Raw genomic sequence first — 57671 nt, forward strand, 5'->3', positions numbered from 1 at the left:
CGTATAACTTCGTATAATGTATGCTATACGAAGTTATTACGCGGAGCCTTCGCAGCTATAGAACCGGGTCTTATGCGGGCAGGGACGGCAGGTTTGGCCTTTTATGGCGCCGCAGCCTCCCGGGCAGCGGAGCGGACAGCTGCTCTCGGGCCAGGCAGCTTCCAGACGGCCTTCCTGGATGAACTGGCCAAGCTGCATCCGCATTCCCTGAAAGGTCATGTGGCGGTTGCCGAATTATTGGCCGCGGAAGCGGGAGGATGGCTGTGAGCGGAACGAGACTGGCCAGAGCGCTGACGGTGGCCGGCTCGGACAGCGGCGGCGGAGCGGGGATCCAGGCGGATCTGAAAACCTTTCAGGAGCTCGATGTCTATGGGATGTCGGCTATAACGGCTGTGACGGTGCAGAATACGTTAGGCGTAAGCGGGGTCTATCCTCTGCCGGCACAAGCAGCGGCGGAGCAGATCCGCAGCGTTGCCGAGGACCTTGGCGTAGATGCTGTCAAGACGGGAATGCTGTTCGATGCGGAGGTTATTCATGCCGTGGCTGCGGAATTCAAAAGCCAAGGCATGAAGCGCATCGTTGTCGATCCCGTCATGATCGCCAAGGGAGGAGCCTCATTGCTGCAGAGCGATGCGGTGAAGGAACTGAAGGAGGTGCTGCTTCCGCTGGCGGCGGTTGTGACGCCGAATCTCCCGGAAGCGGAGGTGCTGGCTGGTATGCCGATTCACAGTTCCCGGGACCGCCGGGAAGCGGCGGTCAGAATTTCTGATCTGGGGCCAGGTCTGGTCATTATCAAGGGCGGTCATGAGGCCCTTGACTCCGGCCCGGGGGAGCAGCAGGTAGTCGATCTGCTGTATGACGGGCAGCATTTTACGGAGCTTAGCTATCCGCGAATCCAGACGCCGCACACGCACGGCACAGGCTGTACGTTCTCGGCGGCGCTGACGGCAGGCTTAGCCAAGGGGCTGCCCGGCATCGAAGCGGCCGCGCTTGCCCGCCGCTTCATACAGGCGGCTATCGAGGACGGGCTCGGCCTTGGACAGGGGCATGGTCCGACGAATCATTGGGCATACCGCCGCAGACAGGCGGTGCTTGGCTGATGGACCGGCATATCAATTTGGGGAGCCGCTTCAATGTTCCCGGCCGGAGGATTTCTGCCGATGTGATGCGCGAGTATTTGAAGGTGTATCTTGTCATCGGGAGTGCGAACTGTCAGGATGATCCGTTGTACGTAGTCCGGGAGGCGCTGGCGGGCGGGGCAACCATGGTCCAGTATAGGGAGAAGGGCGACGGTTCGTTGACTGGAGAAGCCAGGATAAAGCTTGCGCTTCAGCTTCAGGAGCTCTGCCGGGAGGCGGGCGTTCCCTTCATTATTAACGATGATGTGGAGTTGGCTCTGCGGATCCAGGCAGACGGGGTGCACATTGGACAGGAGGATGCGGATGCCGGATGGGTACGTTCCCGGATCGGAGGGGGGATTCTGGGCGTTTCGGTTCATCAGCTGGAGGAAGCGGAGCGTGCGGTTCAGCAAGGAGCCGACTATTTGGGGATCGGGCCGATTTATCCGACGTCCTCCAAGCCGGATGCTCATGCCGTCCACGGGCTGCAGATTTTGCCCGGGCTACGCCAGGTGGGCATTCATCTTCCTCTCGTCGGCATCGGAGGTATCACGCTGGAGCGTGCCGGGGAGGTTATATCAGCCGGTGCGGACGGCATTGCCGTGATATCGGCCGTGGCAGGGCTTCCGGGCGATCAGGTGCGGCATGCCGTGCAGCAACTCAGGTCGCGAATAAATCGATAGGGATGAGGAATCCGTATTGACATAAAAATAGAGGAAATTTAATATAGAACTATAAGATTAGCACTCTAAACTTTAGAGTGCTAATAATTTTGCAGGCGAAGAAAGGAAGGAGCAGTACCATGGACAAGAAGCAGTTCAAAGCGGAATCCAAACGACTTCTGGAGATGATGATCAACTCCATCTATACGCAGCGGGAAATATTTCTCCGGGAATTGATCTCCAACAGCAGTGATGCCATTGACAAGATCTATTACAAGGCATTGACAGACGAGAATCTGACGTTCAACAAGGATGACTATTTCATTCGATTGAAGGCGGACAAACAGGCTCGGACGCTGACCATTTCCGATACGGGGATCGGGATGACGAAGGAAGAACTGGAGAGTAACCTTGGCATTATCGCCAATAGCGGCTCTTTTGCCTTCAAGAATGAGAACGAAGCGAAGGACGGACATAATATCATCGGTCAATTCGGCGTCGGCTTCTACTCCGCCTTTATGGTTGCAGACAAGGTTACGGTCATCAGCCGGGCGTTGGGCAGCAGTGAAGCCTATAAATGGGAGTCGGAAGGAACGGACGGGTACACGATCTCCGAGACGGAGAAGGAGAGTGTCGGCACCGATATTATTTTGACCATTAAAGAGAATACGGAAGATGATCAGTACGATGAATATCTGGAGGAGTACCGCCTGAGATCCATCATCAAGAAATACTCCGACTTCATCCGCTATCCGATCAAGATGGAGGTCACCTCCCAGCGGCCTAAAGAGGGTTCGGAAGGCGAGTTCGAGGAGGTTCAGGAAGAGCAGACGGTAAACAGCATGGTTCCGATCTGGCGCAAGAATAAGAGCGAGTTGACAGATGAGGACTATGAGAACTTCTACATGGAGAAACGCTACGGCTTTGACAAGCCGGTGTCTCATATCCATATCAAGGCCGATGGAGCGGTTGTCTATAACGCAATCCTCTTCATTCCGGAGAAGACTCCGTTCGACTACTATACCAAGGAATATGAAAAAGGGCTGGAGCTGTATTCCAACGGCGTGCTGATTATGAACAAATGCGGCGATCTGCTCCCGGACTATTTCAGCTTCGTCAAGGGGATGGTCGATTCCGAGGATCTGTCGCTGAACATTTCGCGGGAAATGCTCCAGCATGACCGTCAACTCAAACTGATCGCGAAGAACATCCAGAGCAAGATCAAGAGCCAATTGCTGGCGCTGCTCAAGGATGAGCGCGACAAGTACGAGCAGTTCTATGACTCGTTCGGACGCCAGTTGAAGTTCGGTGTATACAATGATTATGGTATGAACAAGGATGTGCTTCAGGATCTGCTGTTGTTCACATCCTCGAAAGAGAAGAAGCTGGTTACGTTGGATGAGTACGTATCCCGGATGCCGGAGGATCAGAAGTACATTTACTATGCAACCGGTGAATCGGTAGACCGGCTGGAGAAGCTGCCGCAGACGGAAATGGTGCTGGATAAGGGCTATGAGATCTTGTACTTTACGGATGATATCGATGAATTCGCCATCAAGATGATCATGACCTACAAGGAGAAGGAATTCAAATCCGTATCCAGCGGGGATCTCGGCATCGAATCCGAATCCGATGAACAGGATGCGAAGGAAGGCGACAGCGAGCATCAGGAGCTGTTCGAGGCCATGAACACCCTGCTTAGCGGCAAGGTGAAGAACGTCAAGGCATCGAAGCGCCTGAAGAGTCACCCTGTCTGCCTGTCGGCTGAAGGCGAATTGTCCATTGAGATGGAGAAGGTGCTGAATGCGATGCCGAACGGCCAGGAGGTCAAGGCGGATAAGGTACTGGAGATTAACGTCAACCATGAAGTCTTCCGTTCCCTGAAAGAGGCGCATGCAGGGGACAAGGACAAGCTTGCTCTGTACACCAGCCTGCTCTACAATCAGGCACTTCTGATTGAAGGTCTGCCAATTGAGGATCCGGTAGAGTTCACGAACAATATCTGCAAGGTCATGGCGTAAAAATATTTCACGGCAGCCGCACTGGTTTTCAAACGCGGCAGCCGTTTTTGTTATGTTCTTGGACTTCAGACGGTGAATCCGAACTGAAGAGAGGAGGCCGGGGTCGTCGGCAAAGCCCGGGATATGATACACTTAGACTGGTGAAAACAGTGTAAGGAGAATGGACATGGCACTTGAAATTGAACGCAAGTTTCTGATATCCGAATTTCCGAAGGCCTTCCTTGAGGATGGCAGCATCGTCCTGGTCAAGGAGCAGGTCATCGATCAGACCTACCTGGCTTTGGATAAAGATCAGGAGCTCCGGGTACGGAGAATCAAGGATTTGGCTACAGGGGACATCAGCTATACACATACCTTCAAACGGGGATTCGGACTAGCTCGGGAGGAAGTAGAGTATCCGATTTCTGCGGGGATTTACGAGCAAATGATTCATAGCCGCGGGGCAATTCCGCTGGTGAAGAAGCGGACAACGGTCAAATGGAATGATTATATGCTGGAGATTGACGATTATCATCAGATTAAACTGATGGTGCTGGAGATTGAATTCGAATCGGAGGAAGAGGCGACAAGCTTTGAACCGCCGGAGTGGTTCGGCCAGGATATCAGTACCGATAAGCAGTACAGCAATAAGAAAGTATGGAGAGATTTGCAATCCCGCAAGCATCTGTAGATTATAGATGACATGAGGAAATTTATGGCGCTGCTTCCCTACAGAAAGTGAACGAAAAAAGTTGGACGGAACTTAGGTTCTCGTCCAACTTTTGTTTGGGGGCTAACTTTTGGACAGCCCCAAGCTTTTAGTATGTTTCAGAAGACTATTCCAGTGCGAGCCTGCTGTTGTCTTTTAAAAGGAACCCGTAATTGTGCTGCACGAACTCCAGTACTTTATCGCATATGATCCGATGTCCGGCCTCATTGGGATGAATGCCGTCCGAGCATAGAAACTTGGTAAAGTCAGGATGCTCAAGAAAGGCGCCGCGCACATCGATATATTTGGTCTTTGTCATCTCGGCAACCTTCACGATCATGGTGTTGTATCTTTCCTGCCACCAATAGATCTTGGTAATGCTGCCAAGCCATTTTAAGATGTTCTGTTCAGCGACGGGATCATTTTTGCTGACCCATTTGAAGTAGCTGTCCGCATTAAGCGGAGGAAGACTCATCAGAATCGGCGTAATGTGTTCGGAACGCAGGAAGGAGATGGTCTCCGTCAGCATTTTCTCGAACATATTAAAATCCGTCTTGGGAAGGTGTTCCGCATCGGGATTCAGTGCGATCTCATCCCAGTTGAAATCACAGTCATTGCCGCCGTATTCAATCAGTACAATATGCGGCTTCTCCTTCTGGATATCCTTCTTCAAGTTGGTGACGCCCTTGATCAAGGTATTGCCGAAGCGCGCGGTATTTCGCACCGCACCCATCATTTTTTCCTGCAGGAGCGTTACATAATTATTTTCTAACAGTACATATTTTTTGCGTATCTCGTCATAAATGACACCTTTGGAGATGGAATCCCCGGTAATCATATATTTGGTTGCAGCGATTGCGTTAATTACATTCTGGTTGTCTCTGTTCATGAGAATCACCCCGCTTCATATCCTGATAACCTTATTTTAGTGGAGTGCGGAGATCGAAGCAAGGCGAATCTGCATCTGCGGCAGTCTTTTGCTCGACCCAGATGTCCTGACTTCGGATACTCCAAGCTAGACATAGACTGTACAGAGTGAGAGAATACTAAGGAGATCATGTTTAAAAAGGGAGGACATTTCTTTGCTTCGATTCGGAATTGTCGGAACGAACTGGATCACGGAACGTTTTATTCAAGCGGCGGAAGAGACTGAGCAATTTGAACTGAAAGCGGTATACTCACGGACGGAGGAGAAGGGGAGAGCATTTGCCGCGAAGCACAACAACCAACCTACGGTATACACCGATTTGGCAGAGATGGCTTCTAGCGATGAGGTGGATGCTGTCTATATTGCTAGCCCGAACTCGCTGCATGCCGAACAGGCGATTGAGTGCATGAAGCATGGCAAGCATGTATTATGCGAGAAGCCCCTGGCGTCGAATGTAAAAGAGGTTCAAGCGATGCTGCAAACAGCGAAGGATCATGACGTATTGCTTATGGAAGCAATGAAGTCGACGCTGATGCCGAACTTTAGAGTCATTGCGAACAACTTATATAAGATCGGACGAGTACGGCGTTATTTTGCAAGCTATTGCCAATACTCCTCCAGATTTGATGCCTTCAAGCAAGGAACAGTACTTAATGCATTCAAGCCGGAGTTCTCCAATGGAGCGCTGATGGATCTTGGCATTTACTGTATTTATCCGATGGTAACCCTGTTCGGGAAGCCCGAGCAGGTTCAGGCAAGCGGAATTATGCTCTCCTCCGGTGTGGATGGTGAGGGAAGCATTCTCATGCGTTATCCAGACATGGACGGGGTCGTGATGTATTCCAAGATCGCGGATTCCTATGCCCCCGCAGAGATTCAAGGGGAGAACGGAACCCTGGTTATCGACAAGATCAATCAGCCTTATGATGTGAAAATCTATTATCGTGACGGGACGATTGAAGATTTGCGCCAGCCGCAAATGCAAGAGTCCATGTTCTACGAGGCAAGGGAGTTCATTGAGCTGATCCAGACCGGCAGGAGGGACAGCACAGTCAATACGTTGCACAACTCGTTGATTGTGGCAGAGATTATGGAGGAAGCCCGGCGCCAGATGGGTCTGACCTTCCCGGCGGATTTGCGCTAATCGAATTGCGCTGCGAGCTCACTTTTTGCGATCTTGTGCGAGAGCACAGTAACAGCCAATAAAACCGATCGATGATCCTGCCTGCGTGTAGGGGCAACGTGTGAAGTGTGCTTACGATCGCTGTTGTTCGCGGATTTCTTTGATTGAAATAGTATGGTAGAAATCCACTCACAAAGGCGAACATTCCGTTTCAACAGCACACCTCACACTTATGCCCAATTACGCAGGCAGTTTAGTTTGGCTTTATAGTGCTGAATCACCGCACTCTCTATGATGCGAGTGCATTCAAACAGTGAATAGACTACACAGCATCATCATTGGGGATACCCCAATTTCAACAAGCCCGCATAGCAAGGGTTATTTCAGTAGATTAAGCAATACCCGCCAAGTACGCATGCGTACACCTCGCACCGAGCGCAGCTTTCAGCGCGCGGTGTTTCGCATCATGACGGTGATCCGATTCGTCGACCGCATGAAAATATGGATCGTAGGCGTGCAGTGAAAAAAGTTACCTTAAATTCAGTGGAAATGCTAGAAATGCGGATATAGTGAAATTCTTTCGCTTAAAGTTGGCTATACCGTCGGTTTAACTAGATACTGGCGATCTAAGGTAAGTTTTTTCACTAAAAGTGGGTTCGAGCGTCAAATGAAGAATTTAAGGTAAGAAATTTCACTGGAGCGCGACCAGTTGAGGCTGAATAAGCGGGATGAGTGAAGCTCGGAACAAGGCGAAGCAACGTGCGACTGGACGCAACTCCATGCGCCCAGTATTCCATTGGGCTGTGCGTAAAGTGAATTGCGCGGACTTCCATTCGTAATGCCTAGCTAAGGAGAGCCTGGCGCAAGGGAAAGTAGGGAGGAGGCTTGTACGGAGTATCCTGCTTGCTACAGGTGGTAAGCTTATTGCAATGCAGCTATGACGCAGTCATGTGCAAACTGCATTGTATTTGAAGTTGAACTGCAAAGGCCAAGTGATCAGGGCATAAGTGTGAAGTGTTACAAGCTTTCTGTAAGAAAGCTACTTCGGAAGCATCAAGCGTCAGCGTTCGCCTTTGTGAGCGGATTTCTCCCTTGTTAGAACTTAGTCCAATCATAGAAATCCGCGAACAACAGCGATCGAAAGCACACTTCACACGTTGCCCCTCCAACGTCCTATTTGTGTTTAACTGTCTTCCCGCTACTGCACACTTTCCAAAAGTACAGCCGCCTCGCACCAATACAAAGGCTGCTGCTCACATCCAACCGGAACCCGGCGGGGTAGGGCAGCAGCCTTTTTGCGCTGAGATTAGCGCTTGATATACATTTTGTTGTAGTATTCCTCGAGCATCCGCTTGGTAGCAAATGCCTCACGGGTCGTCTCGATGCTCTTACGCATCATTTCTACCCACTTGGCACGGTTCTCATAGTAGGTTGGCAGCACCCGGTTCAACAGGGTATCATACAGTGCGTCACTGTCATGCTGGTCAAGTACAGCAAAGTCGGTCGTCTCGAAGCCATCGCCGATCTGCCAGCCATTCTCCCCGTCAATGCAGGCTTCCGGCCACCAGCCGTCCAGAATGGAGCAGTTCAGTACGCCGTTCATCGCAGCCTTCATACCGGAGGTGCCGCTGGCTTCCAGCGGTCTGCGCGGGTTGTTGAGCCAAATATCGGAGCCCCTTGTTAATTGGGCGCCGATCGTCATGTCGTAGTTCTCAAGGAAGACGACACTCTTCGGATATTTCTTCATCATGGACACAAGATTGCTGACGATTTTCTTGCCGGTGTCGTCCAGCGGGTGCGCCTTCCCGGAGAAGACAATCTGAACCTTGCCGGACTCCAGATACGGTTCAATGATCTCAGGCTGGGAGAAAATCAAGTCACTGCGTTTGTACGGAGCGGCACGGCGGGAGAATCCGATCAGCAGGTTATCTTCATTCAGTGCAATGCACGAACGCTCCTGAATAAAAGCGATCAGCTCACGTTTGATCTCCATGTGCGTCTTCCACAGATCTCCGCCATTTTCATATGCGGCCGTCATCCGATCATCCACCCAGGTTGGCGTATGAATGGCATTGGTGATTCCGATGATCTCCGAGCGTCCGGCGACTTCCTTCCACATTTTGTTGGAGGTATCCGCATGGAGGGCTGCAACCCCGTTGGAAATACGGGACAGGCGCAGGCCGGCCACCGTCATGTTGAACGGGCTGCCGCCGATGCGTTCCATTTGATCACGTGTCAAGCCGTTAAATGCCGTCATATATTCCAGACGATCCAGGGGATGCGTCTCATTTCCTTCCTTGATTGGCGTGTGCGTCGTGAAGACAACCTCTTCGCGTGTAGCCGTCCAAGCCTCTTCAAAGGTTCGCCCGGCACACATCTTCTCGCGGATCAGCTCCGTGGCTGCCAATGCCGCATGCCCCTCATTAAAGTGATAGACATTGATTGGAATCTGAAGCGCACGCATTGCCTTTACCCCGCCGATACCAAGCACGATCTCCTGAGCAATCCGTTCCTCGCCGAACCATCCGTACAACTGCCCGGTAATCCAGGCATCGCCATTTTCGGGAATGTCCGTATCAAGCAAGTAGAGCGGGTTGTTGCCAAAATGCTCTGTCTTCCAGACTTTGCAGACGACATCGGTATTTCGTACCTTCACCGTAACCTTGACCCCGGTATCTTCCAAAAAATCATATACATAGTTGTGATAAGTATCGTAAGGCTTGCCATGCTCATCAATCCGCTGATCGGTGTACCCCTGCTTCCATTTGATGCCGATGGCTACAATCGGCGCCTCAATATCTTTGGCTCCCTTGATGTAATCCCCGGCTAAAATTCCTAGCCCTCCGGCATACATCTTAAAATCGGAATGCAGCCCGTACTCCATGCTGAAGTACGCTACAGTAGGCAATTTTTTCTCGCTCATTGCAAAAGCCTCCTCGTATTTTTTATGAACACACCGGCAGATGGTTTCGCTCAGAAAGTAAAGATGAATTTGTGCAAACGTTTGTCCGATAGAAAGCAGCTTGCCAATGTGAAAGCGATTTCGAGGATTATTTTAGCATATTTTATGCTGAATGCGATAGGAAATTACACCGATCAACCCAAATTTTTTTAAAATTTATAAAAATCATTATGAATTTAGGAATGTGTTCTCATTTTGAGATCAAACGTTTGCATTGCGAGGCGGATTTGAAGCGGCCCTAACGATTCCGGGTAAGGTGAACCTGCTGTGCTTAATCCACTGGGTCGACGTCTTGGAATACTCGCATTTCATCCGCGACCGACTGAATATCCTCAGGACCAAGCTGCAGATAGAGGTAGCCTTCGGCATGCTGCTTTTGCATTGCCCGGCGTTTAATGAACTTGGGACTGGCTTCGCCGCTGTCCTCATCATAAACAAGCAGAATACCGTCACTTTTTCGCAGCAGCAGATCATCCCGGGCAGAGAACTGCCAAGGTCCCAGATAGCCTTCTTTGCTGATGGATGCAAAATAATCCACTTTAGAAATCAAATCGCGGAAATAATGTTGCTTCTCCTCGCTCCACTGCTCCTCCTGACTCTGGAAGGCGGTAATGATGGCGCATTTTAACTCGGGATATTCAAGCTTCAATTCCAGAACCGCCTCGCAGGCCCATAGATCGACGCCATATTGCCCCGGCGTGAGCACCCATTCCAGGCCTTCTTCAGCCAGCGGCAGGATCCGGTCCCTGATCGCCTTGCGTATGTAAGGGATTCCTTCATGCTTATTATTATAGATCCCCAATTCATGGGCACGGTAGCCGGTAATAAGAAGATTCTTCACTAGTAGTCATTCCTTTCGATTGCAGGGCAGTCCAACAAATCTCACAGCTTGTTTGACTATTATATCACTGTTCTGATCACAGGGTTTATGCTAGTCTGTCACTATAAATGGATATTACTGGAGCGTGAATGATGAACAAGCGGTATTTTAAAGGCCTTATTCTTTGGATGGTTCTTGTGCTAACTGCATGCGGGGCGGGGGAATCTACAACTGATCATGAAGAGGCAGGTCCTAGTGAAAGCCGCACTCTCTTAACCGCAGGTGAAGTCATTCGTCAAGTGGCTGATACCTTTGAAGAGGCAGCCAGCTACTCCGTGAAAGGTGAAACTCAGCAAGAACTAGAGAGAACCCTAAATGGAGAAGTATCAATCATGAAGTCGGAAATGATAACGGAAGCCCAGTGGATCAAGCAGCCGTCTCAACATCACATGCTAATGGATATCAAGACAGATGGAATGCTGCCCATGACAATGGAGCAATACGTTATTCCCGGTACAGGCCATTTTTCCAGAATTGGAGAAGATGGTTGGGTTAAGCTCGCAGGGGAGGAGCTGGACGGGGGGATAGCCGATATGCAAATGCACCCGCAAAGCCTGGAGTATCTACTGGGCGTGTTAGAGAGGTTGCAGGGCGATGTACTTTTTACGCAGGAAGGCAATTATTATACAATGACGCTTGAGCTCCCGGAAGAAGAGCTTTTGCGGATAGACGAGATGACGAATGCAGGTCTGGAAGCGTTAGAACCTTCTCACATGTCTATTCAGTTGCTGAAGAGGATGAAGGTAAGCTTGAAGGCAGACAAGGACAGTCTTTTACTTAATCAGCTATTGGTGGACCTGGAGATTGATATCGGCGGGGGCGAAGACGTAATGATTCAGCGTAAGATAGATAGAAGCACCTTCTTCAATTTTAACGGGATTGATGCGATAGAGCTGCCTCCAGAAGTGATTGAAACAGCGCGATGACGGAGAAGAACAAAAAAGGGCCGAACGATCATCCGTTACCGGCCCTTTAGGCATTTGCACATTTGTTAGCGGTTACATTTCCGGGTTTATTGGCCATGAATCGCAAACAAGGTAAACACGATATAAAAAACGGCATAGAAGATCCCCAGTCCGATAATGATACCAAATACATTGCCCTTATACTTGCTGCTCCCAGGTTCCCACATACTTATTCAACTCCTTCATTCGTCGTTGATTAAATGTGAACAATTTGTGTCTTACTTAATTATTGAACATTTTGTGACTAAAATCAAACATTTTTTTGAACTTTTTATGATTTTGGGCAAAAAAATAGCCCCGTGAGCGGGGCGAGGTCCTGCAGATTACTTTTTATAAGGGTGAAAGCCTTCCTCTTCCAGATAAATTCCTGCTTCTTCACGGGTCTCAAATACCATCTCCAGCTGAATGCCGGAGTAAATATACCAGAGATCGTCCTCGCACTTCAGTGTAAGTGCATGTCCCTCTGCATTCACCCAGCTGCCTCCGGATGATGAAGGCTTATGTAATAAAGCAGGTGAAGAAGCAACCTCGGCGGGAGCTTCATCTCGCACGGCAAGTGAATCGATGGACTGACGTACCAGATTGCGCAGGTCCGGATCTGAGAAATCGCGAATATTCACGTAGCCTTTTTGATCCTTGTCATATTCCTCGAGCAGACCGGCATAGATAAATCCGTTGCCGTTAGGATGAAGGTGGTAGCCTACGGTTTTTTTCTCATGGGCGCTCCCTTCAAAATGATAATTAACCCGTCCAAGGGATACGGATCTTCTCTCCAATTCAGGAAATGAGTCCAATATGTTTAATTTTTGTTCAAAGGATAGCATAATCCGCCTCCGGTCAGCGATATGGATAGGGAGCCAGCAGCTCCCATGATCAGTATAATGATTCTCCAAGCGGGAAGCAAAGGAATGCCCTCTCGTTCTTCACAGCAAGCGATTTGGGGTACAAGTACATCAACGGAAGAATTCTGCGAAGAACGGGAGGAACTTGTATGGTAAAAGGCTCGAAAGTCAAATGGGGGATCATGGGCACGGGCGTGATTGCCGAGCAGTTTGTTACAGATCTGGCATTCACCAGCACGGGGACCCCCTATGCGGTAGGATCACGGCAAATGAGCAAGGCTGTGGATTTTGCCTCACGTTTCGGTATACCTAAGGCCTATGGGAGTTATAAAGAGTTGATCGAAGATCCGGAGGTGGATGTGGTATACATCGCAACCCCGCACCGGTATCATCTGGAGAACTCACTGAATAGCCTTAGAGCCGGAAAGGCTGTATTGTGCGAAAAACCGATTACGGTAAATCGTCAGGAGCTTGAGGAACTGATCTCTGAAGCCAAGGCGCGTGATCTGTTTCTGATGGAGGCGATGTGGATGTTATTTTTGCCTCCGATGCGCCAGGCATTGGAATGGATAACCGAAGGGAGAATCGGCGAGGTCAGACTTGTACAGGCGGAGTTCGGATTTGTAGGGGACGGTGAGCCGGAAGGCCGGCTGCTCAATCCGGAATTAGCGGGGGGAGCGTTGCTTGATGTCGGCGTATATCCTGTGGCCCTAGCCACTGCTATCTATGGCTCTCAGCCATCACAAATCATGAGCACTTCATCCATCGGGGAGACCGGCGTCGATGAGCAGTTTTCCGCCTTATTGACCTATGACTCAGGGAAATCCGCCTCCCTTCATGGATCGATCACGCTTGGCATGCGAAATGAAGCAGTCATTCACGGTACGGAGGGCTGTATTGTCCTTCCCTCGATGAATAAAGCACCTTCCGCTATCCTCTACAAAGAGGGCCAAGAGGTGGAGAATTATAGCGATGAGCGCCAGGGAAAGGGCTATGAATATGAAGCGGACGAAGTGGGGAGAAGTCTGCTTGAAGGCAGGAAGGAATGTGAGTGGCTTGCACCGAATTGGTCGTTGGAGGTCATGCGCTTATTGGACGCATTGAGAGCGCAGTGGGGATTAAAGTATCCCTTTGAATAAGCCCATTACTCGTTTACAATGAAGAAAGAATCGAATTACGGGAGGCGATGAGGATGGACAAATCTTCTGAGAATAAAGTGAAATGGGGAATCATGGGCACCGGCTGGATCGCGGAGCAGTTTACTGGCGATCTTGTCCATACCGTCAGCGGAGTGGGATATGCCGCAGGCTCACGTACGCTTGAAAGCGCAGAACGTTTCGCTGAAAAATTTGGACTGGCCAAGGCCTATGGGAGTTACGAGGAGCTTGTCTTAGATCCTGATGTGGATGCTATTTATGTCGCAACACCCCACCCGCTTCATCGAGAACATGTATTGCTGGCGCTTGCCGCCGGGAAGGCCGTACTGTGTGAGAAGCCGATTACGGTGAACAGCCGTGAGCTGGCTGAAATGATAGATGCTGCCCGAAGCCGGGGATTATTCCTGATGGAAGCGATGTGGACAAGATTCCTGCCGGTTATTTCTCAGGTCAGAGCATGGCTGAAGGAAGGCAAGATCGGGGAAGTACGGATGCTGAAGGCAGACTTTGGCTTCCGCACCGACTGGAATCCGGAGGGGAGACTGTTAAATCCGCAGCTTGGCGGAGGAGCGCTGCTGGATGTAGGCATCTATCCGGTCTCTCTTGCCTCCATGATATTTGGCGCTACTCCGCAGTCGGTTAACAGCACGGCATGGATTGGGGAGACAGGAGTGGATGAGCAGTTCTCTGTCTTGCTGGATTTTGGAGCAGGGCGGACCGCTTCGTTAAACGGAGCAGTCCGTCTCGGTCTTAACAACGACGCCTGGATATTCGGCACAGAGGGGATGATCCATATCCCTTCCTTCATTAATGCCAGGGAGGCGACGCTTCGGGTGGCAGGGCAAGAGGACATCAAGGTCACGGATGACCGTGAGTCGAAGGGATATGCCTTTGAAGCGGAGGAAGTGGGCCGCTGCTTGCTGACAGGGGAAAAGGAGAGCCCGTTGATCCCGCTGGACGAATCATTGAGCATTATGAAGCTGCTGGATGAAATTCGGGACCAGTGGGGACTTAAATATCCATTTGAATAAAGCGGCTCTATCCATGCTCGCTGAAGCTGCCGATAAACCGTTTGGCCAAGGAAGACAAGTACCGTTCCTTGGACCAGATGGCGGCAATTTGCGTCCGAAGCGGCTCGCTGTTGATCGTCTTGACGATAAGCCCGGTGTGATTGGATAGCCGGAGAGCAGATTGGGGAATAATCCCTATTGCCAGTCCAGCATGGGCCCATTGGAGCGTGGTTCGCGCATCGTCATTTTTGCAGAACAGCTCCGGCTCAAATCCGGCCTTCCCACAGGTCTCCCGAATCAGAGATTCGAATCGTCGATAAATGATGAGCGGCCTTCCCTGAAGGTCTGCAATATCGCAGCTGTCAGCCGCGGAATTCCAGTCAAATCTTGGAGCCATCACAGCGATCATCGGCTCCTGCTTCATCGTGATCCAGTTCAACCCTCCGGCATGGAAGGGAGTCCTGACAATCCCGATCTCAATTACGCCGCTCTGCAGCAAATCAATAATATGGAAGGTGTTTCCTTCGTGAATTTCGAATTTAACCCCCTCATAGGTCTGGAGGAAGTCGATCAGTCTCTCGGTAAGCAAGGCCGCTCCCGAAGAAGAGACGGTTCCAATTTGCAGCGTTCCGCTTAGCCCCTTGGAAATATCACGGATCTCCCTTGCAGTGGAGTCGGCCAGGTCGATCATCTGCTGGGCTCTCCGCCGAAGCATCTCCCCGGCATCCGTCAGTTGAATGCTTCGAGGGCCCCGTTCGGCTAGCTTGACTCCCAGCTCCTCCTCCAGAAGCTTGAGTTGTTGGCTAAGAGGAGGCTGTGCCATTCGGAGCTTCTTAGCAGCAGCTGTAATTTGTCCCTCCTCGGCGATGGTCAGAAAGTATCTGAGTTGCTTAAGATCCATAGCTATCCCTCCCATTTTGATATATTGAAAACGTATGATAGAGATATGAAAGCAATATTTTAACTATGTCACAGGGTATGTCATAATCATATTTGTCACGGGAAGAAAGTCAATACGCCGGTGACAATATTGAATAAGAGATGGTGATTCAGCTTTGTTCAGACTTGCTGTATTTCTGAAACCGTATAAGAAAGAAACGATTCTTGGCCCCCTGTTCAAGCTGCTGGAGGCTATTCTGGAACTGCTGCTGCCCACCATCGTTGCGCTAACCGTTAATCACGGAATCGGCAACCGGGACAGCAGTTATGTTCTTAAAATGGGCGTGCTGATGCTGGCGATGACGCTCCTTGGTTACGGAAGCTCTTTGATTTGCCAATACTACGCAGCAAGAGCCTCGCAAGGGTTTGGCACTACCTTGCGCAATCGGCTGTTCCGTCATGTCTCCTCGCTGTCCTTCTCGGATTTAGAACGCTTTGGCACGCCTTCGCTGATCAATCGGGTAACCAATGATGTCAACCAATTGCAAGTGGCTGTAGCGATGCTAATTCGGCTGGTGATCCGCGCGCCGTTTATTTGTATCGGGGCGATTATCATGGCGATGATTCTTGATCTTCGTTTATCCCTTATCCTGCTTGCGGCTACACCGATCTTTGGAATTGTATTGTATTTGATTATTGCCAAATCAGCGCCGCTGTACCGTCTGTACCAGAAGAAGCTCGACAAGCTTGTGCTTGTGCTGAGTGAGAGCCTGGGCGGGGTAAGAGTGATTCGCGCCTTTGCCAAGAGAAGGGAAGAGCAAAGCCGCTTCAAGGAAGCCGCCGACGACATCACGGTTACAGCTATTCGGGTGGGGCGCATCTCGGCCCTGCTAAGTCCATTGACAATGCTGGTGGTGAATGCGGCTATCATTGCTATTCTGTGGGCGGGCGGTGTTCACATTAATCAGGGCAGTCTGTCCTCCGGTGAAATTATCGCCTTTATAAATTACGTAACACAGATTTTGCTTGCGCTTATCGTGGTCTCTAATTTGATTATTATCTTTACAAAGGCCGCTTCGTCAGCAGCACGGATCAATGAACTGCTTGATACCTATCCGACGATTATCGATGGTTCGGCGGACGTGGAGTATTCGACTGCCGCGGAGACGAAAGCTCCGCTAATCGAGTTCGATCATGTCAGCTTCGGATACAGCTCGACTGGCGATCCAGCCTTGAAGGAGATCTCCTTTAAGGTTCATCGTGGGGAAACCATCGGGATTATCGGGGGTACCGGGTCAGGAAAGTCCTCCCTCATTCATTTGATTCCAAGGTTCTACGATACCGGACAGGGTGCTGTCTATGTAGAAGGCACTAATGTGATGGATTACTCGTTGGAGAAGCTGCGGAGCAAGGTTGCCTTGGTTCCCCAAAAAGCGATTCTCTTCACCGGAACGGTGGCTGATAACATCCGCTGGAGCAATGAGCATGCCGGAGATCAAGAGGTCGCGGAGGCTGCGCGTGCAGCCCAGGCCGAGGAGTTTATCAACAAGCTGCCGGAGGGGTATCAGACCCGAGTGGCTCGGGGCGGGCTGAACCTGTCGGGAGGACAGAAGCAGCGGATTACGATCGCCCGGGCGCTTTTGGCCCGTTCAGAGATTCTGATTCTTGATGATTCCTCCAGTGCACTGGACTATGCGACTGAGGCGGCGCTTCGCCGTTCCATCAGACAATACCATGCCGATACGACGATGCTTCTGGTCACACAGCGTGTAAGCACCGTACTTCATGCAGACCGGATCATCGTGCTGGAAGAAGGCAGAATTGCGGGAATCGGCACTCATGAGGAATTGCTGAAGCATTGTGAGCCTTATCGCGAGATTTGCCGTTCACAGCTGTCGGAAGAGGAGGGCGTTCAGGGATGAACATGAAGTCAACCTGGTTAAGAATTTTCAAATACATGGCAGCCCATAGACTCCTGCTTCTCGGCTCCGCGCTCAGCGCCTTGATCAGCGTCCTGGCAAGCCTGGCCGGACCGCTCTTGATCGGGAAAGCCATCGACCGGATGCTCGGGCAGGGAGCGGTGGAATTTGATATTGTGTTCCGCTTGCTGAGCTGGCTTGCGATTATATATGCGCTGGGCAGTCTGTTCAGCTGGCTGCTTGCTTATCTGACGAACCGGCTGGCTTATCAGACGGTCAACTCCATGCGTGAGGAAATGTATGACCGTCTGAACAATCTGCCGCTTAACTATCATGATAACCATCCGCAAGGAGACAGTATTAGCCGGTTTGTCAACGATATGGATGCGATCTCCGATGGATTGCTGCAGGGCTTCTCCACACTGCTCACAGGGATCGTTACAATAGTGGGTTCAATTGTACTCATGCTGTACACCAGTCCGATCATGACATTGGCCGTTCTGTTGTCGGCACCGGCTTCCTATTATGTAGCCCGTTACATTACAAGAAGCTCACAGCAGCTGTTCCGCGATCAGGCCAAGATTGTAGGGGAATTGAACGGCTATGCGGAAGAAATGATCGGCGGCCAGAAGATCGTTCAAGCCTTCCGATACGAAAAACGCAGCTATGAGCAGTTTTCGGATATGAATCGGCACTTGTATGAGACAGGAGTTAAATCACAATTTATCAGCTCGATTTCCAATCCATCCACAAGACTCGTGAACAATATTACCTTTTCTGTCATCGCGACTGTCGGAAGCTTGATGGTCATTGCAGCGAGAATTACGGTCGGGGATTTGTCGAGCTTCTTGATCTACGCCAATTTGTTCGCGAAGCCGTTTAACGAGGTGACAGGTGTTATCTCGCAGCTTCAGGCAGCTACAGCTTCGGCGCAACGGGTATTTAAAGTGCTGGATGAACATGTGGAGACGCCTGACTCATCCCGTTCCGCGATCTTGCCCCACAAGCAGGAGACCATCGAATTCCGTCATGTTCGATTTGCTTATCGGCCGGACCGGCCCTTGATCTCAGATTTGAATCTGACGGTGCCTCCGGGAACCAGAATCGCAATCGTTGGAAAGACGGGGGCGGGTAAGACAACGCTGGTCAACCTGTTGATGCGCTTTTACGATGTGGATGCCGGGGAAATTCGGATTGGAGGCGTCAATATTAAAGAGATGACCCGTGACAGTCTTCGTCAGGCTTTTGGTATGGTGCTCCAGGATACGTGGCTGAAAAGCGGTACAGTCCGCGAAAATATTGCCTACGGCAAGCCTGAGGCCACCGAGGCTGAGGTTGTCGCTGCCGCCAAAGCGGCGAATGCCCATTCCTTCATCAAAAGGCTTCCAGAGGGCTATGATACGGTCATTAGCGGGAGCGGAGAACAGTTGTCCCAGGGGCAAAAGCAACTGCTCACCATTGCAAGAGTTATGCTGGTCGATCCGCCCATGCTGATTCTTGATGAGGCAACGAGCAGTATTGATACGTTGACTGAAATTCGTATCCAGCAAGCATTTCAGCGAATGATGCAGGGAAGAACGAGCTTCGTGATCGCCCACCGGTTGTCAACGATCCGTGAATCGGATGTGATCCTGTATATGAAGGATGGAGATGTTGTGGAGAGCGGCAGCCATGAGGAACTGCTGTCCCGCGGCGGCTATTATGCAGAATTGTATAACAGCCAGTTCGCTGCAGAGGAGTAAATCTTTGTAAAAGTAATACAAAAGTCATAAAAATACGACAATTTTCATGGTATTCTTTTCCTATGGAAGGTAAATTTGCAGATCCATCTAAGGAGAGGAAGCAGTGAATAGAAGAAGAAAAAATACCATTCTATCAGTAATCATGGTATCCGTGCTGATGACTTCAGCCGGGAGTCAGGCCGTATACGCCGAAAGCACCATATCGACTGGACAATCAGTAAACAGCGTCGCCCAGAGCAGCAGTCTCCCATTCAAGGACATTAAGGGACACTGGGCGGAGCAAAGTATCGTACGAGGGTATGAGAAGGGATACATAGAGTCCACTTCCACCTCCAAATTTGAGCCTAATGAATTCATTACGCGTCAGGAATTCGTAACGATGCTAATGAAGGCGCAGAATCGCTCCATAGAGAATGAGAATGCTGAAGGAGCATATATCTATGCTGCCCGAGATCAGGGGCTATTTGATGCAGGACAATTTGTTTATGATAGATGGGGAGATCCCGAGGATAGAGATTCCACGTCCATATACCCATATACCTGGGATGAGCCTATTCGCAAGCATCAGTTGGCGCATATTGCTGTACGCGCACTGGGGAAAGAAGAAGAAATACAGGACGATATGTATGATGCAATAAGATATGGATTAATCGGTGCTGGAGCTGATGGCAAGCTGAATCCTGCGGAGAAGACGACACGGGCTCAGGCGGCAGTTGTTATTGACCGGATTTTGCGTATCGGAGAAGGTGAGAGCTTTCCCGTGGATCAAAAGGCGCTGGCTGCAGCCGAAAAGGTGAAGCTGGCCCAGAAGGACCCGTGGGGAAGAGCCATCCGTACAACAAATCTGCCCAAGAACTCTAAGGACTTTCCTTATATTCTGGAGGAATGGCCTAACGAAATGTATAACCTGAACCATGAATTTAAAACTTACCACAGCAAGATTACTCCAGTTCAGTTTACGGATCTGCGTTCATGGGCTAGTCCTGATCTTCTTGTCTACAACACGGATGATGCCGCCAGAAGGGCAGAAGATGCCGAGCAATATGTGAATCAATTAATTAATGTTGATTATACCAAGCTGGATCAAGCCTGGATGGACAAAATCAAGGAACTCACCAGCCCTGAAGGGTTGGAGTGGGTGGATAGACAAATGGATGAGATGTTGAAGGAATATGTTGCCTCAGCCAAGAAAAACAAGGTGCAGGTAACAGGAAGTGCAACGGCAGAGCCGTCGATTATGTTCATAAACGGGGAGACCTTTGTCCGTGTGCATTTTACCTTCAAAGCAACCAGCTTTACAGATCGGAAGAAAATATTCTTCGATCAGATGCCTAGCTTCTATACCCACAAGAACTTCTATGATTCAGTTGTGATCAAGAAGAATGTGGAGTATGAGGTATATGCCAATATTGCATTTGTAAATCGAAGCTACGGCGGAGGGACGCTCTCTACCGGAGCGATTGACCAATTTGCCTTCCTCTTTGAGGATGCCATTGTCAAGGAGAAGAAGTAGCACAGCTGCTCTTTTTACTTGTGGAGCAAAGGGAGAGAAGTGAATGGGTATTTGTCACCGGGATGCTTCTTGCTGAGTATACTATCCTGTAGCTATCGGTAAGGAGAGGAGACGACCGCCAATGATACAGCTTCCTCCTAGCGAGGTGGCAGGAGTGGGCTCATTAGACTTGACAACGATGGAGCGTCAGATTCTACTACAGATGCAGCAAAGTTCTGAAATCTATGCGTACGATTCTGTTGCAGTGCTCGAATTCGAGTTGAAGACAAGAAGTGACATTGTTGCATCAGCGATGGCACTGAATAACAGTGGTGCCACTTTTGCAACCTTCGAGGGATCTTACTGCAATGAACGCTACTGGCAGCTTCAGCCCAGCGGGGCCTTCCGGCTGCGAAGCGGCGTGACACCAGCAGAAGGAATCACTGACATTTTCCGAAACGGCCGCCTCTATGCTTTCGAGTGTGCAACGGCAATGGTGATTGTGTTATACAAGGCGGTGCTCGGGGCGATTGGCGAAGCATCCTTTAACACTTATTTTGGCGGACTGGTGCTTTATGACTGGCAGTATGACAGTGACTTGAGGATTATATCCAGGACGACGGGCACGTCCTATCCGGGTGATGTCCGCTATTTCAACAATCCGGACTTCAATCCGACCAATCCCGAATGGCGGGGGGAAAATGCGATTCAGCTTCCTGGCGGTGTATATTTTGCCCATGGACTCGGTATCCGTCGCCCCGAGGAGATTCTGCGCATCCTTAATATGCGCAGGAGACCGGGAAGCCTCACTCCGGCGCATCTCCTGGAGCAGTATGAGGCTCTGGATTATGCCTATACTTACAGGCTAAAGTCCGGTGTAGCGAGAATTGGGGGACAGGTCTTTGTGCTTGGGTGAGATCGAACGATGTTGTTCGGTCGACCCAGGCTTTTTTTCTGGAATGCTAGGTCACTATAATTTGCTGGATACGACACTGCGGCTGTTCAAGGATGATAAGGAGAAGCAAGCTGTGCTCAATGCATCTAGTATGGGCAATCTGGGTGCGAGCGCCAATTCGGCTACGGCTAAGGAAGAGGTAGCGCTATGGCTGGACCCTGCTTATAATACCTACGGGATCACGGTCAGACTGCGGGAAGGGACCCTGGCCCGTAACAAGGAAGCCGTCGAGTTGTTCGGCAACCGGCTGTTTACTTATGAGGCGATTGCCTTCCATCGTTGGTTTAACGCCATTTGCGAGGAGGTGGAAGTCGGACATTCGATCGCTTCCAAGCAGGCAGAGGTTGGCGGCTATACCGTTAATCTTCTGGTCGACAACGAGAACAAGACGGTCGTATTCTCGATCGCTGCCACCAAATAAGCAACGGGAATAGGCTGCCCTGGAAAGTCCGAGCGACTGGGGCGGCCGTTTTTCTTTGGAAAAATGTAAGCGTTTCAAATTAAGGATTGTATCGGGGAGAAATTTTTGCTACAATGCTCTTGAAAAGCTTTTCAAAATGAAAAGGATGAATACAAGATGAAAGCAACCATACGGGATGTAGCTAAGCTAGCAGGCGTATCAATCAGCACAGTGTCCAGAGTGATGAACTCGCCTCAGAGCGTGGTAGAAAGTAAGCGCCGGAAGGTGCTGGAGGCTGTGGAGCAGCTGTCGTACCAGCCTAATTCTTTTGCACGCGGGCTGATATACCGAAAGTCCTTCACGCTAGGCCTGCTAATTCCCGATATTGAGAACATGTATTATGCAGGTATCATTCGCGGAATGCAGGAAGCCTGCAACAAGCTGGGCTACAGCTTGATGATCTGCAATACCGACCGGGATTCGGCTCGTCTGCTATCGTACATCGATACCTTTCATGAGAAGCAGGTGGACGGTATCGTGTTTGCCAGCGATAGAATGTCCCCTGAATATTATGAGAAGCTGTCGGCCTATCGAATTCCCGTAGTGATGCTGTCCTCCCATAGTGATGAGTTCGAGATTCCATCGATTGAGGTGGACGATGAAGCTGCTGCTTATGATGCTGTTAAATATCTGATCGGGCTCGGTCATCAGAAGATCGCGATGATGGGCTTCAATGATGTCAACTCTGTCTCCGGACCGCCGCGGCTTAAAGGCTATTTACGCGCACTCTCCGACGGGGGGATTGATGCCGCAAGCCTCTTGGGCAGAGTTAAGCATGCCGCTCATTATTTCGAGCATGCCTATGAAGCCGCTCACGAGCTGTTTATGGAGTATCCCGATACCACAGCCGTCTTTTGCGTTGCCGATGAATTTGCCATGGGGACGATCTCTTATCTGAAGGATCAGGGGGTGTCCGTTCCGGAACAGGTGTCAGTTATCGGCTTCGACAATATCCGGATGGCCGGTATATATATTCCCAAGCTGACCACAATTGCTCAGCCTACTTTTGAACTCGGATACCGTTCTGCCGAGAAGCTGCATGAACTGATCACAACCGGTCAAACGGAGAGCATGCGGGAGAAGCTGCTGCATAAACTGATTATTAGAGAATCGGCAGGGACGGTGAGCTAGCTCACTTTTATCGTGCATTTTGAAAAGCTTTTCACAATCCACAGCATCAATATTGCAAACGCATACATTCAGCGGGCATACTACAGAATTTCTTCAAACTACCTCGTGTTAAAGCAAACAGAACCTTTACCAACCAAGCATACCTTACTCGCACTCGTAACTTGCAATATGCAACCCGCAATTTTGAAAAGCTTTGCAAGGAGGTGATCCGAACCAAGGGCGGATAAGAACGAACAGGATGTTGAAGCGCAAAATCACGTGCATGAACCGATTTTGGCAGTGAAAACAATTAAAGGGGATGTAACGAGATGAGAAAAGCTAATAAGCGGAATTATTCACTTCTTCTGATTCTTTGTCTGTCGATAACTATGCTGCTTAGCGCCTGCGGGGGCAATAACGCTGCTAATAATGAACCTCCGGCCCCAGCGCCAAGCAACAATGCCGGATCCAATAATAGTACGGATGGAAATGATGCCGCAGGCGACCAGGGAGGTTCCCCGCTAGAGCTGGCGTTTAAAGGCGAATACAAGGGAACGAAGGTGACCATGTTCGGACCGTTCGTAGATGCGGACCAGGTAAACTTCGAGACGAGCATCAAGGAATTTGAGGAGAAAACGGGCATCGATATTCAATACGAAGGCTCCAAGGAGTTCGAAGCAACGATCAACATTCGCGTGGATGGCGGAAATGCGCCGGATATCGCCGATTTTCCGCAGCCCGGCCTGCTCGCTTCGATCGCCAAGACCGGCAAAGTGATCGATCTGACACCGATTCTGGATCAAGAGAAGCTGAAGTCGAACTATAACCAGAGCTGGCTGGATATGGCGACGATGGAGGGCAAGGACGGTCAGATTATGGCCGGTATTTGGAACCGGAGTAATGTGAAGAGTCTCGTCTGGTATCCGAAGAAGCAGTTTGAAGAAGCAGGTTATCAAGTTCCAGAGACATGGGAGCAATTGATGGACCTTACCGAGCAAATTGCCAAGGACGGCGATCCGGCCTGGACGATTGGAATTGAAAGCGGCGCAGCGACAGGATGGCCTGCCACGGACTGGGTCGAAGATATTATGCTTCGTACGACCACTCCTGAAAATTATGATAAATGGGTAAGTGGAGAACTGCCGTTTACATCTCCAGAAGTCAAGTACGCTGTGGAAAAAATGTCTGAGATCTGGATGAATCCGGACTATGTGTACGGCGGGACCAAATCGATTGTAACGACTCCGTTCGGCGATGCTCCAGTTCCGATGTTCGACAATCCGCCGAAGTCATGGCTCCATCGCCAGGGGAACTTTATTACAAGCTTCTTCCCGGAAGGGATGAAGGTAGATGAGGATTACGACTGGTTCTACCTGCCGCCGATCGACGAGCAGTATGGCAAACCGGTATTGGTAGCGGGCGATATTTACGCCATGTTTAATGATCGGCCTGAGGTTCGCGCAGTCATGGAGTTCTTTACTACCGGGGAATCCATTAAGAGCTGGGTGCAGTCGGGCGGCGTGATCGCACCGATGAACGATGCTCCTCTGGACTGGTACAGCTCCGAGTCTGACCGCCGGATGGCGAAGCTTGTGCAAGAGGCTTCCACACTTCGGTTCGACGGCTCCGATCTGATGCCGGGCAAGGTCGGCGCAGGCACGTTCTGGAAAGGAATGACCGACTACGTGAGCGGGGCTGCGACCCTAGACCAAGCCATGGAGCAAATTCAGTCCGGCTGGAGCAATTAGATTGAATTCAGGAAGGATGGCGCCTTGCCAAGGATAGGTTCGGCAGGCGCCGCCTTCTTCATTTTCGGCTATGGCTGTGACAGCCAGCAGCCCAAGGAGGAGTAAGACATGAGTTCACAGACGACACCGGCCGCACCGATGAAGGCTCCTTCGTCCGGACCGTCCGAGCGGAATGTCCCGGTTAAGGCGGTCCTGATTTCCTTGCTCGTCATCCTCGCCAACATCGTGGTCCATGGAGCCATCTTTTTATTTTTCCGCGATTCGGGTTTGAATCCGCTGGTGACCGCATTCCTTGCGGTCCTGTGGGGCGTGCTGGGCGTGTACGAGATTTATTATTCTCTGAACTGGGCAGCCGAGCAGTATCCGGACAGGGTCCGGCGCAAGGTACTGCCAATCATATTTATCGGCCCGGCAATACTGCTCCTGGGCTGGCTGGTATTCATGCCTGCGCTTCGCACGCTCTATCTGAGCTTCTTCAACGCGGCTTCGGACCAATTCGTCGGCCTGGACAATTATGCCGCGATCTTCAGCGACAGACTGATGGGAATTGCGCTGCGCAACAATCTTCTGTGGGTGTTCATAGGCACTTTGGCCTGCGTTACCCTGGGCTTGTTGATCGCCATTCTTGCGGATCGAAGCAGCTTTGAAAAGCTGGCGAAGTCGATTATTTTCATGCCGATGGCCATCTCTTTCGTTGCTGCAGGGGTCATATGGAAGTTTGTGTACTATTATCAGCCGGGGAACGAGCAAATCGGCCTATTGAACGCAATCGTTACGTTTTTCGGCGGAGAGCCGCAGGCCTGGACGAGTATGCTTCAACCATGGAACAATCTGTTCCTCATTCTGATTCTCATCTGGATGCAGACGGGCTTTGCGATGGTGATCTTTTCCGCAGCGATTAAGGGCGTCCCCGAGGATATTCTGGAGGCTGCCCGGGTGGACGGAGCAGGAGAGATCAAGATTTTCTTCCGCATCATGATTCCTTATATTTCCGGAACCATCCTGACGGTAACGACAACAATTATCGTATTTACGCTGAAAATCTTTGATGTCGTCATGGTCATGACCGGAGGCCAGTACGATACCGAGGTTGTAGCCACGCAGTTCTACCGCCAGTTCTTCATGTACCGCAACTTTGGCTACGGATCAACCTTGGCGATTGTCCTGCTCATCGCGGTCATTCCGGTGATCATCATCAATTTACGCCAATTTCGCAAGCAGGGGGGATTCTGATGGCCGGCCGCAAAAAGAGAAAGTCCAGCAAGCTGCTTGTCAATCTGGTGCTCGGCTTCATTTGCCTGATCTGGCTTGTTCCTACGCTCGGCTTATTCATCTCCTCCTTCCGCCCGGCGGCAGATATCCTCAGCACCGGATGGTGGAAGGTATTCCCTCATCAATCCTGGGTGAAGTCGGGGGAGACGGTACAGCTATCGAAGGACCTGGATCTTAGGGAGCCCATTGAAGTCGGCGGAAGAACCTTCACGGACGAGCAATTGAAATCCGGCGTCATGGTCGATGGCGAACGGTTGATGTGGGAGAACCGCCGGGCTCGCACGTTAAGCGTGATGGAGCAGGGCTGGCAGTTCAATCCGGCCTTGACGCTGGATAATTACAAAAACGTGCTGTCCGGCAAGGAATACCGGCTTAAGGCGGCGGACGGCAGCGAGACGGTGCAGCGCGGCAGCGGAATGTCCCAGGCGTTCTGGAATACGCTCACGATTGCGGTGCCTGCGACAGTGATTCCGATTTTGATCGCTTCCTTTGCCGCTTACGCCTTCGCATGGCTTCGTTTCCCAGGGAGGAAGACGATCTTTGCGATTATTATTGCTATGCTGGTCATTCCGCTGCAGGTAGCGCTGATTCCGGTGCTTAAGGATTACACGGCGTTGGGGCTGAACGGGAGCTACTTGGGCATCTGGCTTGCTCACACCGCCTTCGGACTGCCGCTGGTGACCTATTTCATGTACAACTTCATTAGCCAGCTGCCGAAGGATCTGTTTGAGTCGGCGTTTATTGACGGAGCCAGTCATTTCACGATTTTCTCCAGGCTGATCTTGCCTCTATCGGTGCCTGCATTGGCATCCATCGGTATTTTCCAGTTCCTGTGGGTGTGGAACGACTATCTTGTCTCGTTGATCTTCATTGGGAACCAGCCGGATGTGCAGGTCATGTCGATGAAGATTGCCGACCTTGTCGGCTCGCGGGGCAACGACTGGCATCTTCTTACCTCGGCAGCCTTCATTTCCATGCTAATGCCGCTGGCGATATTCTTCCTTCTGCAAAAGTATTTTGTGCGGGGGTTGATGGGCGGCTCAGTCAAGGGCTGATGCTTCATCTGGTAAAGGTAATATACAGAGAGGTGCCGGGCAGAGCTTGCTGCCTGTACCACCGGAGACGGAGTTGAAAATGAACATGAGCTTGAATACGGGAATATATGCTTCTGGTCAGGAACCGCTGTATCGCCATGAGTGGTGTATCCGGGAGACGGGACATCAGGAAGAGGATCATCAGAAGAATGAAAGCTTGTTTGCCTTGGGGAACGGATATATCGGGATGCGGGGCAATTTGGAGGAAGGCTACCATGGTGCGTCAGGCTCCTCCGTTATAGGGAATTATCTGAACGGTTTCTATGACACGGAACCCATCGTGTATCCGGAGGGGGCATATGGATATCCGGACCAGAACCATGCCATGCTGAACGTGCCTGACGCCAAGGCGATTCTTCTGCTAGTAGAGGGAGAGCTTTTTCATCTGCATACCGGTATGGTCCTGAAATCGGAACGGATTCTCGACATGCAAAGCGGGATGCTCTGCCGGCATGTCAAATGGGAGTCCCCTGCCGGGCATCAGGTTCGCATTACAACCCGAAGGCTGGTCTCGCTGGAGCATAAGCATTTGGCAGCTGTGGAATATGAGGTAACGGCGCTTAACTTTTCAGGGGGCTTATCCTGGATATCCCTGATGAATCCTGTAGCCGCTGGTCCGGAGGGTTCGTTCGATCCTCGGGTAGGCGCGCGGCGGATCGAGCCGAGCCTGCTCCTGGAGGACAGCGGCTTCCGGGAAGACGGGCTGATGTATTGGATGAGACATCGCACCCGGAGGACACGGTTTGCACTGGTTACCGCGATGAGCCATTCCTTGGAGGTTCCGGGAGGTGAAGCTCCCGTTCAATATAGCGATGCTGGCCAGCTCGGTATTCGGTTGGACTTTCGCCTGGAAGCCGGGCAATCCGGCAAGCTGACGAAATTCATAGCTTACCATACCTCGCGGGACTATCCGGAGGAAGAACTGCTCAAGCTTAGCCGGGAGATGCTGGAGTCCGCCGGGCATGGCGGCTTCGGCTCCCTGGCCGGGGAGCAGCGGCAGGCGCTCGACTACTTCTGGGGAAAAGCGGATATAGAAATCGTCGGAGACCCGGAAATGCAGCAAGGCGTACGCTTCAATGCCTTTGGCCTGCTGCAGTCCACCGGCCGGGACGGGATGACGAATATCGCGGCAAAAGGTCTGACCGGCGAGGGCTATGAAGGACATTATTTCTGGGATACGGAAATGTATACCCTGCCGTTCTTTACGTATACGCTGCCGGAGATTGGAAGGAAACTGCTGGAGTTTCGCTACAGGACGCTGGATAAGGCCAGAGAGCGGGCTGCCGTCATGTCCCAGAGAGGCGCGCTGTACCCTTGGCGGACGATTGCAGGCGAGGAGAATTCAGCCTATTTTCCTGCCGGAACGGCTCAGGTCCATATTAATGCTGATATTTGCTACGGTCTGCAGCAATATGTGCTGGCAACCGGCGACGAGACATTTCTCGCGGAGATGGGGGCGGAAATCTTGTTCGAGACTTCCCGGTTCTGGGTTGACCTTGGACATTACAATCCTGCGCTCGGGCGGGCGTTCTGCATTGATGCGGTAACAGGGCCGGATGAATATACGGCGATTGTCAATAACAATGCCTATACCAATCTTATGGTGCAGGAGCAGCTGCGTTTCGCCTGCCGGACCGCAGAGCGGCTGCGCTCAAGCTATCCGGATCATTATGAGCGGCTGAAGCGCAAGATCGGACTCTTGGAGTCTGAGATCGCGGACTGGAAGCGGGCCGGGGAATCGATGTATGTGCCTAAGGATGAGGGACTTGGTATATACGCCCAGGACGATACGTTCCTGCTCAAGAAGAAATGGGATTTTGAAGGCACACCGGAGAACAACTATCCGCTGCTGCTGCATTACCACCCGCTTGTCATCTACAGACATCAGGTGCTGAAGCAGGCGGATCTCGTCATGGCTCTGTTCCTGCTAGGAGACCGGTTCACCATGGAGGAGAAGGTGCGGAACTACCGCTATTATGAGCCGCTTACAACGCATGATTCCTCTTTGTCGCCTTGCATTCACAGCATCGTTGCTTCCGAGATCGGCGAGGCGGAGGAAGCGTATCGGTATTTTCGCCGGACGGTAAGGATGGACCTGGATGATGTGAACAAAACGCGAAGGACGGGCTGCATACGGCGGCAATGGCTGGGGCATGGATGGCGGTGGTCCAAGGGTTCGGAGGAATGAGGATGTATGGGGACGGTGTCCTGTCTTTTATGCCTGCGCTTCCTGCCGGCTGGAACAGTCTTCGCTTCCGGGTGGCCAAGGAGGGAAGGCTGCTTGAGGTCTTTATTAGCCATGTGGAAGTTGCCTATTCCTTGGTTGAAGGGGAGGCACTGAGAATCCGGCACGGTGGACAAGAGGTGGAGGTTCTGCCTGAACGAGGTGTGCGCTTAACTCGAAATGCGCTATAATGCCTGTATACAGCAACCTTTACAGGATGTATATGGGAGGCGAGAATCTTGTACGAGACGCGAGAAGAAGATATCCGCTACGTGATTTTACTAACCGTGAATGCAGGTAAACAAATGTCGGAGGCGTTGATCCGGGCTCATGTGGAGCACCTAAAGCAGCTGGATGATCAGGGCAAGCTTGAGCTGTGCGGCCCGTTTGCCGATTATCGGGGCGGGATGGTCATTCTAAAGGGGGTTACATATGATGAAGCCAAGGCGATTGCCGAAGCCGATCCTTACGTCTCTTCCGGAACGGAGTCTTACGAGCTGAGGACTTGGGAGCTGTCGACGGCATCCAATGGACACATGGGCATGGGCTAAATGATTAAATAAGTTGTTGCATTATAAAGAACTCTATCCGGGACGGAGCTCATCCGCAATCGGGTGCGGTTCTTTTTTTTGGTAAAATAAATTTATGTACAAGACATGAGAAGGAGTATGTTCATGATTTATTTAAGGAGATTTCAGCTTTCTAACCTTATGAGTTCCAATCCCAACATCTATCCTGATTATGTATTTAGGCATTTGGCAGGAGAAGTGTTTTTATTTGACCGAATTACTGTATTATACGGAAACAATGGGAGTGGTAAGTCGAGCCTGCTCAATATTATAGCTAATAAGCTGGAGATAACCGGGGCTGAAAAACTGATAAGCTATGGGGATATTGGTTATGCGCAGCGATTCCTGGATTTGAGCAGCTACCGGCTTGGAAATGATGAAAAGGAGAATGAAATCAGGCATCTTCCTAAAGAAAGCCGGTATATGAAATCCGAAGATATACTGTATGAAATCAAAAAGATACAACAATCCGCTGTATTGCGCGAGGGGCTGCTATTCGAAAAGCGCAGTAAAGGAATGAGCAAAGAACAAGCAGCAGCATATGAAGCATCGTATGATTTTAAGAAAAAACTAGAGAATATCCGCTTCTCACAAGAGAAGTATTCTAACGGAGAGACTTCTATGCAGTTTTTTGAGGAACACTTGCGGCCCGGAAATCTATATCTGTTGGATGAACCGGAAACATCGCTTGCCCCTGCTAATCAGATAAAATTGGCTGAACAAATTAACGAGCTGGCGAGATATTTTGATAGTCAATTTATTATTGCGACCCATTCTCCCTTTGTATTAGCCACATTGAATGCAAAAATTTACAATTTAGATACCAGCCCTCTTCAGACAACTGAATGGTTCCAATTGGAGAATGTACAATTTTTCTACCGATTTTTTGAAAAATATAAATCCTTTTTTGGATGAGGACAAGACAGCCGCCGCAGTGACAGGAGTGGATTGAATCATTTGATAAGTTAGCACGCAACATGCTAAGTGCAACATTAAGCAGGAGCTGTGTGCGTGCCAGCAATTTAACTGCTTTTGCGCATTTGTTTTGTTGCATGAGCTCCCGTGCTGGCAAAACAATTGCTTTTCCGCATTTGTTTCGTCGCATGAGCTCTCGCGTTGGCAAAACAAATGCTTTTGCGCATTTGTTTCGTCGCATGAGAGGGGGCGCAACTAACTCCAGGCATGTGGCAGGGAAGTATGAAGAATACCGTTTGTTCGGAAAATGGATGGAGAAACAAGTTGTTCTATGCGCTTTGCTCAAAGCTTGCGCAAAGTATCCCTGCAAGTTTGCTCCGAGTTCAAAGCTGCACAGGCGAATTGCTTCCTTGTTAGATTAATCCCATCAAGAAATCCGCGAGCAACAGTGATCTTAGGCACACTTCACACGATGCCCCTTGCACGCAGCATCATTAGCAAGGGACTATAAACACAGCCCCATGTAAAAAGCAGCCTGGCTCCAAGAGCCCAAGCTGCTTTTTTAGCTTTGTTACGTTCATCCAACTGTTTACTTAAATTATTTAATTAGCTGCTCTCTAAATTGCTCCAGGGAATCGGTGAGCTTGTAATCCGATTTGGCGGCTTCGTCCATAAATTTCTTCAAATCGCCGAGAAGCGTTCCTTCAGCCGCTGTATCCCCAGCGACAGCATCGGTATATGCCTTTCGAGCTGCTTCGTCCATTACGTTGTTCTCATAAGCGAATAACGGGGTGTTGTTAGCACCTAGGAATACGGTGTTCTTGTAGTTGCTGAACATGGCAGCGACATCTTCCTTGCTGGAGGAATCCGGATAGTTGTTAAGGAAATCCTCCGCAGCAACTGCCCGCTTAAGCAGCTCTTCCCACGGAATGACCAGGGCTGCATCGCGCTGTGAAGCCTGCTCCGATTCGGCAGACTTTAGCTTTAAATAGGCGGCTGTATCTTCTGTGGCGATATCACTGTATTGTGCCGTACGGCGATAATCCAGCTCCGGTCCGAACATGCCTTCAGCCGTGTTCAGCTGGTATCCGCTGTCAAGCGTGTCTTGAAGCAGAGCCTTTAAGTCTGCATCCTTCGCTTTATGGATTAGTTCTTCCAGGCTGTCGCCGATTTCATAGATTCCGACAATCTGTTCCTGATTGTTGCCTGAGAAATACTGATCTAACAAGCTTTGAAGGTCTTCGATTTGGGCATCCTCCAGTGCTAACAGCATCTGGGAAGCGTGTTCGGGCTTCAACTGATCGGCATGCTTGTCAAGGAATTCAAACGCTTCGGGAAGCTTGCCGCCCTGCCCCAGCAAACTTTGAAACTCGCTAACAAGCTGTTCCGAAGCCGCTGTGCTGTCTGAGTTAGAGCTATTATCCGGATTCGTAGAATTCTGATTCTGTCCGGATTGGTTTTGACTATTCTCCTGAACGGTCCCTGTATTGGAATTCGGAGCAACGGAATTATTGGTACATGCGCTTAGTAAGAGAACAGAGCACACGGCTGCAGCCGCGAGCATTGCTTTTTTATTGGTTGAAATCATGATAGATTCAATCCCCCTTCTTGTAATGAATTACAGCATTCTAACATACTCTAAACGCGGATCAGCGGAAAAAGGTTTCGCGCCAAATAAAGGATAAGAACCGATGGTCAATAAAAAATGTAATAAAAATAGTGACACAGATGGTTTAATAATCTATACTTATGAGGAAAATTACAATGTAACAGATAGATAAAAGTATTAATACAACAATGAATTGATGTCGGCTGCTTCTGAACTGGAGGTGTTAGACCGTGATTACCCTGCAAGAGGTTAGCAAAAGCTATTCAGGAGAAGCTTCGGCGGTTGAAGCTGTCTCGGTACACATTCGGGAAGGAAGCATTCACGGAATTATCGGACCGAGCGGAGCGGGGAAATCCACGTTACTGCGCATTATGAATGTCCTCGAACGCCCGGATCGAGGCTCCGTTCTTGTTGATGGGCAAGACCTGATGCAGATGACCGAAGCAGACCTTCGCTCCCTGCGCAGGCAGATGGGGATGGTATTTCAGCAATTTCATCTGCTGCATAACCGAACTGTCAGCGGTAATGTAGCGATTCCGCTGGAAATGGCCGGAGAGCCAAAGAAGTCCAGAGCGGAGCGGGTTCAGGAATGTTTGCGTTTTGTTGGACTGGAGGATAAGGCGAAAGAGTATCCTGCTAGTCTGAGCGGCGGACAAAAGCAGCGTGTAGCAATAGCGCGTGCTCTTGCCCCTCGTCCGCGCGTGCTCTTATGTGACGAGCCTACGTCCTCTCTGGATCCGACAACGACGATGGAGGTTCTGAACGTCCTCAAACATGCTAATGAATCGCTCGGTGTTACCATTGTCATCGTAACCCATGAGATGGAGGTCATTCGGGCTATCTGTAATGAAGTTACTGTGATGGACCAGGGGAGAATTGTCGACAGCTTTCCGTTGGAACAAGCCCGAACACAGGGCCTAGGCACCGTGTTGTCCTATAGAGAACAGCTGCTTGGAAAGGCTGTGATGCCGGGTGATTGATGTGGAGCTGATGCTCGAACGGGTCACACAATATCAGGCACAGATCGCCGAGGCCATTTCGGAGACGCTCATGATGGTCGGCATTTCCTTGGCCGCCGCAATTCTGCTGGGCTTGCCCCTGGGCGTTCTTCTCTTTTTCTCGGCAAAGGGACAGCTGTATGAGAACCGTTTCTGGAACCAAGTATTGAACGGCTTTGTAAACATTATTCGTTCCTTTCCCTTTTTGTTATTCGTTGTATTTATGATCCCGGTAACCCGGTGGCTTGTAGGCACTGCGATCGGTACCCTTGCTGCTTCTGTCCCGCTGGCCGTTGTATCGCTGGCGATCTATTCCCGTCAGGTGGAACAAGCGCTCCATGATGTTCCCCGCGGCATATTGGAAGCCGCCCGGGCGATGGGGGCTACGCGTCTACAGCTCATGTTCAAGTTTCTGTTGGTCGAAGCGCGGTCCGGTCTGATTCTTGGACTGACCAACTCCATGATCAGCTTCATCTCTTACTCGACGGTGATGGGGGTGGTCGGCGGAGGCGGGGTTGGAGATTTTGCGATTCGCTATGGCTATCAGCGCTTCGAGACGGAGCTGATGCTGGCGGTTATTCTGCTCATGATTGTGATCGTTCAGTTTATTCAGTTGTTCGGGAGCTTGTTGTCCCGCTGGCTGGATAAACGATAAATAACAAGCTGAAAGCTTGGAATTAAAGAATAGTGGGAGGATGTTGATGATGAAACATACTGGAACAAGAAGAGGGTCTAAAGGGTGGATAGCGGCATTGATGGTGGTTCTGATGCTGATCAGTGCGGGCTGTGCGAAGAGTAACACCTCCGGAGCGGCTGAACCGGACACAAGCTCGAATGCAGGAAACGAAGGCGCGGCGGTGGAACAGGAGGTCACCCTGAAAGTAGCTACTTTAATTCCGCCAATGACGGATATGCTTGAATTAATCAAGCCGCTGCTTAAGGAGGACGGCATTGATCTGGAGCTTGTTGTGCTGTCCGATAATGTTCAGCCCAATGATGCCTTGGCTGACAAGGAAGTGGATGCGAACTTCTTCCAGCATGTGCCCTACATGAAGGAATACAATGCAAGCAAGGGCTCTAATCTGGTGGCCATTCAGCCGGTTTATCACGCTGTCTACGGCGTTTACTCGAAGCGCTATAAGAGCATGGACGAGTTGCCGGATGGAGCGGTAGTTGCCGTTGCCAACGATTCCACGAATCTGGGACGGTCGCTTGTTATGCTGGAGAAGGCGGGATACATCAAGCTGAAGGACGGGGTTGGCATTAAAGCTACAGTTGCTGATGTTACCGAAAATCCTCACAACTTTAAATTTGAAGAGGTCGATCTTCTGATGTTGGCCAGAATGCTGGATGATGCAGATATCGCGCTTATGACACCAGCCTATGCCAGTCCATTAGGGCTGACTCCCAAGAAGGATGCACTCTTGACGGAGACGACGGAATCCGAGTTCGCAATTACACTTGTTGCCCGTGAAGATAACAAGGATTCAGAGCCGATCCGCAAGCTGGCAGAGCGTCTGTCGGGACCGGAAGTGAAGCAATTCCTGGAGGACAATTACAGTGAAATTGCAATTCCGGCATTTGAATAGAGCGGTCGGCATCAGGATTCATGGAAATAGAGGGTTCCATTCTGCCTTGAAAATGATATAATGTAAACATGATTTCATTTTCATGAAAAGACAGAAACAAAATGCACAGTGCTTGTGATTTTTGTTACAGAGAGACACAAAACGTCGCAGTACTATGAAATCAGCCTAATAAACAATAAAATTCAAATGAATATGGATCTTCGGGGTAAGGTGAAATTCCTGACCGGCGGTGATTGTTATCTGCGGATAACACGAGCCCGCGACTCTCCAGTCTATCTAACGATGAGATTGGTGACTGATCTGGTGAAATTCCAGAGCCGACGGTAAAGTCCGGATGGGAGAAGATCAAAGATAGGCGTGCATGCCCGTTAGCGGGCTTTGCCATGCTTATTTGATCAGCCCCCGAATGTTGACTCAGGTCAATGTCGGGGGTTTTCTGCGAGACCCCATATTCAGACAGAGGAGCAGGGAATATGGATAATGCATCAAGTGTAAGACTGCAAGGAAGTTCACCTTTAACCGTAACAGGTTCGCGTTCAAAGAGCGGATTCTGGCTGGTTGTGCTGGGAGCGGCCCTTTGGGGTGTGGATCCGTTATTCCGGATCATTCTGCTAGATTATATTACGTCGGCTCAATTGGTTCTGCTCGAGCATGCCATCATTGGGGTCATTGCGGCACCGATCCTGTGGAAGAACCGACGGGAGCTGCTGGGCTTGAAATGGAAGCAAGCGGGTGCCCTGCTGTTCATCTCCTGGGGCGGCTCAGCCATCGCTACAATCCTGTTCACGAAAGCCCTGGAGGGCGGCAATTTTAACGCGGTATTGCTGCTGCAGAAGATGCAGCCGTTGTTTGCAATCATTCTTGCCAGATTATTATTGAAGGAATCACTGCCGAAGCATTTCTCGTCTCTGCTCACTGTAGCCATTATCGGCACGTATTTTCTGACATTCGGCTTTACGATTCCTTTCGGTCATTGGAACGAGTTCATTCAAGTCGGCAGCCTGTTATCGCTGGGTGCTGCGGCATTTTGGGGCGGCTCGACGGTGATGGGGAGATTGATGGTCGGTCAGATGAAGTATGAGACCGTGACCGCACTCCGCTTCATTTTGGCGCTTCCGCTGCTGCTCGCAATTACCTGGAATGAAGGAGTGGCATGGAGCTTTCCAAGCAGTACATCGGGAATTGCAGGCTTTTCCTTGAATCTGCTGGGTCAGGCATTATTGCCAGGACTGTTGAGCTTGTTGGTGTATTATAAAGGTCTGACAACGACTAAAGCATCGGTGGCTACTCTTGCGGAATTAAGCTTCCCGATGGTTGGGGTGCTTGTGAACTGGCTCGCATTTCAGGAAAAGATTACTGTGGCGCAAGCGGTAGGCTTCCTGTTGATCTGGACTGTGCTGTTTGTAATTTCCAGACAAAGCAAGCCTGCAACAGTCCAGTCCTGATTGCCCCTCATAATATATAGTAATTCTACGTTTCTAACCAGAAGCGGCCTTGTCTTGAAAGCAGACGGGGCCGCTCTTTGTATTTTCAAAATCTATTCGAAAAAGCATGCTTTTTCTGGTATTATACAGAGCAAGGTTGAAGTCGAATGGCTTATCCGGCCAACATTAATATGGACAACATAAGATGAATAAGGGATGGATCTGAACCCTATGCGAATTCAAATGGATATGCAAACTGTCTTTATCCTGCTGGTTCTGGGACACTTGTGTACCGTAATCCTGATTATCGCCTATAAGCACAAGCAGGTTAAGGACCCGGCTGTCAGTACGTTTTATGCAGCGAAATGGCTTCAGGCGGCTACATGGATCCTGATGTCTGTCCCGACGATCACTGACCATATCCTGCTGCTTGCATTTGCCAACATTTTATTGCTGCTTGGGGTATCTTTGGAGACCAAAGCGCTGTTAACGGTAGTCGGTGGATTCGACGCTACCGCACGCCTTTTCTATAATTATTTTACAATTATATCAATTTTCGCCTATTGCGGCATCCTTGTTTTTTACAACACAGAAGGGCTCCGAATTACGGTAGTTTCCTTGTCAATCGCTGTCTTTTTAATTCCTCCGGTACGCCGGATGATCTCCCTTCCGCGGAGGTCGGCACTGCGGCTGATCACCGGTTATATGTATCTTGTAATTTTAATTGGTCTGCTGTGCAGGACAATCCTGTCGTTGGTTCCGATGATTCCGGTATCCATGTTTGAGCCCGGGCTTTATCAGAATCTATCCTTCCTGACTCTGTATCTGATTATGATGCTAGGAAATACGGGCTTTGTTCTCCTGTCAAAGGAGCGGGCAGATCGGCAGTTGTTAAAATTGGCAAGCTACGATGATCTGACAGGGGCCCTGAACCGCAGATCCTTTACTCTCAAGGCTCAAAAGCTATTGGAAGCAAAGGACCGGAAGAGTCCTGCCAGCTTTATTCTTCTGGATATCGATCACTTCAAGCAAATCAATGATGGTTACGGACATGACGCCGGAGATCGGGTTCTGGAGAATATCGCCTTCATTGTCAGCGGCAGTCTAGAGACTTCAAGTTTATTCGGCAGATTCGGAGGAGACGAGTTCGCGATTCTTTTGCCGGAGGCGGGAGTGGAGGAGTCGGATGCCGTCGCAGAACGGGTTCGTCATTCAGTGGAATCCCTGGAGATTCGTTACGGGCTCAAAGCAAGCACGATCAGTATGGGAATTGTCACGGTTCCCCCCGATCGGGAGATACCGTTGGAAGAGCTGTATACGACGAGTGATATGGCGCTCTATCGGGCCAAGCAGCTCGGGCGGAATCGTGCAGCGCGAATAGATATCCCATGGGGATAAAATGAGTTCTTTCTGTGGTTTATGCTCTGTGCTACGATAGGAATAATTATCTTAATGCGAAATTGGGGTCAGAGAATATCGTGAATTCTTCAGTAAGCATATTTATTGTCCTGGCTGCTCTGTCCGGCGTGCTTAGCGTGCTGTTGACCATTTATTCCTATGTCAATCGCAATCGTTATTCGGGAATTAGACTATTCTTCTGGATTTCAATCTGCTCGGCCATTTATTCGTTTGGATTCTCTATGGAGCTTGCCAGTACTTCGCTGGAAGAGATCATGTATTGGGTCAAATTTGAATATCTGGGCATGCCCTTTATTTCGCCTTTGAGCTTGGCGCTAGTTATGTATTATGTGGGAATGGAAAAGTACGTCACTCGGCGGAATATCATGCTTTTGCTGGTCATACCGGCGCTAACCTTTCTCTTCGTCTTGACCAATGAATATCATCATTTGTTCTACCAAGACGTCTATCTGAATCCAGACGCGCCGTCACTGATGATGGACATGAATATGGGTGAATGGTACATCGTTCATGGCAGCTATACGGTGAGTTGCATTCTGACGGGAATTTTCTTGCTGCTCCGGTACTGGAACCGCCGTAAAAATGTACTCCGCAGCCAATTGATTGCTTTGTTTATCGGCTTTGCCCTGCCGTGGGTAGCCGCATTTATCTACTTAATGGGTCTGACCCCTTATCAAATGGACCCGGTACCGCTGATTATGTGGATCACCTCTTTCTTTTATATGTGGGCGATTCGAACCTCCGGCTTGCTGGTCGCCTCTCCGGTGGCTAGGGAGTATATCTTTGATAGTATGCGGGACGGGGTACTAGTTGTTGATCCACAAGGCTTCCTGGCCGATTATAATCCCGCAGCAGAGGTGATGATTCCAGGGCTTCAGGCAGCTTTTATCGCCAGACCGGTCAACCAGATTCGGCTGACTGAGGATTTTGATGAAGAAATCTTTGAGTTCTACCCGGATTCCAAACTGACTCATATCAAGGAAGTTGGCTGGAATATCGGTCATGAGGCTTGCCATTACAAAATTCAATCCTCACCGGTCATTAACCGGAGAGGCCAGTTTGTAGGCCGTACATATACAGTCCTGGATGTGACCGAGCAAGTGCGATTGGAGGAGGAGCTTCGCAGACTGGCTACTTACGATGGGCTTACCGATATATATAACAGAACTTATTTCATGCAAGAGAGCCAAAGAGAGCTGGAGGTGGCCAATCGAAATAATCGGCCATTCTCTTTAATGATGATTGATATCGATCATTTCAAGCGGATCAATGATCTCTTTGGTCATGATACTGGCGACTTAGCGCTTCGGCATATCGCCTCAATCCTGAAGGAGTGGCTCGCTAACGAGTACATATTGGGCCGATATGGGGGAGAAGAGTTCGTGGCTGCTCTGCCTGGACTGGACCTGCGGGAGGCTGCTCTGTGTGCGGAGGAGCTTCGCCGGGAAATTGAACGGGTCCCTCTGAACTGTGCTGCCGGAGAGATTGGGATCACGGCAAGCTTCGGCGTGGCGGAGTCACGTCTGGATGGCGCTCCATTGGAGAGTATCTTTACGGAGGCGGACAAAGCGCTCTATGCATCCAAGAAGAACGGCCGAAATCGCGTAAGCACCGCTTCCTAGTTATTTTTGCTATTAATATTGAAGGGATATGAGGTTATGGAGCAATCGCAAAGCTTGAACGGATATACATCGGCAACGGTAGTGGCTACGACGTCCAACTTTATTATGGTGCGTGAGGAGCCTTTTACCCACACTTATCGCACAGTGATCCGGCTACGAGAGCAAGGAACATTGAAGCTGCGCTTCGGCTTCTCGAATACCGTGGATTCGACTTGGGAGCAGGGAACAATTGCCTGGGCCGGACGCGAAGGCGGGGCATGGCGTATTGAAGCTGCCTGTATTGCAGATGGAGGAAGAGACCGCAACTGCAGTTACAAGGAAGGAACGCTCGTACATCTGACCTTTGGAGGAGAGAGCACGAGGGATGTGCTTCCCGGAGAACAGTTCTACAGTGATCCTGTTGAAATCTGCTTGCCGGACGGGCATGATTTGATGTTTAGCTGGACCCTTTCTGCTGGACCGGGCGCTTCAATTCCTTATAATACAGAGCAGATGCTTGTGACAGCCTATGATGCCCCGGGGATCCGGGCGTCTCAGCCGAATGAGGCTGGATTTCGCAAATCGGACAATCTGCTCGTGCTCCCCTCCTGGATTGGTTATGAGAAGGATACCGTACAGGAGCTGGTGTTCTTTGGCGATTCCATCACGCAGGGCGTACGCACGGCTCAGGATGAATATGACTATTGGGTTGCAAAAATCGCGAATCAACTTGGCCTCGCTTGCGGGGTATGGAATCTTGGCTCCGGCTGGGCGAGAGCCTATGATGCTGCAACGGATACGGCTTGGCTAAGAAAGGCAAAGCAGGGAAAAGACAAGATTGTACTCTGCTTGGGGGTCAATGATATCGATATTGGCTGCCGTACCGCCGAGCAGCTGCTCTCCGATCTTCAGGATATAATCTATCGTTTGAAGAACCATAATCCTGATGTAAAAATCATTTTATGCACCGTACCACCGTTCAACTTCGTGGAGGAGCGGGAACAGATCTGGCGCACGGTCAATGCACGGATCCGCGGGTTAAGCCTGAGTGGTGTGGACCGTGTGTTTGATATTGCGGAGGTTCTGTCCCAACCCGCTCCGCATGAACATCTGCTGCAGCGGCAGTATATGAGCTCGGAATTTGATCCGCATCCTAACGGTCTTGCCGGCACAAGGATTGCCGAGGCGTTCCTGCGCTGGTATTAATCCAAGCGATTAATAGAAGAAGTTGCCGAAGTTTTTAACTTTGAAGCTTGTATGAACGACGATATCCATATCCTGGATGTAATTGTCTTTATAGAAGGCTCTCCATTCTTTATAGCTGACTTTATTTCGTATATGCTGTCCGATCCCGATGCTGTCTACTCCGAGTTGCTGCATCTTCTTTACGATGCGGTTGCATTCCTCTTCGATATGACGGCTCAGAATTTGCTCCAGCTCGGCGCGTTCAGATGTGCTCATCTTCAGGTTTCCGATGTATTCTGTTATTCCTCCGTGAATATCTATCTTAATCTCCACCCGGTATTTCCCTTCGGGCGTTTTGCTGATGGTTTTGCGGGTGGAGTTGTTGATGGCGTGAAATGAAATGCTGTACAGTTCAGGGCGGTTTAGACCGAGTGTGAATTCTCCCCGGTTCTGGTCGTGATACATGATGGAGAAATAAAAAATATCCGAAGCGCTCAGCTTGCCGACCATGCGATCTTTCTTGAAGAGGGCGATGCCGTTGACCTCAAGATCTTTGTCGGACCTCGTGAGAACCGGAGTGATCGGGTCGCGTCCTTCATCGAAGTAGTCCCGGCAAAAATGATGCAGCAGCACATGGGGGAGCGTCTGATTTTCAAACTCTTTTTTCAGCAGCCGGTCAATATATTGGTTCGTTCGGGAGTGGCCGGGCAAATGCGTCTCGATAATATCACGCGCTGCGCCCTCCACAACTGCGATTTCTGTCCGCTTGGATATGGTGAAATCCCGAAGCAGGGTGTCCATATGACTCCACAACCCTCTTCTGGACAGTTCCTCATTGAACAGAATCGTATTGATTTGCCCACTAACCATTTTACGGCTGGTTTTTCGTTGCATTAGAATTCGTGCTTCCTTGCTGCTTCGCACGATTTTGGAGAAAATCTCTTCTTGCTGCTGCGTCTCGCTCGCTTCCGCAATAATGATAGGAATATTGACAGTGACCCGAATCATGTCGCCCTTTTCCGCATCAAAGCCCACCGTCCGGACATAACCTGCCCGCTCCAGGATATTATTGTCCTTGCTGCATCCTGTCGCTATGGTAAGGAAGATTAGCACGAGCACGCCGATCCGTACCCTACGATGCATGACGTTTACTCCTCCCTTTCTGAATCAGGATTGCTAATAAGGCCAGCAGCGGTAATCCAATGGCTGCCCCAATCTCAAACAGGCTAAGTACATCGAACCATTGTTCAACGATAATCAGCGACTTTGGAATGTAGGAGACCCCTATAGCCAAGGTCATGATCAGGAAAAGCAGCAGTTTCCAGGGGGCTTTGGGTAAGACGGCCGAATACATTTGCTGGCTCGACCAGAAGTACATGCCTGAGGTTACAATGATACTAAACAGGAACAGACTGAAGATAAAATTCTGAATGCGCTCGACAAAGGGAAATTGCATATAGCCAAACATGTCCAGCATCGGAAAAGATAAATATTTTAACTCGTGATAATTGAAGAATCCGTAGCACAGTAAGGCAACAAACAAATAGATCAACAGCGAGATGCTGTTGCCAAGATGGACATACTTAAGCCACTTATTGTTTTTCTCGGCATAGGGAAACAGGAGGATCGATAACTCGTACCCCATGAATGCCGCGTACACACTTGCAAATCCCTTCAGCCAGTCACGGCCCTCTTTGAACACATAGGGAGAAAGGCGAAGCAGATCAAAGTCGCCCAGCATCATAAAGCCTGAGGGAACGATTGCCAGGAGTATGAATACCATCAGGAGGTTGGCTTTGGACATGTTGTAGATTCCTTTGGTGACAAACAGAAAAATCAAGATATCAACAAATATCTTTAGCATCAAGTCCGAGGTGGAGGGGAAGATGATCATTTGGTAGATCAGCACGTACTGCTTGACGACAAGGCATCCGATCAGAGCAAAGAGACTTCCCACAGCCAGATACACCGGAATAAGCATGAAGCGCGGCAGTCCCCCCTGTAATATATCAAATAAAGACTTCCCTTTACCCAGACGGTATACTGCGTTGATCAGCATGATGTTAAGCGCGACGATCAGGTAGACCAGGATAAGGATGATCCAACCGTTGGTTCCGAAATAAGTGGCAATCGTCCTGGGAAGGGTGAACTGCACGACGCCTGCCTGGGTATTGAAAATCAACATGGCGATGGAAAAACGATGAAGCTTTTCTTGTGCCAACGGGATCACCTATTTCTTCATCTTATTCAGGCTAACATTCGTGGAACGCGTCTGGGAGGGGCGTCTGTTCAAGGCCCAGAACGGACCGCGAATAAAGATATCGTTCCAGTCCCGGAGCTTGACAGGTGCAGCCGGTATTGTATAAGGCGCGCCCAGACTTGTTAATTTGGCTAAATGGATAATAATCAGGGCGATGCCTGCGCAAAAACCGAAGTTCCCCAGCATACCTGACAGAATCAGCAGACCAAACCGGACAAGCCGGAGGGAGCCGCTCATGATATAGCTGGGAACCACGAAGGAAGCAATGGCTGACATGGCTACAGAAATGATCAGAATATTGCTCGTGAACCCGGCTTGTACGGCTGCCGTTCCAATTACGATACCGCCAACGATACCGATGGTTTGTCCAATTTTGGTCGGAAGGCGCGCCCCTGCCTCCCGCAGCATTTCGATGGTTCCTTCCATCAGTAAAGCTTCGATTATGGGAGGGAACGGGACGCGGGATCTGGATTCGGTCAAGGAAATAAGCAGATTCTCGGGAATCATCTCATAGTGATAGGTTGTGATTGCGACATATAAAGGCGTCAAGCATATGGTAATAAGAAACGCTATGTAGCGAAGAACCCGTAAAGCCGATCCTACTACCCACCGATTATAATAATCATCCGGCGTGGTAAAGAACTCAAAAAAGGAGGAGGGGGCGATAATCACCGAGGGACTATGCTCCTCGATTAACACAAGCTTCCCCTCATTCAGCTTGGATACTGCGATATCCGTCCGCTCCGAGGTTTGGAACAATGGAAACAGAGCGTTTGGAAAATCATCGATAAGCTGAGTCAGCATCGTTCCGTCATATAATGAACTGAACTCAATGGCTTTAATCCGCTCCTCCATTTCCCGGACGTATTCCATGTCAGCTATTCCGTCTATGTAGAGCACACAAATTTTGGTCTTGGAGAGTTCACCAGCCGTATATTGGAGTACCTTCAACCGGTTGCTTTTTAATCTGGAGCGGATCAGTCCCAAGTTGGTACCGAGCGATTCATTGAAAGCATCGTGCGGACCGTTGATGGCGCTTTCCGATTCGGATTGCTCGATGGACCTTTTCTCCGGGCCATAAGCATCCACCAGATACACCCCCTGAGGAAGAAAGAGAGCCACGTAACCATTCAGAATTCCGTGAACGGTTTGGACAGCATCCTCGGCAGCAATGAATTGCGAGCGCCGGAGCAATTGCTCCAATTCCTCCCTTTTGATATTCAGCAAAGGACGAAGAACATCCCTTTCATACGCCTGGGCGTCCAATTGATGAGCAAAGAACAGCAAATCTGCCTGGAGTTCGGGCATGGTGTAGTGAGTCAGGTCGCTGCAATCCTTAAATTCCTCTTGAACATTCTGTAAAGTAAGGGCGCCCGGGGCTTGAGGAGAGCCCTGCGGGCTGTCGCTATGATCGCTTTTTTTGTTTTTGGCCTGGACCCACTTACTGATGAATTGGAGCATGGACATGGCTATCCCCTCCACAGCAATTTTTAGGTATTATGTGATGGAAAGGGAAGTTTATGCAAAGAGATCTTCCGGTTCAAGCAAAAAGCGGCGGAGCCGTAAAGAATCATGGCATCGCCGCTTTTGATGGTACCTCTTATTCATCCGCGGAGGAGAGACTCCGCACCATCGATATATACTTCTGTTCCGGTAATATGGAATGATTCATCCGAGGCGAGGAACAGGGCGAGATTAGCTACTTGCTCAGGCTTGCCGGGGCCTTTCTCCAGCGGCTGGCTCCCCTCGGGAAATTCCACGGGAATTTTAATTTCCTTCATATCCTCTGATGGATAAGTGTTGTCACTGATATTAGTCTCTATTGCTCCAGGACAAATCGCATTGACGCGAATCCCGTACTGAGCCAGTTCGAGTGCAGCCATCTTCATGAAGGCGACTTGAGCTGCTTTAGTCGAAGCATAGGCGGAGAATCCAGTGTTGGAAAAGACGCGGTTCCCGTTAATAGAGCTTGTGATGATAATACTTCCGCCGTGCTCTTTCATATGCGGAATTGCATATTTCACCGTAGCGAACGTTCCGCGCAAATTGATATCCATCGTTTGGTCCCAATCCTCGATCTCCATGGTCTCGATCGGAGCCATGGTGCCGTTGATCCCGGCATTGGCGAATATGACCTGAACAGAGCCGGATTCTTCAGCAATTCGGGTGAACGCCTGCTCAATCATTTCCGGCTTGGAGATATCACAAGGAATGACGTTCGCCTCACCGCCGGCATCCACAATCTGCTTGCGCGTTTCTTCCGCTTCCTCTGGCGTCCGGTCAAGCATATAGACCTTGGCCCCCTGCTGGGCAAACCTTATTGCCGCCGCTCTGCCGATCCCGGAGCCCCCTCCGGTGACGGCAGCGACTTGATCCTTCAAACGAACTTGCTTCATAGCCAGCTCTCCCTTCCTGATCCCGGATGGTTATAGGTTCAGTAATTAACTACCCGAACCAGCATCCCTGAATCAATCAAAGACGGGGAGCACGTCTGATTGGAATGCTCTTTGCAATCTGATTCATCACTTCGGACAGAATCAGTCCGATCGCAATAGAACCGGAGATAAGGAACGCTTGCGCCGCTAATTGAACGGCGATATCATATTGATTCTCCACAAAATTGCGCATGGCATCATAAGCAAGTCCGCCGGGAACCAAAGGAATAATCCCGGATACGCTGAATAAGATGACAGGCTCCTTATAGACTCGTGCAAAGATTAGGCTGACCAATCCTACTATAAAGGTGGCGCTAACGGTAGCAAAAATCGTATTGAAGGGAGCGGTAAGCAGGTAGTAGGCTGCCCATCCCAACATCCCGGATATCCCGCATTGAAGCAGCGTACGCTTCGGGGCATTGAATAGAATGCCGAAGGCCGCAGCGGCAACAAAGCTGGTTAGACAATGCAGCACTAGACTCATTCTTATTCCTCCAGATCTTGAATAATGTTCAGAGCACCGTGAATACAACCGCGATCCCTGCCCCGATGGCAAAGGCGGTGAGAAAGGCTTCTGCGCCTCGGGACAAGCCGGAAACCAGGTGTCCTGCCATCAAATCACGCACGGCATTCGTAATCAACAGCCCCGGAACAAGAGGCATTACGGACCCGATGATAATCTTGTCCAAGGTTGTTCCCAATTGGGTCTGAACCAACAGATAAGCGACGATTCCGATCATCAATGAGGCTGTGAACTCCGCAAAAAATTTGACCCGAACCAGCCGATGAAGCCATAGAAAGGCTGCAAATCCCAGTCCTCCGCATAGAATGCCGGGAAGGAGGTCCTTTCCGACTCCTCCGAACATAAATGTGAAGCAGCCGCTGGCTACAGCGGCGGCAACTATTTGTAATGGCAGCGGATAAGCATGCCTGGACGTATCAATTCGAACTAATTGCTGATATGCAGCTTCCGGAGAAAGGGTACCATTGCCTAGCTGTCGTGAGACATTATTCACAGCAGCTACCTTTTCCAGATCCGTGGTTCTTTCGACAATTCTGATCAATTTGGCCCATTGCATTTCTCCGGACTGAAACACAATCCCGGTTGGAGTTACATAGCTTTGCGATCCGGGCAGGCCGAGCGAAGCCGCAAGTCGGGTCATTGTATCTTCAACCCGATAGGTCTCTGCACCGCTCTGCAGCATGATTTTTCCTGCCAGCAGGCAGATCTCCACCGGCTCCTGATCGGGAGGAATCAGCGATTCTTCCATAGGACAGACCTCCTTAGCTTACTATGGGACATTATACATTAGCCTTACAAAAAGCGGAATCATCCACAAATATCTCCTGATGTCATTGAATGTCGAAAATTATTTTAAATTGTCGAATTATGGCGTTTGATATGTTATGCTTTGTGTATTATTTCCTTGCTGATGGTAAGGTCTTTTGTATTGAGAGGGAACGTAATATGCTTGAAAGCTTGTTTTATAACTTTACGATTTTGACGACGTTTTTGTTCTTTGGAAACATTGTATGGGGAATATGGCAGCAGAAGTATCCCAAGAAGGAATGGGAGACTGAAGTATTACTTGGCTTTATTCTGGGTGTATTCGGGATTATCCTGATGTACTCCGGGTTTTATAGCGGCCAAACGGCCTATGTTGACTTTCGTCAGCTTCCTATTCTCGTGTCTGTCTATATGGGAGGATGGCTCTCCGGTTTGATTTCTGCTGTTCTGATTCTGATTTACCGGTTGTTTTTCCTAAATGGGTTAAATCTTGCTTCCATATTGGGGGCTGTAAATATTCTGATCACCTTCCTCTTCAGCATTCTGCTGATCCAGCGCCGGAAATTGTCTTTTCCCAGATGGGGGTGGGCGCTGGCGTGCTCTGCATGCTCCAGTGTCATTCTTATCTATGTTATTTTTCAGGAAAGGCCTTGGATTACCATCGGAATGTTTACTCCCCTTTATCTGATTTCCGGCCTGTTTACTTTCATGATGCTTCAATATTTGCGCAAGTCGGATGATTCCTTGAGAATTATGCGCGAAGCGGCAAACCGTGATTTCTTGACGGGATTGTCCAACCTGAGAGCCTTCGAATTTATGATGGAGCAAAAAATACTGTCCTCCAAGCGGTATAATACTCCATTTTCACTGGTTATGATTGATATCGATCATTTCAAGAAGGTAAATGATACGTATGGCCATCCCGCAGGAGATGCGGTTCTGGCGCAATTGGCGGATGTGTTAAGGGACACCTTCCGGCCCGGCGATCATATTGCCCGGAAGGGCGGGGAGGAATTTGCGGTCATTGTGGACAACTGCGCCGCGGATAAAGTCCTTGGCATTGCAGAGCGTCTGCGGCAAAATGTGGAGTCTAACCCATTCTTATTGCCGGACGGCTCAGAGCTTAAGATGACGATTTCTGCGGGCAGCGCGACATATCCGGATGTTCCGGAGCATGATCTGATTGACAAAGCAGACCAGGCGCTCTATCGTGCCAAATCGGAGGGCCGGAACCGGGTATGCTGAAGAATCAGTTGCAATATGAAATAGAACTGGAAACTGGCGGTATAGGGAGGATTCCCTGTATCGCTTTTTTGTCGTTATGCATGAATGTGGGGTCATTTGGCAAAATAGTGGCATGTACAGATGAATGTAGGAGGCTGCGGGAATGACGACTCATCGGGCGAGCAATGCTGCAAACTGGCTGAGAGAGAAGCTGGCCGAGCAATCGGACTACGAGGAGATCACGCTGGGCGCATCCTCACAAATTCAGCTTCAATATTTGAAAAGTGTGACTAACTCGAACCTGGTGTACCAATATGTAGTAGTTCCCAGTTATGAGATGGATGATGTGCAAGCCTATGAAGCGTATATAGCAACCTTTCCCGGAACAGGTAAAGCGGATGATCTGCAGAAACTGATTGAAGGAATTTTAGAGGGCTATACCTTAGTCAGTATCGGCCCTAACAGTTATTTGCTTAACTCGGTGAAGGTGGAGTCCGGCGGTGTCGGAGAAGCGATAAATGAAGCGATTGTTCAAGGGCCTCGCGAGGCCTTCAGTGAGAGTATTGAGACGAATCTGAATCTAATTCGCCGCAGGTATCAGACTTCAGAATTGAAGGTTGAGACGATGACACTGGGGAGCCTGTCCAGAACGGCTATCGCGATCGTCTATGATCAGAAGCGGGTGGATTCGAGCGTACTCCAACAAGTAAAAGACCGGCTGAAAAAGGTTAAAATCGATATCTTGCAATCTGCCGGAGAATTAGAGAAATATATAAGTCCTCACCGGTTCAGGATTTTTCCCAATATGGTCGTGACAGAGCGTCCGGATCGGGTTGTACTCAACCTGACAGAAGGAAAGGTTGCCATTCTGATGGATACGACCGGCTTTGCCATTATTGCTCCAGCAGTATTCACCGATTTCTTCTCGGCGATGGATGATAAAATACAAATTCCTCTTGTCAGTCAGTTCTTGAAGCTGATTCGATACGTCGGATTGTTTATAACCTTGACCTTGCCCGGGCTATACGTCACCTTTGCATCTTACAATCCGGAAATCCTGAAGTCTCAACTTGTTCTTCTAATTGCAGGCAGCCGTGCGGCCGTTCCGTATCCATCCTTTATGGAGGTCTTTTTTATGCTGCTGATGATGGAATTTCTTACCGAAGCAAGCTTGCGCCTGCCCAAAGCGATTGGCCCGACCGCAACCACTGTAGGTGGGCTGATTCTGGGACAGGCAGCTACCCAGGCAGGGCTTGTTAGTAATATTATGATCATTCTCGTATCCGCCGTTGCAATCTCTAACTTCGTGATTCCGCTGAGTATGATGGGCTACACCATCCGTGTGATCAAGTACATTATTATTCTGACGGCGATGCTCTTCGGAATAGTAGGCATTATGATCTCTGTGGTCGGAATCATTATGTACTTGTCCGATGTCCGCAGCTTCGGCAAACCCTACTTCAGACTAACATTGTGGGAATCCAAGGAGAAGGTAGGGCACCAGCATGGTAAGTCGTAGGTACTACTATTATCTGTTTATGATCAGTATGGTTATCAATATTATCAATCTTGTACCGAGAGTTCTTATTCTCACCAGGTTCGACGGCGTATTCTGGTCGATTCTGCTTGCGGTTGCTTACTGCACCTTAACAATGTATATTTTCACCCGCCTGATTATCCAGTTTGAGGGACAGGGCTTTCCGGAAATTTTCAATACTTATTTACCCCGGGCTGCAGCAACTCCTCTCCTCATCTTATACTCTATCTTTTGGTTTATTGCGGGATGTATTCTGCTGTTGTCCTTCGTAGATATCACGATTCGCTTCATCAGCCCGGATATACGGGGGAGAGCTGTCATGACAGGTTTTTTGATTCTGGTGGTCGGAGCCAGTCGTATTAAGGCAACCTCCATTTTGTATGCAATAGAGACCGTACTCATGCTGTGTTTGCCTGCAATGGTGTTCATTTTAGTCAAGGCCTTGATCAATCCCGCATTTAATTGGGACTCGGTTCTGCAGGTATTCACCTATTTATGGACCAAGCCTAAGCTGGTTACGGTTGCCGGAGCCAGCTTTGCGTTTACCGGATATGTAAATCTGGCGATTTTCAATCGCAGCTTTCAGAATCTAAAGCTCGAGCTGCGCCATTTCTGGCTGGTTCCCGTATCTGGGCTTCTTATTCTGCTGGTTGCCCTGCTGGTGCCGATTGGGTATCACGGTACGATCGGAGTAGAGGATCATGTCTATAGCTGGTTCTCAACTGCGGATTCTTTACGAATGGAGACGTTTGTTGTTGAACGGGTTGTGTATTTGTTTTACATCACCTATCTCAGTATGTCGCTTGTTACGGTAGTGATTTACTGGCATGTTGGTTTGGAGCTGTTCAAGGGCTGCTTCAACGGAAAGGAAAGTAAAGGGGAGTCCGAGGACGGAGAGAAGGGTACAGGTAAAAAGACGAGAAAGAGTCGATGGATCCAAGCGGTAATTCTCTTTACGCTCTCTGCGATCATGATTTATTTGGTCGAGGAGCTCAACCAAGTTCAATTGGCTCAGGCAGGTCAGTGGTTTTTAAACTTTCGGTTTTTCTCGGAAATGCCCCTGATCCTGTTATTGATACTTCTGGTATGGAAAAAAAGGAGAAGTGCAAGAAGATGAAAAGAAGCCTGTGGGCTAAGCTATGCGTGATAGGCTTGCTGGTCTCGCTATTGAGCGGATGTCAGTTCAAGGATATTGACAAGCGTTCCTTTGTCCTGGCGATTGGCGTGGATCGTCCCGAGGACCCGGAGACCAAGCATCTTTATGAAGTTACTTTAAAGACCGCTTTGCCGGAAGGAGATCCTACCGCTCGCACTCAGGAGTCCATTATGATTACGCAAGTGGCTCCCAGCATTCCAGAGGCCGTACGGCTAATGAAATCTAAAATTGATAAGGAGCTGGACTTCAGCCACTGCAAGGTTGTTGTGTACGGGCAGGCCTTAGCCAAGGAGAATATCGCTGCAGTGCTGGACTGGACGACCCGTCGGCGTGACCTTCAATTGATTATGTACTGTGCAGTTGGGGTTCCCAATGCCAAGGAAGTGATCCAAATGCAACCGAAAACGGAAAGAGTGCCGGGCAATGCCCTGATTCTTTCCCTAAGCAAGGATGGCAGCGAATCGCCGTTTGTCCATACGGTATACTCATTTGACCTGGCCAGGAAGATGACAGAGCACGGGATTGATCCAATCATGCCAGTTGTGCATACCCAGGACCCGGATATGCTTGTCGTGAACAAGCTGGCTGTATTCAACAAATCCAAGATGGTGGGTACGCTGACACCTGATGAGACCCGACTGTTCAATCTGTTGGCGACCAAAAATCTGATTACCAGCTTCCGAGTCATGGCAGAAGGGAATGCTTATGATTATTATCTGGAATCCTCGAAATCAGAATATAAAATTAACCCTGCCAAAGCTGGAAAGGCTACGGTTAGTTATAAAGTGAGCGGAAGTGGAACGATTGAAATGAACGATGAAGGAATCCCCGTTACAGGACCGGTATTACGCGAGGTATCCCGTGCGGCAAATGAGCAGTGGGAGAAGGATGTCAAGGCTCTGTGTCAAAAATTTCAAGGCTTGGGGGTAGATCCGCTGGGATGGGGGCTCCGCTATTTCTCAAGAAATTGGAATAATGAGCAGGAGGTTCAGCAGTGGAAGGAGCTCTATCCGGAGCTTGAATTTCAAGTCAAGGCGGATGTGAAGATGAAGTATACCGGGCTGATTCGCTAAAAATAGCTGCGTTGAGGGGGCAACGTGTGAAGTGATCTTCACACGTTGCCCCCTCAAACGCAGCTTTGTTGATTAAGAGTTCTCATCACCATCGAAGCCGTTCAGCAGGTCAATCCCTGGCATCGCATCCGGGTCCGGCGCACTCCCGTCAACGGGACTTCCCGGCTGAACCGCATCCGCGTCGGGCACATTGGGCAGAGCTGTATCGTCCAGCGCAGTGTAGTCCTCGTTGTCACCTTCGTCAGACTCGCTGATTCCTTGCGTAATTCGCGTATCGTGAGGCAGAAGATCATCCGCAGGTATATCATTCTCAGGCCGGTAATCGCGTTGAATAAGGTAACGGTCATAGGTAAAGTCGCTTTCTTCCTTCATAAAATCCTCATTTGGCATGATTTGTCATCTCCTTGTGTAAGCGATGCTTCAGCTTTAGTTGAAGTTTGCCCTGATTCGGGAAAATCAACGCGTGGAGACTCAAAATTTAGGGAATACGTACTTGACGATAAAGTATAAAAAGCCGAAGAAGAGAATGATGTAGGCGGCATATTTGATGAAGGTTGCTGCTACCATGCTCGGCTCGGATCTGTGCTGCACCTCTTTGCGCTCTACATCTACATTGGTTGTCTCGTTGCGTTCGTGCGGATCATACATTGCTATTCCTCCTTCAGAGTGTAAAGTGTGGAAGCCGTTTTATCAGCACATTGCTTCGTCTTCATCCGTTTGTCTACTTAATAAACGGGATCCAGGCCTGTGAAACAAAGTATTGACTTAGCGGAGCGTGACGTCTACAATGTCACACATAAACTCGCGGACGGTTTTAGGTTGATCTTGTTGCAGGAGGGCTTGACCAAGTGATCACGATTTATGATATTGCCAAATTAACCGGATTTTCTCCAACCACCGTATCCAAGGTGTTCAATGACTACCCGGACGTCAGCCTGAAGACTCGCCGTAAAATTCTGGAGGCCGCGGAGCAGCTTGGCTATTTGCCGAATGCACATGCCCGCTCGCTCACCACGAAGCGCTCCTGGACGATTGGGATACTCTATAACGAGTCCTCGGGCATTGGCATGCTGCACCCTTATTTTGCAGGGGTTATTGAAGGCTTCAAAAAGGTCGCGACCTCGCGCGGATATGATTTAATGTTCATCTCCAAGGATATTGGCGGCAAAAAGAGCGGATATCTGGAGCATTGCAAAATTCGCGGTGTGGATGGAGTAGTCGGTATTCTGCCGGATTACAGTGATCCGAACTTTACAGAGCTGCTGGGTTCGGATGTTCCCATGGTATTGCTTGATCAGGAGTCAGAGATCAAGGGGACGGTCTATTCCGATAATCTGGACGGCTCGATTCGTGCTGTTCAATATTTGTATGATCTTGGTCATCGCAAGATCGGCCACATCGGCGGGGGCAACACTTTTGCCGGTGTCAAGCGTATGCAAGGCTACCTTCAAGCAATGCAGGAGCTCCGACTTCCTATTTGTGAGGAACACATCATACAAGGAAGCTATGACTATACGATTGAGAGCGGAAAAATTGCGATGGAACAGCTGCTTCAAGCGGTTGATTCTCCGACGGCGGTATTTGCTGCCGGGGATAATCTGGCCATTGGCGCGATGCAGGCGATTAAGGACCATGGCCTGAGCATCCCCGGGGATATATCTATCATCGGCTTTGATGACATTGCAATGGCCGGCTTTCTGACCCCTTCTTTGACAACGATTCGCCAGAACACCCATGCCCTTGGCAATAGGGCAGCCGACATGTTAATCTATACAATAGAAGGCGGTACGACGATCTCTTCGGAAGTGATCCCGGTAGAGCTTGTTGCCAGAGACTCTTGCCGAGCCATTGAATAAATTGACAGCATAAATTATTTTTTTGGTAAAGTCGAAACCGGTTTCGAAAAATGAAAAAGGAGCGATTCTTGCATGGCGAAGTGGAAGAAAGTGCTAACCTCCCGGGATTCCGGAGAACGGCTGGCCTATCAAGGCGAATTGGCAGCCGGAGTTAATTCCGCAGAGGGCCAAGCTCACATCAAGCTGGATCCTGCCCGGACGTATCAATCCATTGTTGGTTTTGGAGGCGCTTTTACGGAGGCAACGGCCTACACACTCTCCCGGATCAGTCCGGAGAAGAGAGCCGAGGTCATCTCCAAATATTTTGATCTCGAACAAGGCCTCGGCTATACGATTGGCCGGGTGCATATTCATAGCTGTGATTTTGCTTTGGGCAATTATACGTATGTGGAAGACAATGATGCCGAGCTCAAGACCTTTGATATTTCCCGCGAGCGGAAATGGGTGCTGCCGCTCATCCATGATGCTGCTAAGGCTGCCGGCCAAGACATTACGATGCTGGCTTCTCCCTGGAGCCCGCCCGCCTGGATGAAGACGAATGGAGAAATGAATCATGGCGGCCAGTTAAAGCCGGAATTCAGAGAAGCCTGGGCTCTTTATTATACTAAATTCATTAAGGCCTTCCGTGAAGAAGGGGTGCCTATCTGGGCGATTACGGTGCAAAATGAACCGGCGGCTGTACAGACCTGGGATTCCTGTATTTATAGCGGGGAAGAGGAGCGGGATTTCGTTCGAGATCATCTTGGCCCGACGATGCATCGCGAAGGACTGGAAGACGTGAACATTCTGATCTGGGACCATAACCGGGATCTGATCGTGGAACGCGCCTCTGCTGTGCTGTCTGATCCGGAAGCAGCCAAGTATGTATGGGGCACCGGCTTCCATTGGTATGTCAGCGAAGCCTTTGAGGAGGTGGGCAAGGTTCATGAGCTGTTCCCCGACAAGCATCTGCTCTTTACAGAAGGCTGCCAGGAGGGCGGCGTCAAGCTGGGCGAATGGTTCACCGGCGAACGCTACGGACGCAACATCATCGGTGATTTGAACAACTGGACCGAAGGATATCTGGACTGGAATCTGGTGCTGGATGAGACAGGCGGGCCGAATCATGTGAACAATTTGTGTGATGCTCCGATTATCGCTGATACGACTACGGATACGGTTCATTATAATAGCTCGTATTACTACATCGGCCACTTCAGCAAGTACATTCGTCCGGGAGCGGTGCGGATTGGCCTGGAATCGGACATTACGAATCTATACATGACTGCCTTTAAAAATGAGGACGGAAGCATTGCTGTTGTTGTCCAGAACGAAGGAGATGCGGGGCAAGACTTTACTTTGGAGCTGGGTGCCGATTCCGTATCCGATCACCTGTCCGCTCATTCGATCGCAACCTATCTTATTAAGCCATAAGGAGATGAATCCCATGCCAAAATACGGTTTTGAAAAAGAAACATTTGTGATTGAACAGTTTGATAAAGCGAAGCCATTCTCGAGCTTCCTGCCGGGCCTTGCCGGACTCAAGGGTATACCGATGTGGACCTTCTATGTAAACCGCGGTCAAGGCGTATGCAGCTTCGGAATTCGGGACAAGAACAGTCCGATCATGGAATTTTCGCCTGCCAACATCACTTATCAATCGGTATCCATGCAGGGCTTCCGGACGTTTGTGAAGCTTAAGGATCAGGATTTGATTTACGAGCCGTCCCAGAACGCTTATCCCGATGCCTCTGCCAAACGCACGATGCGCATTTCGGCGAATGAATTCGTGATCGAGGAGCGCAATGAAGCGAAGGGACTGCAGATCAAGGTTACTTATTTCCACATCCCGAATGATGATTACGCCGCACTGGTTCGTAAAGTAGAACTGACCAATATTTCCGGAGAGGCTATAAGTCTCGAAATGCTCGACGGTCTGCCTGAGATCTTGCCGTTCGGTGTGGAGAACTCCGGCTACAAGGAGATCGGCAACCTGCTTCGCAGCTGGATGGAAGTCGATAACCTGGAGGAGGGCATCCCCTATTACCGCAACCGTTCCAGTACGCATGACGAAGCGGAAGTCAGTGAAGTGCGCAGCGGTCATTTTTACCTGTCATTTGACGAAGAAGGAAGACGCTTCTCGCCTATTGCAGACTTTGAATTGGTATTTGGAGCGAACACTTCGCTCGCTTATCCCGACGGATTTGCTGATTCATCGATCCAGGAGCTGCTTAAGAAACCGCAGTATTGCAAGAATAAGGTCCCTTGCGGCTTCTCTGCAATTTCAGCTGACCTGACCGCGGGGGAGACGAAGCAGGTATACACCCTGATCGGCCACTTTGACAGTGTGGAGCGCCTGAATGAAAAAGCCCGGCATATTTCCTCGCCGGCTTATGTCGAGCAGAAGCTCGCGGAAGCCCGGGAGCTGACTGAGAACCTGACGGCCGATATTGCTACCAAGACCTCGATGCCGCATTTTGATGCCTACTGCAAGCAGAATTATCTCGATAATTTCTTGCGCGGGGGCTATCCGTTTATTTTTGAGAATGGGAAGGAAGGCTTTGTGATCCATCTCTATTCCAGAAAGCACGGGGATCTTGAGCGGGATTATAATTTCTTCTCCATTGCGCCGGAGTATTACTCGCAGGGGAACGGCAACTTCCGCGATGCCAACCAAAACCGCCGCAGCGATATTTACTTTAATCCGAGAGTGGGCACGTTCAATATCAAGACATTCTTTAGTCTGATGCAGGCAGACGGCTATAACCCGCTGGGAGTTGAAGGCACGAGCTTCCAGGTCGAGAAGGAGCGGTCCGGCGAACTGTCCGTCTGGCTGGACAAGGCTGTTCAGAATCATCGTGAGGAATTGGCAGCGCTATGTCACGCTAAATTCACGCCCGGCAAGCTGATTTCTTATATTGCCAGCCATGGAGTAGGACTGAATGTGAGCGACGAGGAATTCCTCACGGGCGTGTTCTCGCTGGCCAAGCAAAATATTGAGGCTAACTTCGGCGAAGGATACTGGTCGGACCACTGGACGTACAATATGGATCTGATTGACAGCTATCTGGATATTTTCCCGGATCGTAAGGCGGAGCTGTTATTTGAAGAGGCTGACTACACCTTCTTTGACAGTCCGGCGAGAGTATTGCCGCGCAGCGAAAAATATGTGCTGAATCACGGGCAGGTGCGCCAATATGGTTCATTGGTGCATGATGAGGAGAAGCTGCAGAAGCTTGGCATTTCACCTAAGGGCACGAACTGGCTGAAGACGGCGCACGGCAGCGGAGAGGTGTATCAGACCAACCTGTTCGTGAAGGTGCTGTCGCTGTCCCTTGTCAAGTTCGCAACGCTGGATCCTTTCGGCATGGGAATTGAAATGGAAGGCAACAAGCCGGGCTGGAACGATGCGATGAACGGTTTGCCTGGATTGTTCGGATCGGGCATGAGCGAGACATTCGAATTGAAGCGGATGCTGAAATTTGTGCTGGAGGTCGTCCGGGAGTACGGAGCATATACGGCAGACGTTCCGGAGGAAATCGCCGATTTGTTCGATCAAGTGAAAGAGCTGCTCGGCAGCCACTTGGACGGCAAGCTGGACTCCTTCGCCTATTGGGATCAAACATCATTAGCCCGCGAGGCATACCGGGATCGGATTCGCTTTGGCATCAGCGGAGTGGAGCGCAAGCTGAGCCTGTCAGAGCTGGAGGATGCGGTTCTGAAGATGCTGGGCAAAGTGAATCAGGGGATTGCCGAGGCGGTTAAGCTGGGCAACGGCCTGACACCGACCTATTTTGCCTTTGAAGCCACGGAATTTGAACCGGTACTGAATGCGCAGGGAGAAGCGGAGATCAGCGGATACGGTCTGCCTAAGGCTACCGTGAAGAAGTTTGCGGTTCGGCCGTTGCCGTACTTCCTGGAAGGACCGGCACGCTGGATGAAGACGATTGAGGATCCGGAAGAGGCTCAGAGAGCCTATGAAGTGATTCGCAGCAGTGATCTGTTCGACAAGAAGCTTAGCATGTACAAGACCTCGGTGAGCCTTGATGAAGAGACTCATGAGATCGGCCGCATTCGCGCGTTTACGCCGGGCTGGCTGGAGCGGGAATCCATCTTCTTGCATATGAGCTACAAGTATTTGCTCTCCTTGCTTAAGAATGGCTTGAAGGAAGCCTTCTTCGCGGAGATGAAAACATCGCTGATCCCGTTCCTGGATCCGGCAGTGTATGGTCGCAGCACCCTGGAGAACTCCTCCTTTATCGCGCCAAGCGTCAACCCGGATCCGGAGGTTCATGGCAGAGGA

50 protein-coding genes, 1 pseudogene and 1 riboswitch (1 of these 52 cut by a window edge) are annotated in these 57671 nt (G+C 50.0%); of the genes and pseudogenes, 37 read left to right on the forward strand and 14 right to left on the reverse strand.

Annotated elements, in window-relative coordinates; translation table 11 throughout:
* The 5 genes and pseudogenes from TX85_RS27175 to TX85_RS01065 all read left to right on the forward strand — a co-directional run.
* Positions 1-267, forward strand: a pseudogene (locus tag TX85_RS27175) (hydroxyethylthiazole kinase); the annotation flags it as partial.
* Entirely contained in the window at positions 264-1100 is an 837-nt protein-coding gene (gene thiD / locus TX85_RS01050) for a bifunctional hydroxymethylpyrimidine kinase/phosphomethylpyrimidine kinase (protein WP_233500578.1), read from the forward strand. The pseudogene TX85_RS27175 and the gene thiD, both read left to right, overlap by 4 nt.
* Positions 1100-1801, forward strand: coding sequence for a thiamine phosphate synthase (gene thiE / locus TX85_RS01055; protein ID WP_044477295.1), 702 nt, complete (start codon positions 1100-1102; stop codon positions 1799-1801). Before thiD ends, thiE begins: the two co-directional genes overlap by 1 nt.
* Positions 1802-1920: 119 nt before the next feature.
* On the forward strand, positions 1921-3801 hold the full coding sequence (gene htpG / locus TX85_RS01060) for a molecular chaperone HtpG (RefSeq protein ID WP_044477296.1): 1881 nt from the start codon (positions 1921-1923) through the stop codon (positions 3799-3801).
* Between the two features lie 166 nt (positions 3802-3967).
* The gene (locus tag TX85_RS01065; RefSeq protein ID WP_044477297.1) at positions 3968-4471 is read left to right on the forward strand and encodes a CYTH domain-containing protein; all 504 of its coding nucleotides are present in this window, start codon (positions 3968-3970) and stop codon (positions 4469-4471) included.
* A 145-nt stretch (positions 4472-4616) separates the two neighbouring features.
* Here the strand turns inward: TX85_RS01065 and TX85_RS01070 are convergent, their stop codons facing one another.
* On the reverse strand, positions 4617-5378 hold the full coding sequence (locus TX85_RS01070; protein ID WP_044477298.1) for an SGNH/GDSL hydrolase family protein: 762 nt from the start codon (positions 5376-5378) through the stop codon (positions 4617-4619).
* Positions 5379-5571: 193 nt separating this feature from the next.
* Between TX85_RS01070 and TX85_RS01075 the strand changes: the two genes are divergently transcribed.
* Both TX85_RS01075 and TX85_RS26645 read left to right on the forward strand, forming a co-directional pair.
* Positions 5572-6561, forward strand: coding sequence for a Gfo/Idh/MocA family protein (locus TX85_RS01075; protein ID WP_044477299.1), 990 nt, complete (start codon positions 5572-5574; stop codon positions 6559-6561).
* 292 nt (positions 6562-6853) lie between these two features.
* On the forward strand, positions 6854-7063 hold the full coding sequence (locus TX85_RS26645; RefSeq protein WP_148444311.1) for a hypothetical protein: 210 nt from the start codon (positions 6854-6856) through the stop codon (positions 7061-7063).
* Positions 7064-7846: 783 nt separating this feature from the next.
* Here TX85_RS26645 and glgP read toward each other — a convergent pair.
* Both glgP and TX85_RS01085 read right to left on the reverse strand, forming a co-directional pair.
* Positions 7847-9463, reverse strand: a complete 1617-nt coding sequence (gene glgP, locus TX85_RS01080; RefSeq protein WP_044477300.1) for an alpha-glucan family phosphorylase — start codon at positions 9461-9463, stop codon at positions 7847-7849.
* A gap of 310 nt (positions 9464-9773) precedes the next feature.
* Entirely contained in the window at positions 9774-10343 is a 570-nt protein-coding gene (locus tag TX85_RS01085; RefSeq protein WP_044477301.1) for a DUF1273 domain-containing protein, read from the reverse strand.
* Between the two features lie 131 nt (positions 10344-10474).
* On the opposite strand from TX85_RS01085, the gene TX85_RS01090 reads away from it, so the two are divergent.
* Complete coding sequence (locus TX85_RS01090; RefSeq protein WP_044477302.1) at positions 10475-11308, forward strand: DUF6612 family protein; 834 nt, start codon at positions 10475-10477, stop codon at positions 11306-11308.
* Between the two features lie 362 nt (positions 11309-11670).
* Here TX85_RS01090 and TX85_RS01095 read toward each other — a convergent pair whose 3' ends face one another.
* Positions 11671-12171, reverse strand: a complete 501-nt coding sequence (locus tag TX85_RS01095; protein WP_044477303.1) for a hypothetical protein — start codon at positions 12169-12171, stop codon at positions 11671-11673.
* 167 nt (positions 12172-12338) lie between these two features.
* Between TX85_RS01095 and TX85_RS01100 the strand changes: the two genes are divergently transcribed.
* Together TX85_RS01100 and TX85_RS01105 are read left to right on the forward strand one after the other, a co-directional pair.
* Complete coding sequence (locus TX85_RS01100) at positions 12339-13328, forward strand: Gfo/Idh/MocA family protein (protein ID WP_044477304.1); 990 nt, start codon at positions 12339-12341, stop codon at positions 13326-13328.
* Positions 13329-13381: 53 nt separating this feature from the next.
* Positions 13382-14377 carry a Gfo/Idh/MocA family protein gene (locus tag TX85_RS01105; protein ID WP_044477305.1) on the forward strand — a complete coding sequence of 332 codons (996 nt, stop codon included), beginning with the start codon at positions 13382-13384 and terminating at the stop codon, positions 14375-14377.
* 7 nt (positions 14378-14384) lie between these two features.
* Here the strand turns inward: TX85_RS01105 and TX85_RS01110 are convergent, their stop codons facing one another.
* A complete protein-coding gene (locus TX85_RS01110; protein WP_044477306.1) occupies positions 14385-15257 on the reverse strand; it encodes a LysR family transcriptional regulator in 873 nt (290 codons plus the stop codon).
* 154 nt (positions 15258-15411) lie between these two features.
* On the opposite strand from TX85_RS01110, the gene TX85_RS01115 reads away from it, so the two are divergent.
* The 13 genes from TX85_RS01115 (at position 15412) to TX85_RS01170 (ending at position 30735) form a co-directional block, all read left to right on the forward strand.
* A complete protein-coding gene (locus TX85_RS01115; RefSeq protein WP_044477307.1) occupies positions 15412-17157 on the forward strand; it encodes an ABC transporter ATP-binding protein in 1746 nt (581 codons plus the stop codon).
* Complete coding sequence (locus TX85_RS01120; protein ID WP_044477308.1) at positions 17154-18896, forward strand: ABC transporter ATP-binding protein; 1743 nt, start codon at positions 17154-17156, stop codon at positions 18894-18896. Before TX85_RS01115 ends, TX85_RS01120 begins: the two co-directional genes overlap by 4 nt.
* Before the next feature lie 103 nt (positions 18897-18999).
* Complete coding sequence (locus tag TX85_RS01125) at positions 19000-20409, forward strand: S-layer homology domain-containing protein (RefSeq protein ID WP_044477309.1); 1410 nt, start codon at positions 19000-19002, stop codon at positions 20407-20409.
* A gap of 121 nt (positions 20410-20530) precedes the next feature.
* Complete coding sequence (locus tag TX85_RS01130; protein ID WP_044477310.1) at positions 20531-21304, forward strand: hypothetical protein; 774 nt, start codon at positions 20531-20533, stop codon at positions 21302-21304.
* A gap of 43 nt (positions 21305-21347) precedes the next feature.
* Positions 21348-21764 carry a hypothetical protein gene (locus tag TX85_RS01135; RefSeq protein ID WP_148444312.1) on the forward strand — a complete coding sequence of 139 codons (417 nt, stop codon included), beginning with the start codon at positions 21348-21350 and terminating at the stop codon, positions 21762-21764.
* Positions 21765-21920: 156 nt separating this feature from the next.
* The gene (locus tag TX85_RS01140) at positions 21921-22934 is read left to right on the forward strand and encodes a LacI family DNA-binding transcriptional regulator (RefSeq protein ID WP_044477312.1); all 1014 of its coding nucleotides are present in this window, start codon (positions 21921-21923) and stop codon (positions 22932-22934) included.
* A 308-nt stretch (positions 22935-23242) separates the two neighbouring features.
* The gene (locus TX85_RS01145) at positions 23243-24661 is read left to right on the forward strand and encodes an ABC transporter substrate-binding protein (protein ID WP_044477313.1); all 1419 of its coding nucleotides are present in this window, start codon (positions 23243-23245) and stop codon (positions 24659-24661) included.
* A gap of 138 nt (positions 24662-24799) precedes the next feature.
* Positions 24800-25894, forward strand: a complete 1095-nt coding sequence (locus tag TX85_RS01150; RefSeq protein ID WP_044479711.1) for a carbohydrate ABC transporter permease — start codon at positions 24800-24802, stop codon at positions 25892-25894.
* Positions 25894-26988: a carbohydrate ABC transporter permease gene (locus TX85_RS01155; RefSeq protein WP_044477314.1), complete on the forward strand. Its 1095-nt coding sequence runs from the start codon at positions 25894-25896 to the stop codon at positions 26986-26988. The genes TX85_RS01150 and TX85_RS01155 overlap by 1 nt, the downstream gene beginning before the upstream one ends.
* 46 nt (positions 26989-27034) lie before the next feature.
* Positions 27035-29215: a glycoside hydrolase family 65 protein gene (locus TX85_RS01160; protein ID WP_324607074.1), complete on the forward strand. Its 2181-nt coding sequence runs from the start codon at positions 27035-27037 to the stop codon at positions 29213-29215.
* Positions 29212-29442: a glycosyl hydrolase family 65 protein gene (locus TX85_RS27180; RefSeq protein ID WP_233500720.1), complete on the forward strand. Its 231-nt coding sequence runs from the start codon at positions 29212-29214 to the stop codon at positions 29440-29442. Before TX85_RS01160 ends, TX85_RS27180 begins: the two co-directional genes overlap by 4 nt.
* Before the next feature lie 48 nt (positions 29443-29490).
* Entirely contained in the window at positions 29491-29802 is a 312-nt protein-coding gene (locus tag TX85_RS01165) for a YciI family protein (protein ID WP_049894746.1), read from the forward strand.
* 123 nt (positions 29803-29925) lie between these two features.
* Positions 29926-30735, forward strand: coding sequence for an AAA family ATPase (locus TX85_RS01170; RefSeq protein WP_044477315.1), 810 nt, complete (start codon positions 29926-29928; stop codon positions 30733-30735).
* A 598-nt stretch (positions 30736-31333) separates the two neighbouring features.
* Here the strand turns inward: TX85_RS01170 and TX85_RS01175 are convergent.
* On the reverse strand, positions 31334-32323 hold the full coding sequence (locus tag TX85_RS01175) for a hypothetical protein (RefSeq protein ID WP_044477316.1): 990 nt from the start codon (positions 32321-32323) through the stop codon (positions 31334-31336).
* Between the two features lie 251 nt (positions 32324-32574).
* On the opposite strand from TX85_RS01175, the gene TX85_RS01180 reads away from it, so the two are divergent.
* From TX85_RS01180 to TX85_RS01210, 7 genes are all read left to right on the forward strand, one after another.
* Entirely contained in the window at positions 32575-33324 is a 750-nt protein-coding gene (locus TX85_RS01180) for a methionine ABC transporter ATP-binding protein (protein WP_049894747.1), read from the forward strand.
* A gap of 10 nt (positions 33325-33334) precedes the next feature.
* Positions 33335-33997 (forward strand): methionine ABC transporter permease, encoded by a 663-nt coding sequence (locus TX85_RS01185; RefSeq protein WP_044479714.1) that lies wholly within the window; start codon positions 33335-33337, stop codon positions 33995-33997.
* Positions 33998-34043: 46 nt separating this feature from the next.
* A complete protein-coding gene (locus TX85_RS01190) occupies positions 34044-34931 on the forward strand; it encodes a MetQ/NlpA family ABC transporter substrate-binding protein (RefSeq protein ID WP_392391800.1) in 888 nt (295 codons plus the stop codon).
* A 192-nt stretch (positions 34932-35123) separates the two neighbouring features.
* Positions 35124-35281: riboswitch (FMN riboswitch) on the forward strand.
* A gap of 123 nt (positions 35282-35404) precedes the next feature.
* On the forward strand, positions 35405-36376 hold the full coding sequence (locus TX85_RS01195) for a DMT family transporter (protein WP_044477317.1): 972 nt from the start codon (positions 35405-35407) through the stop codon (positions 36374-36376).
* Positions 36377-36598: 222 nt separating this feature from the next.
* Positions 36599-37753 carry a GGDEF domain-containing protein gene (locus TX85_RS25180; protein WP_158297288.1) on the forward strand — a complete coding sequence of 385 codons (1155 nt, stop codon included), beginning with the start codon at positions 36599-36601 and terminating at the stop codon, positions 37751-37753.
* 80 nt (positions 37754-37833) lie between these two features.
* Positions 37834-39396 carry a histidine kinase N-terminal 7TM domain-containing diguanylate cyclase gene (locus tag TX85_RS01205; protein WP_044479717.1) on the forward strand — a complete coding sequence of 521 codons (1563 nt, stop codon included), beginning with the start codon at positions 37834-37836 and terminating at the stop codon, positions 39394-39396.
* A gap of 36 nt (positions 39397-39432) precedes the next feature.
* A complete protein-coding gene (locus TX85_RS01210) occupies positions 39433-40581 on the forward strand; it encodes an SGNH/GDSL hydrolase family protein (protein WP_044477318.1) in 1149 nt (382 codons plus the stop codon).
* A gap of 9 nt (positions 40582-40590) precedes the next feature.
* On the opposite strand, the gene TX85_RS01215 is transcribed toward TX85_RS01210, so the two are convergent.
* From TX85_RS01215 to TX85_RS01240, 6 genes are all read right to left on the reverse strand, one after another.
* A complete protein-coding gene (locus TX85_RS01215; protein WP_044477319.1) occupies positions 40591-41703 on the reverse strand; it encodes a Ger(x)C family spore germination protein in 1113 nt (370 codons plus the stop codon).
* Positions 41693-42781, reverse strand: coding sequence for a GerAB/ArcD/ProY family transporter (locus tag TX85_RS01220; RefSeq protein ID WP_044479718.1), 1089 nt, complete (start codon positions 42779-42781; stop codon positions 41693-41695). Before TX85_RS01220 ends, TX85_RS01215 begins: the two co-directional genes overlap by 11 nt.
* 9 nt (positions 42782-42790) lie before the next feature.
* Positions 42791-44287 carry a spore germination protein gene (locus TX85_RS01225; protein ID WP_233500580.1) on the reverse strand — a complete coding sequence of 499 codons (1497 nt, stop codon included), beginning with the start codon at positions 44285-44287 and terminating at the stop codon, positions 42791-42793.
* Positions 44288-44424: 137 nt separating this feature from the next.
* The gene (locus TX85_RS01230; protein ID WP_044477320.1) at positions 44425-45216 is read right to left on the reverse strand and encodes an SDR family oxidoreductase; all 792 of its coding nucleotides are present in this window, start codon (positions 45214-45216) and stop codon (positions 44425-44427) included.
* A gap of 76 nt (positions 45217-45292) precedes the next feature.
* Positions 45293-45739 carry a threonine/serine exporter family protein gene (locus TX85_RS01235; protein ID WP_044477321.1) on the reverse strand — a complete coding sequence of 149 codons (447 nt, stop codon included), beginning with the start codon at positions 45737-45739 and terminating at the stop codon, positions 45293-45295.
* Between the two features lie 28 nt (positions 45740-45767).
* Complete coding sequence (locus TX85_RS01240) at positions 45768-46526, reverse strand: threonine/serine exporter family protein (RefSeq protein WP_044477322.1); 759 nt, start codon at positions 46524-46526, stop codon at positions 45768-45770.
* Positions 46527-46723: 197 nt separating this feature from the next.
* Here TX85_RS01240 and TX85_RS01245 point away from each other — a divergent pair, with 197 nt between their 5' ends.
* The 4 genes from TX85_RS01245 to TX85_RS01260 all read left to right on the forward strand — a co-directional run bounded on the left by TX85_RS01245 (position 46724) and on the right by TX85_RS01260 (position 51533).
* Positions 46724-47788 carry a diguanylate cyclase gene (locus tag TX85_RS01245; RefSeq protein ID WP_049894751.1) on the forward strand — a complete coding sequence of 355 codons (1065 nt, stop codon included), beginning with the start codon at positions 46724-46726 and terminating at the stop codon, positions 47786-47788.
* A gap of 142 nt (positions 47789-47930) precedes the next feature.
* Positions 47931-49286, forward strand: coding sequence for a spore germination protein (locus tag TX85_RS01250; RefSeq protein WP_044477323.1), 1356 nt, complete (start codon positions 47931-47933; stop codon positions 49284-49286).
* Positions 49273-50421: a hypothetical protein gene (locus TX85_RS26650; protein ID WP_044477324.1), complete on the forward strand. Its 1149-nt coding sequence runs from the start codon at positions 49273-49275 to the stop codon at positions 50419-50421. The genes TX85_RS01250 and TX85_RS26650 overlap by 14 nt, the downstream gene beginning before the upstream one ends.
* Entirely contained in the window at positions 50418-51533 is a 1116-nt protein-coding gene (locus tag TX85_RS01260) for a Ger(x)C family spore germination protein (protein WP_044477325.1), read from the forward strand. The genes TX85_RS26650 and TX85_RS01260 overlap by 4 nt, the downstream gene beginning before the upstream one ends.
* Before the next feature lie 72 nt (positions 51534-51605).
* On the opposite strand, the gene TX85_RS01265 is transcribed toward TX85_RS01260, so the two are convergent.
* Together TX85_RS01265 and TX85_RS26970 are read right to left on the reverse strand one after the other, a co-directional pair.
* Positions 51606-51923 (reverse strand): hypothetical protein, encoded by a 318-nt coding sequence (locus TX85_RS01265; protein ID WP_049894752.1) that lies wholly within the window; start codon positions 51921-51923, stop codon positions 51606-51608.
* An 81-nt stretch (positions 51924-52004) separates the two neighbouring features.
* Positions 52005-52181, reverse strand: a complete 177-nt coding sequence (locus tag TX85_RS26970) for a hypothetical protein (RefSeq protein ID WP_187375120.1) — start codon at positions 52179-52181, stop codon at positions 52005-52007.
* A gap of 200 nt (positions 52182-52381) precedes the next feature.
* Between TX85_RS26970 and TX85_RS01270 the strand changes: the two genes are divergently transcribed.
* The 3 genes from TX85_RS01270 to TX85_RS01280 form a co-directional block, all read left to right on the forward strand.
* Positions 52382-53389: a LacI family DNA-binding transcriptional regulator gene (locus TX85_RS01270; protein ID WP_044477326.1), complete on the forward strand. Its 1008-nt coding sequence runs from the start codon at positions 52382-52384 to the stop codon at positions 53387-53389.
* Positions 53390-53461: 72 nt separating this feature from the next.
* The gene (locus TX85_RS01275; RefSeq protein ID WP_044477327.1) at positions 53462-54802 is read left to right on the forward strand and encodes a glycoside hydrolase family 30 protein; all 1341 of its coding nucleotides are present in this window, start codon (positions 53462-53464) and stop codon (positions 54800-54802) included.
* Between the two features lie 13 nt (positions 54803-54815).
* Positions 54816-57671, forward strand: partial view of a hypothetical protein gene (locus TX85_RS01280; protein WP_044477328.1) — the 5' portion only. The gene runs 366 nt beyond the window's last position; only the first 2856 of its 3222 coding nucleotides appear in the window; it begins with the start codon at positions 54816-54818; the stop codon falls past the right edge of the window.

Source organism: Paenibacillus antibioticophila (assembly GCF_000455265.1).
Lineage (GTDB): Bacteria > Bacillota > Bacilli > Paenibacillales > Paenibacillaceae > Fontibacillus > Fontibacillus antibioticophila.

Bases quoted from the DNA above. Each gene is read 5' to 3' on its own strand.
- TX85_RS01120 (WP_044477308.1), top strand. From the start codon at position 17,154: ATGAACATGAAGTCAACCTGGTTAAGAATTTTCAAATACATGGCAGCC.
- TX85_RS01105 (WP_044477305.1), top strand. From the start codon at position 13,382: ATGGACAAATCTTCTGAGAATAAAGTGAAATGGGGAATCATGGGCACC.
- TX85_RS01070 (WP_044477298.1), bottom strand. From the start codon at position 5,378: ATGAACAGAGACAACCAGAATGTAATTAACGCAATCGCTGCAACCAAA.
- TX85_RS01245 (WP_049894751.1), top strand. From the start codon at position 46,724: ATGCTTGAAAGCTTGTTTTATAACTTTACGATTTTGACGACGTTTTTG.
- TX85_RS01155 (WP_044477314.1), top strand. From the start codon at position 25,894: ATGGCCGGCCGCAAAAAGAGAAAGTCCAGCAAGCTGCTTGTCAATCTG.
- TX85_RS01275 (WP_044477327.1), top strand. From the start codon at position 53,462: ATGGCGAAGTGGAAGAAAGTGCTAACCTCCCGGGATTCCGGAGAACGG.
- TX85_RS25180 (WP_158297288.1), top strand. From the start codon at position 36,599: ATGGATATGCAAACTGTCTTTATCCTGCTGGTTCTGGGACACTTGTGT.
- TX85_RS01135 (WP_148444312.1), top strand. From the start codon at position 21,348: ATGCTAGGTCACTATAATTTGCTGGATACGACACTGCGGCTGTTCAAG.
- TX85_RS27180 (WP_233500720.1), top strand. From the start codon at position 29,212: ATGAGGATGTATGGGGACGGTGTCCTGTCTTTTATGCCTGCGCTTCCT.
- TX85_RS01235 (WP_044477321.1), bottom strand. From the start codon at position 45,739: ATGAGTCTAGTGCTGCATTGTCTAACCAGCTTTGTTGCCGCTGCGGCC.
- TX85_RS01090 (WP_044477302.1), top strand. From the start codon at position 10,475: ATGAACAAGCGGTATTTTAAAGGCCTTATTCTTTGGATGGTTCTTGTG.
- TX85_RS01145 (WP_044477313.1), top strand. From the start codon at position 23,243: ATGAGAAAAGCTAATAAGCGGAATTATTCACTTCTTCTGATTCTTTGT.
- TX85_RS01260 (WP_044477325.1), top strand. From the start codon at position 50,418: ATGAAAAGAAGCCTGTGGGCTAAGCTATGCGTGATAGGCTTGCTGGTC.
- TX85_RS01190 (WP_392391800.1), top strand. From the start codon at position 34,044: ATGATGAAACATACTGGAACAAGAAGAGGGTCTAAAGGGTGGATAGCG.
- glgP (WP_044477300.1), bottom strand. From the start codon at position 9,463: ATGAGCGAGAAAAAATTGCCTACTGTAGCGTACTTCAGCATGGAGTAC.
- TX85_RS01095 (WP_044477303.1), bottom strand. From the start codon at position 12,171: ATGCTATCCTTTGAACAAAAATTAAACATATTGGACTCATTTCCTGAA.
- TX85_RS01250 (WP_044477323.1), top strand. From the start codon at position 47,931: ATGACGACTCATCGGGCGAGCAATGCTGCAAACTGGCTGAGAGAGAAG.
- TX85_RS01225 (WP_233500580.1), bottom strand. From the start codon at position 44,287: ATGTCCATGCTCCAATTCATCAGTAAGTGGGTCCAGGCCAAAAACAAA.
- TX85_RS01110 (WP_044477306.1), bottom strand. From the start codon at position 15,257: ATGGATCTTAAGCAACTCAGATACTTTCTGACCATCGCCGAGGAGGGA.
- TX85_RS01100 (WP_044477304.1), top strand. From the start codon at position 12,339: ATGGTAAAAGGCTCGAAAGTCAAATGGGGGATCATGGGCACGGGCGTG.
- TX85_RS01215 (WP_044477319.1), bottom strand. From the start codon at position 41,703: ATGCATCGTAGGGTACGGATCGGCGTGCTCGTGCTAATCTTCCTTACC.
- TX85_RS01150 (WP_044479711.1), top strand. From the start codon at position 24,800: ATGAAGGCTCCTTCGTCCGGACCGTCCGAGCGGAATGTCCCGGTTAAG.
- htpG (WP_044477296.1), top strand. From the start codon at position 1,921: ATGGACAAGAAGCAGTTCAAAGCGGAATCCAAACGACTTCTGGAGATG.
- TX85_RS01065 (WP_044477297.1), top strand. From the start codon at position 3,968: ATGGCACTTGAAATTGAACGCAAGTTTCTGATATCCGAATTTCCGAAG.
- TX85_RS01170 (WP_044477315.1), top strand. From the start codon at position 29,926: ATGATTTATTTAAGGAGATTTCAGCTTTCTAACCTTATGAGTTCCAAT.
- TX85_RS01185 (WP_044479714.1), top strand. From the start codon at position 33,335: ATGCTCGAACGGGTCACACAATATCAGGCACAGATCGCCGAGGCCATT.
- thiE (WP_044477295.1), top strand. From the start codon at position 1,100: ATGGACCGGCATATCAATTTGGGGAGCCGCTTCAATGTTCCCGGCCGG.
- TX85_RS01230 (WP_044477320.1), bottom strand. From the start codon at position 45,216: ATGAAGCAAGTTCGTTTGAAGGATCAAGTCGCTGCCGTCACCGGAGGG.
- TX85_RS26970 (WP_187375120.1), bottom strand. From the start codon at position 52,181: ATGTATGATCCGCACGAACGCAACGAGACAACCAATGTAGATGTAGAG.
- TX85_RS01240 (WP_044477322.1), bottom strand. From the start codon at position 46,526: ATGGAAGAATCGCTGATTCCTCCCGATCAGGAGCCGGTGGAGATCTGC.
- TX85_RS01130 (WP_044477310.1), top strand. From the start codon at position 20,531: ATGATACAGCTTCCTCCTAGCGAGGTGGCAGGAGTGGGCTCATTAGAC.
- TX85_RS01175 (WP_044477316.1), bottom strand. From the start codon at position 32,323: ATGATTTCAACCAATAAAAAAGCAATGCTCGCGGCTGCAGCCGTGTGC.
- TX85_RS26650 (WP_044477324.1), top strand. From the start codon at position 49,273: ATGGTAAGTCGTAGGTACTACTATTATCTGTTTATGATCAGTATGGTT.
- TX85_RS01265 (WP_049894752.1), bottom strand. From the start codon at position 51,923: ATGCCAAATGAGGATTTTATGAAGGAAGAAAGCGACTTTACCTATGAC.
- TX85_RS01195 (WP_044477317.1), top strand. From the start codon at position 35,405: ATGGATAATGCATCAAGTGTAAGACTGCAAGGAAGTTCACCTTTAACC.
- TX85_RS01210 (WP_044477318.1), top strand. From the start codon at position 39,433: ATGGAGCAATCGCAAAGCTTGAACGGATATACATCGGCAACGGTAGTG.
- TX85_RS01140 (WP_044477312.1), top strand. From the start codon at position 21,921: ATGAAAGCAACCATACGGGATGTAGCTAAGCTAGCAGGCGTATCAATC.